The 47714-nt window shown below is 55.1% G+C and carries 62 protein-coding genes and 1 tRNA gene; 51 read left to right on the forward strand and 12 right to left on the reverse strand.

Annotated elements, in window-relative coordinates; genetic code table 11:
• Positions 1–188 precede the first annotated feature (188 nt).
• From BM347_RS16580 to BM347_RS16650, 15 genes are all read left to right on the forward strand, one after another.
• Positions 189–731: a hypothetical protein gene (locus tag BM347_RS16580; protein ID WP_175498610.1), complete on the forward strand. Its 543-nt coding sequence runs from the start codon at positions 189–191 to the stop codon at positions 729–731.
• 44 nt (positions 732–775) lie between these two features.
• Positions 776–1132 (forward strand): hypothetical protein, encoded by a 357-nt coding sequence (locus tag BM347_RS16585; RefSeq protein ID WP_139226522.1) that lies wholly within the window; start codon positions 776–778, stop codon positions 1130–1132.
• 342 nt (positions 1133–1474) lie between these two features.
• A complete protein-coding gene (gene rpsJ, locus BM347_RS16590; RefSeq protein WP_005849850.1) occupies positions 1475–1792 on the forward strand; it encodes a 30S ribosomal protein S10 in 318 nt (105 codons plus the stop codon).
• Positions 1793–1810: 18 nt separating this feature from the next.
• Positions 1811–2695: a 50S ribosomal protein L3 gene (rplC, locus tag BM347_RS16595; RefSeq protein WP_093917632.1), complete on the forward strand. Its 885-nt coding sequence runs from the start codon at positions 1811–1813 to the stop codon at positions 2693–2695.
• The gene (gene rplD / locus BM347_RS16600; RefSeq protein ID WP_093917633.1) at positions 2692–3309 is read left to right on the forward strand and encodes a 50S ribosomal protein L4; all 618 of its coding nucleotides are present in this window, start codon (positions 2692–2694) and stop codon (positions 3307–3309) included. Before rplC ends, rplD begins: the two co-directional genes overlap by 4 nt.
• Positions 3306–3602, forward strand: a complete 297-nt coding sequence (locus BM347_RS16605) for a 50S ribosomal protein L23 (protein WP_093917634.1) — start codon at positions 3306–3308, stop codon at positions 3600–3602. Before rplD ends, BM347_RS16605 begins: the two co-directional genes overlap by 4 nt.
• A gap of 217 nt (positions 3603–3819) precedes the next feature.
• Positions 3820–4548: an MgtC/SapB family protein gene (locus BM347_RS16610; protein ID WP_245764305.1), complete on the forward strand. Its 729-nt coding sequence runs from the start codon at positions 3820–3822 to the stop codon at positions 4546–4548.
• A gap of 184 nt (positions 4549–4732) precedes the next feature.
• Positions 4733–5596 (forward strand): DUF1206 domain-containing protein, encoded by an 864-nt coding sequence (locus BM347_RS16615; protein WP_093917636.1) that lies wholly within the window; start codon positions 4733–4735, stop codon positions 5594–5596.
• A 336-nt stretch (positions 5597–5932) separates the two neighbouring features.
• Positions 5933–6775: a 50S ribosomal protein L2 gene (gene rplB, locus BM347_RS16620; protein WP_093917637.1), complete on the forward strand. Its 843-nt coding sequence runs from the start codon at positions 5933–5935 to the stop codon at positions 6773–6775.
• Positions 6776–6778: 3 nt separating this feature from the next.
• The gene (gene rpsS, locus BM347_RS16625) at positions 6779–7057 is read left to right on the forward strand and encodes a 30S ribosomal protein S19 (RefSeq protein ID WP_005849833.1); all 279 of its coding nucleotides are present in this window, start codon (positions 6779–6781) and stop codon (positions 7055–7057) included.
• 3 nt (positions 7058–7060) lie between these two features.
• Positions 7061–7441: a 50S ribosomal protein L22 gene (gene rplV, locus BM347_RS16630; protein ID WP_008228597.1), complete on the forward strand. Its 381-nt coding sequence runs from the start codon at positions 7061–7063 to the stop codon at positions 7439–7441.
• Positions 7441–8148, forward strand: coding sequence for a 30S ribosomal protein S3 (gene rpsC / locus BM347_RS16635; protein WP_093917638.1), 708 nt, complete (start codon positions 7441–7443; stop codon positions 8146–8148). The genes rplV and rpsC overlap by 1 nt, the downstream gene beginning before the upstream one ends.
• A 13-nt stretch (positions 8149–8161) precedes the next feature.
• The gene (gene rplP / locus BM347_RS16640; RefSeq protein WP_093917639.1) at positions 8162–8575 is read left to right on the forward strand and encodes a 50S ribosomal protein L16; all 414 of its coding nucleotides are present in this window, start codon (positions 8162–8164) and stop codon (positions 8573–8575) included.
• A 162-nt stretch (positions 8576–8737) separates the two neighbouring features.
• Positions 8738–9421, forward strand: a complete 684-nt coding sequence (locus BM347_RS16645; RefSeq protein WP_139226524.1) for a DUF3800 domain-containing protein — start codon at positions 8738–8740, stop codon at positions 9419–9421.
• A gap of 243 nt (positions 9422–9664) precedes the next feature.
• A complete protein-coding gene (locus BM347_RS16650; RefSeq protein WP_093917640.1) occupies positions 9665–9862 on the forward strand; it encodes a hypothetical protein in 198 nt (65 codons plus the stop codon).
• Positions 9863–9922: 60 nt separating this feature from the next.
• Here the strand turns inward: BM347_RS16650 and BM347_RS16655 are convergent, their stop codons facing one another.
• Positions 9923–10543 (reverse strand): TIGR02466 family protein, encoded by a 621-nt coding sequence (locus tag BM347_RS16655; protein WP_093917641.1) that lies wholly within the window; start codon positions 10541–10543, stop codon positions 9923–9925.
• Between the two features lie 162 nt (positions 10544–10705).
• On the opposite strand from BM347_RS16655, the gene rpmC reads away from it, so the two are divergent.
• From rpmC to BM347_RS16795, 27 genes are all read left to right on the forward strand, one after another.
• On the forward strand, positions 10706–10912 hold the full coding sequence (rpmC, locus tag BM347_RS16660) for a 50S ribosomal protein L29 (RefSeq protein WP_093917642.1): 207 nt from the start codon (positions 10706–10708) through the stop codon (positions 10910–10912).
• Positions 10913–10927: 15 nt separating this feature from the next.
• Positions 10928–11167: a 30S ribosomal protein S17 gene (rpsQ, locus tag BM347_RS16665; RefSeq protein WP_093917643.1), complete on the forward strand. Its 240-nt coding sequence runs from the start codon at positions 10928–10930 to the stop codon at positions 11165–11167.
• 157 nt (positions 11168–11324) lie between these two features.
• On the forward strand, positions 11325–11693 hold the full coding sequence (gene rplN, locus BM347_RS16670; RefSeq protein WP_093917644.1) for a 50S ribosomal protein L14: 369 nt from the start codon (positions 11325–11327) through the stop codon (positions 11691–11693).
• Positions 11693–12004: a 50S ribosomal protein L24 gene (gene rplX, locus BM347_RS16675; RefSeq protein ID WP_093731778.1), complete on the forward strand. Its 312-nt coding sequence runs from the start codon at positions 11693–11695 to the stop codon at positions 12002–12004. Before rplN ends, rplX begins: the two co-directional genes overlap by 1 nt.
• Positions 11997–12560 (forward strand): 50S ribosomal protein L5, encoded by a 564-nt coding sequence (gene rplE, locus BM347_RS16680; protein WP_093917645.1) that lies wholly within the window; start codon positions 11997–11999, stop codon positions 12558–12560. The genes rplX and rplE overlap by 8 nt, the downstream gene beginning before the upstream one ends.
• Positions 12561–12579: 19 nt before the next feature.
• Positions 12580–12885 (forward strand): 30S ribosomal protein S14, encoded by a 306-nt coding sequence (gene rpsN, locus BM347_RS16685; RefSeq protein WP_093917646.1) that lies wholly within the window; start codon positions 12580–12582, stop codon positions 12883–12885.
• Positions 12886–12897: 12 nt separating this feature from the next.
• Entirely contained in the window at positions 12898–13290 is a 393-nt protein-coding gene (gene rpsH / locus BM347_RS16690) for a 30S ribosomal protein S8 (RefSeq protein WP_093917647.1), read from the forward strand.
• A 10-nt stretch (positions 13291–13300) separates the two neighbouring features.
• On the forward strand, positions 13301–13834 hold the full coding sequence (gene rplF / locus BM347_RS16695; protein WP_093917648.1) for a 50S ribosomal protein L6: 534 nt from the start codon (positions 13301–13303) through the stop codon (positions 13832–13834).
• An 11-nt stretch (positions 13835–13845) separates the two neighbouring features.
• Complete coding sequence (gene rplR / locus BM347_RS16700) at positions 13846–14205, forward strand: 50S ribosomal protein L18 (protein WP_093917649.1); 360 nt, start codon at positions 13846–13848, stop codon at positions 14203–14205.
• 108 nt (positions 14206–14313) lie between these two features.
• Positions 14314–14895, forward strand: coding sequence for a 30S ribosomal protein S5 (gene rpsE / locus BM347_RS16705; protein WP_093917650.1), 582 nt, complete (start codon positions 14314–14316; stop codon positions 14893–14895).
• A 2-nt stretch (positions 14896–14897) separates the two neighbouring features.
• Positions 14898–15086 (forward strand): 50S ribosomal protein L30, encoded by a 189-nt coding sequence (rpmD, locus tag BM347_RS16710; protein ID WP_093917651.1) that lies wholly within the window; start codon positions 14898–14900, stop codon positions 15084–15086.
• Positions 15087–15648: 562 nt separating this feature from the next.
• On the forward strand, positions 15649–16131 hold the full coding sequence (gene rplO / locus BM347_RS16720; RefSeq protein ID WP_093917653.1) for a 50S ribosomal protein L15: 483 nt from the start codon (positions 15649–15651) through the stop codon (positions 16129–16131).
• 119 nt (positions 16132–16250) lie between these two features.
• On the forward strand, positions 16251–17615 hold the full coding sequence (secY, locus tag BM347_RS16725) for a preprotein translocase subunit SecY (RefSeq protein ID WP_093917654.1): 1365 nt from the start codon (positions 16251–16253) through the stop codon (positions 17613–17615).
• Positions 17612–18259, forward strand: a complete 648-nt coding sequence (locus tag BM347_RS16730) for an adenylate kinase (protein WP_093917655.1) — start codon at positions 17612–17614, stop codon at positions 18257–18259. Before secY ends, BM347_RS16730 begins: the two co-directional genes overlap by 4 nt.
• Positions 18260–18583: 324 nt before the next feature.
• Positions 18584–18952, forward strand: coding sequence for a 30S ribosomal protein S13 (rpsM, locus tag BM347_RS16735; protein ID WP_093917683.1), 369 nt, complete (start codon positions 18584–18586; stop codon positions 18950–18952).
• Between the two features lie 13 nt (positions 18953–18965).
• Positions 18966–19355: a 30S ribosomal protein S11 gene (rpsK, locus tag BM347_RS16740; RefSeq protein WP_008226467.1), complete on the forward strand. Its 390-nt coding sequence runs from the start codon at positions 18966–18968 to the stop codon at positions 19353–19355.
• 117 nt (positions 19356–19472) lie between these two features.
• Complete coding sequence (locus BM347_RS16745) at positions 19473–20489, forward strand: DNA-directed RNA polymerase subunit alpha (protein WP_093917656.1); 1017 nt, start codon at positions 19473–19475, stop codon at positions 20487–20489.
• Between the two features lie 135 nt (positions 20490–20624).
• Positions 20625–21044, forward strand: coding sequence for a 50S ribosomal protein L17 (gene rplQ / locus BM347_RS16750; RefSeq protein WP_093917657.1), 420 nt, complete (start codon positions 20625–20627; stop codon positions 21042–21044).
• A gap of 137 nt (positions 21045–21181) precedes the next feature.
• On the forward strand, positions 21182–22552 hold the full coding sequence (locus tag BM347_RS16755) for a trypsin-like peptidase domain-containing protein (protein WP_093917658.1): 1371 nt from the start codon (positions 21182–21184) through the stop codon (positions 22550–22552).
• A gap of 3 nt (positions 22553–22555) precedes the next feature.
• Positions 22556–23863: a replication-associated recombination protein A gene (locus BM347_RS16760; protein WP_093917659.1), complete on the forward strand. Its 1308-nt coding sequence runs from the start codon at positions 22556–22558 to the stop codon at positions 23861–23863.
• Between the two features lie 31 nt (positions 23864–23894).
• Positions 23895–24275 (forward strand): fluoride efflux transporter CrcB, encoded by a 381-nt coding sequence (crcB, locus tag BM347_RS16765; RefSeq protein ID WP_093917660.1) that lies wholly within the window; start codon positions 23895–23897, stop codon positions 24273–24275.
• Positions 24272–25321, forward strand: a complete 1050-nt coding sequence (locus BM347_RS16770) for an RluA family pseudouridine synthase (protein WP_093917661.1) — start codon at positions 24272–24274, stop codon at positions 25319–25321. Before crcB ends, BM347_RS16770 begins: the two co-directional genes overlap by 4 nt.
• Before the next feature lie 60 nt (positions 25322–25381).
• Positions 25382–26107, forward strand: coding sequence for an ATP12 family chaperone protein (locus BM347_RS16775; protein ID WP_093917662.1), 726 nt, complete (start codon positions 25382–25384; stop codon positions 26105–26107).
• A gap of 173 nt (positions 26108–26280) precedes the next feature.
• Complete coding sequence (locus tag BM347_RS16780; RefSeq protein ID WP_093917663.1) at positions 26281–27297, forward strand: amino acid ABC transporter substrate-binding protein; 1017 nt, start codon at positions 26281–26283, stop codon at positions 27295–27297.
• Between the two features lie 119 nt (positions 27298–27416).
• The gene (locus BM347_RS16785) at positions 27417–28631 is read left to right on the forward strand and encodes an amino acid ABC transporter permease (protein WP_093917684.1); all 1215 of its coding nucleotides are present in this window, start codon (positions 27417–27419) and stop codon (positions 28629–28631) included.
• 1 nt (position 28632) lies between these two features.
• On the forward strand, positions 28633–29928 hold the full coding sequence (locus tag BM347_RS16790) for an amino acid ABC transporter permease (protein WP_093917664.1): 1296 nt from the start codon (positions 28633–28635) through the stop codon (positions 29926–29928).
• A gap of 15 nt (positions 29929–29943) precedes the next feature.
• The gene (locus tag BM347_RS16795; RefSeq protein WP_093917665.1) at positions 29944–30714 is read left to right on the forward strand and encodes an amino acid ABC transporter ATP-binding protein; all 771 of its coding nucleotides are present in this window, start codon (positions 29944–29946) and stop codon (positions 30712–30714) included.
• A gap of 30 nt (positions 30715–30744) precedes the next feature.
• On the opposite strand, the gene BM347_RS16800 is transcribed toward BM347_RS16795, so the two are convergent.
• The 10 genes from BM347_RS16800 to rpmH form a co-directional block, all read right to left on the reverse strand.
• On the reverse strand, positions 30745–31245 hold the full coding sequence (locus BM347_RS16800) for a SixA phosphatase family protein (protein WP_093917666.1): 501 nt from the start codon (positions 31243–31245) through the stop codon (positions 30745–30747).
• A gap of 1 nt (position 31246) precedes the next feature.
• A complete protein-coding gene (gene argB, locus BM347_RS16805; protein ID WP_175498611.1) occupies positions 31247–32110 on the reverse strand; it encodes an acetylglutamate kinase in 864 nt (287 codons plus the stop codon).
• A gap of 29 nt (positions 32111–32139) precedes the next feature.
• Entirely contained in the window at positions 32140–32790 is a 651-nt protein-coding gene (gene yihA, locus BM347_RS16810; protein ID WP_093917668.1) for a ribosome biogenesis GTP-binding protein YihA/YsxC, read from the reverse strand.
• Positions 32790–33542 (reverse strand): MOSC domain-containing protein, encoded by a 753-nt coding sequence (locus BM347_RS16815; protein WP_093917669.1) that lies wholly within the window; start codon positions 33540–33542, stop codon positions 32790–32792. The genes yihA and BM347_RS16815 overlap by 1 nt, the downstream gene beginning before the upstream one ends.
• On the reverse strand, positions 33542–35383 hold the full coding sequence (gene yidC, locus BM347_RS16820; RefSeq protein WP_093917670.1) for a membrane protein insertase YidC: 1842 nt from the start codon (positions 35381–35383) through the stop codon (positions 33542–33544). The genes BM347_RS16815 and yidC overlap by 1 nt, the downstream gene beginning before the upstream one ends.
• 115 nt (positions 35384–35498) lie before the next feature.
• Positions 35499–36989 carry a putative bifunctional diguanylate cyclase/phosphodiesterase gene (locus BM347_RS16825; RefSeq protein WP_245764306.1) on the reverse strand — a complete coding sequence of 497 codons (1491 nt, stop codon included), beginning with the start codon at positions 36987–36989 and terminating at the stop codon, positions 35499–35501.
• Positions 36990–37170: 181 nt separating this feature from the next.
• On the reverse strand, positions 37171–37998 hold the full coding sequence (gene ttcA / locus BM347_RS16830) for a tRNA 2-thiocytidine(32) synthetase TtcA (protein ID WP_093917671.1): 828 nt from the start codon (positions 37996–37998) through the stop codon (positions 37171–37173).
• A 114-nt stretch (positions 37999–38112) separates the two neighbouring features.
• Positions 38113–38334 carry a membrane protein insertion efficiency factor YidD gene (yidD, locus tag BM347_RS16835; RefSeq protein ID WP_093917672.1) on the reverse strand — a complete coding sequence of 74 codons (222 nt, stop codon included), beginning with the start codon at positions 38332–38334 and terminating at the stop codon, positions 38113–38115.
• Complete coding sequence (gene rnpA / locus BM347_RS16840; RefSeq protein WP_093917673.1) at positions 38331–38747, reverse strand: ribonuclease P protein component; 417 nt, start codon at positions 38745–38747, stop codon at positions 38331–38333. Before rnpA ends, yidD begins: the two co-directional genes overlap by 4 nt.
• A 25-nt stretch (positions 38748–38772) precedes the next feature.
• The gene (gene rpmH / locus BM347_RS16845; RefSeq protein WP_025063397.1) at positions 38773–38907 is read right to left on the reverse strand and encodes a 50S ribosomal protein L34; all 135 of its coding nucleotides are present in this window, start codon (positions 38905–38907) and stop codon (positions 38773–38775) included.
• Between the two features lie 306 nt (positions 38908–39213).
• Between rpmH and BM347_RS16850 the strand changes: the two genes are divergently transcribed.
• From BM347_RS16850 to BM347_RS16865, 4 genes are all read left to right on the forward strand, one after another.
• Positions 39214–39948: a TVP38/TMEM64 family protein gene (locus BM347_RS16850; RefSeq protein ID WP_093917674.1), complete on the forward strand. Its 735-nt coding sequence runs from the start codon at positions 39214–39216 to the stop codon at positions 39946–39948.
• Positions 39945–41363, forward strand: a complete 1419-nt coding sequence (locus BM347_RS16855; protein ID WP_093917675.1) for a dihydrolipoyl dehydrogenase family protein — start codon at positions 39945–39947, stop codon at positions 41361–41363. Before BM347_RS16850 ends, BM347_RS16855 begins: the two co-directional genes overlap by 4 nt.
• Positions 41364–41375: 12 nt before the next feature.
• Complete coding sequence (locus BM347_RS16860; protein ID WP_093917676.1) at positions 41376–42761, forward strand: sensor histidine kinase; 1386 nt, start codon at positions 41376–41378, stop codon at positions 42759–42761.
• A 78-nt stretch (positions 42762–42839) separates the two neighbouring features.
• Positions 42840–42916 (forward strand) — tRNA-Arg (locus tag BM347_RS16865).
• A gap of 430 nt (positions 42917–43346) precedes the next feature.
• Here the strand turns inward: BM347_RS16865 and BM347_RS16870 are convergent.
• Positions 43347–44246, reverse strand: a complete 900-nt coding sequence (locus BM347_RS16870; RefSeq protein ID WP_217644032.1) for a LysR family transcriptional regulator — start codon at positions 44244–44246, stop codon at positions 43347–43349.
• Positions 44247–44360: 114 nt separating this feature from the next.
• Here BM347_RS16870 and BM347_RS16875 point away from each other — a divergent pair, with 114 nt between their 5' ends.
• From BM347_RS16875 to BM347_RS16895, 5 genes are all read left to right on the forward strand, one after another.
• On the forward strand, positions 44361–44789 hold the full coding sequence (locus tag BM347_RS16875) for a DoxX family protein (protein WP_093917677.1): 429 nt from the start codon (positions 44361–44363) through the stop codon (positions 44787–44789).
• Positions 44790–44858: 69 nt separating this feature from the next.
• Positions 44859–45746: a VOC family protein gene (locus BM347_RS16880; protein ID WP_093917678.1), complete on the forward strand. Its 888-nt coding sequence runs from the start codon at positions 44859–44861 to the stop codon at positions 45744–45746.
• A 9-nt stretch (positions 45747–45755) separates the two neighbouring features.
• Positions 45756–46256, forward strand: coding sequence for a cytochrome b (locus BM347_RS16885; RefSeq protein WP_093917679.1), 501 nt, complete (start codon positions 45756–45758; stop codon positions 46254–46256).
• Positions 46257–46284: 28 nt separating this feature from the next.
• Positions 46285–46938: a protein-methionine-sulfoxide reductase heme-binding subunit MsrQ gene (locus tag BM347_RS16890; protein WP_245764307.1), complete on the forward strand. Its 654-nt coding sequence runs from the start codon at positions 46285–46287 to the stop codon at positions 46936–46938.
• A gap of 279 nt (positions 46939–47217) precedes the next feature.
• On the forward strand, positions 47218–47714 hold a 497-nt coding region (locus tag BM347_RS16895; protein WP_093917036.1), incomplete at its 3' end, for a site-specific integrase.

Raw genomic sequence — 47714 nt, forward strand, 5'->3', positions numbered from 1 at the left:
TCACCGAGTAAGCTGCCAGCGGGCCCGCCCCGCGACAGCCCAAACCGACCCGAAGGCCGCTCTGGAAACAGCGCGGCCTTTTCTTTTGCACAAGGAGGGCACCGGCAGGCAGCAAAATTTCCCGCGGATATGACCGAATTGACTACAAGGTTACTTTTCAAGCAGGTCAAATGGTCTAGACTTGTCGTATGAGACAAAGTTCATCCATCATTTGCCGGTTTTTTGCCGTGTTGCTGATTTTGTCCCCGCTTGCTGCTGTTGCGGGGGAATTCGACCGCTTTGCTGGCAGCTTCATGGGCGAAGCCGAGTTTATGGTCGACGGTGAGGTCCAGCACCGTGATATGAGCACGACGATCACGCCCACGAAAAACGGGGTTAGAATTAGTTGGACATCCATCAGCCGTCGAAGCGACGGCCGGGTCAAAACGAGGACATATAATATTTTGTTCGAGCCAAGCGGCCGTAAAAATATCTATTCCTCTGCGATGCGCACCAATGTTTTCGGAAAAGATGTTCCGCTGAACCCTCTGAAGGGCGAGCCCTATGTGTGGGCTAGGTTGGATGGTGATACGTTATCGGTCTTTTCGCTCATTATCGATGAAACCGGCGAATACGAGATGCAGGAATATCATCGTACCTTGGTCGCAGAGGGGCTTGAGCTTGAGTTTATCCGCTTGCGCAATGGTGGCGCGCTAAGAGAAATTCGCACCCTTTTGCACCGTATCGACTAACGCCAGTGCCAACCTCTGATATATCGACGCAACGGCAGTATTTATTGTCTTCACTTGAGGAAGCCCAAGCAACGGTGCGGGCCTATGATACCAAGGCCCAGATTGTGGGGATCGGCTATACTTTTGCGCTGAATATCGTAGCCACTGTTATGGGCGGTTTGCCCGGGGACGGAAACGAGGGGCCGCTTTATGTCATCCTGTTTTGGGCCGTGGTGATGGCACCGCTGTTCTTTTTTGGCTATGTTCTGTATCCTTCTCGACGGTCCGCCCCGCAGGTAGATGATGATACAGCGAATGGGGTGGAACGGGTATTATATGTTCAAACGGCGCGCCATAAGACGGTTGCTGATCTAAAAAACTGCTGTATCCAACGCGGATTGGCTGGCCGAACTGGCGTATGAAGTATTGAAGGTGTCAAAGCTGCGCGAACAAAAGCGCCTTAGGTTTATCGTGGCGCTTTATGCCACTGTCTGTGCCTTTGCGCTGCTGGCTATGAAGCAGTTTTTGGCGGTGATCTAGGCGGGGTTAGCACAGAAAGCCCCAAGTTTGCGTGTTCCCGCTGGAAACGTGAACATGAAACGGGAATTCCCCCTTGCCACAGGGGGCGACTCGACCTATAGAGCGCAAGTCTCAGCGGGGTGCGTTTTTACGCGCCCCGTTTGATTTACGATAAAACGCAATGAAGGGCCGTGATGAGGCGTCTCTTCCTCTTCGTTTCTACTCCCAATGAGGGATGATGACATATGGCACAAAGCCAAAACATCCGCATCCGTTTGAAGGCGTTCGATTACCGCGTGTTGGATGCGTCCACACAAGAGATCGTTAACACCGCCAAGCGCACAGGTGCCTCTGTTCGCGGCCCAATCCCGCTGCCGAACAAGATCGAAAAATTCACAGTTCTGCGTGGCCCCCACGTTGACAAGAAATCCCGTGACCAGTTCGAAATCCGCACGCATAAGCGTTTGCTGGATATCGTTGATCCGACCCCCCAGACCGTGGACGCGCTGATGAAGCTCGACCTGGCCGCTGGTGTGGACGTCGAGATCAAGCTGCAGTCATAAGCGTAGGAGGGTAATATTATGTTGCGCTCAGGCGTTATTGCAAAAAAGATGGGCATGACCCGTTTGTTCATGGAAGACGGCAAGCAGATTCCTGTAACCGTTCTCCAGCTCGACAAACTTCAGGTTGTTGCACAGCGTACCACTGAAAAGGACGGCTACACAGCTGTTCAGCTTGGTGCAGGTACAGCCAAGGTCAAGCGTACATCGCAGGCCATGCGCGGTCACTTTGCTACGGCAAAGGTTGAACCAAAGCGTAAGGTTGCGGAGTTCCGCGTAGACCCCGAAGCCATGTTGAATGTCGGCGAAGAAATCATCGCCGATCACTACTTTGCAGGTCAGTATGTTGACGTTGCGGGCACATCCATCGGTAAAGGTTTTGCCGGTGCGATGAAGCGCCACAACTTTGGCGGTCTGCGTGCGACACACGGTGTTTCGATCTCGCACCGTTCGCACGGTTCCACCGGTCAGTGTCAAGATCCCGGTAAGGTTTTCAAAGGCAAGAAAATGGCCGGTCACATGGGTGCTGCCCGTGTTACCACTCAGAACCTTGAAGTTGTCAAAACTGACACTGCCCGTGGTCTGATCATGGTCAAAGGTGCCGTTCCAGGCTCCAAGGGCGGTTGGGTGACTGTTAAGGACGCGGTGAAAAAGCCGTTCCCAGACAGCGCAATCCTGCCCGCCGCTTTGAAATCTGCCGCTGAAGAAGCCGCAAAAGCCGCTGAAGAAGCCGCCGCAGCAGCCGCTGCAGAGGCCGAAGCAGAAGCCAAGCGTCTGGCCGAAGAGCAAGCCGCAACGGAAGCTGCCGCATTGGCAGAGGCCGAAGCGTCCATTGAATCGGACAAAGAAGAAGCTGCTGATCAAAGCGAAACTTTGGACGAGACCAAGAAGGAAGGTGACGAATGAAACTCGATGTCATCAAACTCGACGGTGGTGCAGCTGGATCAATCGACCTGGACGAGGCCCTATTTGGTCTTGAGCCACGCGCCGACATCCTGCACCGCGTCGTCCGCTGGCAGCGCAACAATGCGCAGCAAGGCACGCATAAGGTTAAGACACGGTCCGAGGTCAGCTATTCGACCAAGAAGATCTATCGCCAGAAAGGCACCGGCGGCGCACGCCACGGCGCACGCTCTGCACCGATCTTCCGTTCGGGTGGTATCTACAAGGGGCCAACCCCTCGTAGCCACGGCCATGAGCTGACCAAGAAGTTCCGCAAGCTGGGTCTGCGCCACGCTTTGTCCTCCAAGGCAAAGACTGGCAACCTGGTTATCATCGACGATGCCGCATCCGATGGGAAAACCGCAGCACTGGCCAAGCAGGTTAAGAACCTCGGCTGGAAACGCGCGTTGATCATTGATGGCGCGTCTGTGAACGAAGACTTCTTGCAAGCCGCGCGCAACATCGAAGGTCTGGATATCCTGCCGACGATGGGTGCAAACGTCTATGACATCCTCAAGCGTGACACACTCGTGATCACCAAAGCGGGGATCGAAGCACTGGAGGCCCGTTTGAAATGAGCACCAAGCACCAACACTACGATGTGATCCGCAAGCCGATCATCACCGAGAAAGCAACAATGGCGTCTGAAAACAACGCCGTCGTTTTCGAAGTGGCAATCGACAGCAACAAGCCAATGATCAAAGAAGCTGTTGAAGCTCTCTTTGGTGTCAAGGTGAAGGCCGTGAACACGACCATCACCAAAGGTAAGTCCAAGCGTTTCCGTGGCCAAATGGGCCGCCGCAAGGACGTCAAAAAGGCTTATGTTACACTCGAAGAGGGTAACACCATCGACGTATCCACCGGGTTGTAATCCGGTCGGTGGGTTCGCACCCACCTTACGCAAATCTCAAAAGCCCCTCGCCGGATGGTGGGGGGCTTTTTGCTTTTGCAATGGCAGCCTGCACGGTTCGGCGGGGGCCGCTATATGAAGCGGGATGTCGAGAACAATGCATAATCTTTTGCTAGGTCTTCTGTTCGATCACGATCAGATGGTATGGATGACGGACCGAGCCGAGGAGGCCTGACCATTGAGCCACAACTACTTTAATATCGACATAGCGTTTGTCTTTGCGTTCCTGAACATGGCCGTCGCCTTGGTGCTCGGGGCTATCATCGGGTCCGAGCGTCAGTTCCGGGGCCGGATGGCTGGCTTGCGGACGAATGCGCTCGTCTCGCTGGGGGCTGCTGCCTATGTCACGTTTGCGGCGCTCTTTCCTGATGACATCAACCCCACACGCGTTGCGGCGCAGGTGGTGTCGGGCATCGGTTTTCTGGGCGCGGGCATCATCTTTCGCGACGGGTTCAACATCCAAGGGATCAACACAGCGGCGACCTTGTGGTGTGCTGCTGCCGTCGGGCTGATCTCGGGCACGGGTCATGTGCTTTATGCTGTCGCTTTGACGTCTTTGATTGTGTTCTCGAACTTGGGCCTGCGGCCCGTGGTGAAAAAGCTGAAAAAGGTGGCGGAGAAATCCGCGGGGGCAGGATTGTATTTCGACCTGACGTTTGAATGCAGACTTGAAGACGAGAAACAAATCCGCGCTGCCATTATCGACCACCTGCGTGACGAAGCGTTGGAGCTGTGCCAAATCGTCAGCCGCACCGACAATAAGATCGTCGAAATCGTCGCACAGGTCTGCGGCACCGACGACGCGGCGGCCAAGGTCGAACGGACCGTTTCCAACGTTTCCCTATCCCCCGGCTTGCTGAGGGCAGGCTGGTCCGTCGTCGAGGAAAGCGAAGTGGGTTTTGAGTAGGGGGCGCTAGTTGGGTCGTGCTCTTTTACCCTTGCCTATCGCTTGACGGTTAGCCCCCCAAACCCCCGTTTCGGAACAATTAGAGAGAGGGGGCGTTCTTCAGTATGCCTGCTGAATATTTCGGCCCCATAGCATTTTGGGTGCTGTTGCAAATTCGGCTGGATCATAATGTTGGGGACAACCGATGAACAAAACCGCGCAGCAAAAGATTCTTGAGCATGTCGACTCAAGCGATTTTGCGTGGGCTATACCCATCATGCGCGCGGGGTACGCTGGTCGGGGCCTTGCCTATCTCGTCGTTGCGGGGGTGTCTTTGTGGTCAATCCTGCAAGGTGGGCAAGCCGAAGGTACAAAGGCGGCCATGCAGTCACTGAATGGTATGGTGGGCGCGATGATCGTCGGGCTGATCGCGGCGGGGATGTTTGCCTATGCGATCTGGCGGGCCGTCGACAGCTTGTGGGATCTTGAGGCATACGGGACGTCAGCAAAAGGGATATTGGCGCGGCTTGGTATGTTTGTAACCGGTGCAATACATGCCGGTATCGGTGTGCTGGCAGTCACGGCGCTTGGCGCTGCCTCGTCTGGCTCTGGCGGTAAGGAAATGCTGGATCGTATTTTACAATCGCCAGCAGGTGTATGGGCGGTTGGTCTTGTGGGCATGGTGACAGTCGCGACCGGATTTTACTATTTCAACAAAGCAATTACGCAATCCTACAGAGAGCACCTTCAAGGAAATCACTTTACGCTGCATTGGAACCCGGTTCTGCGGATCGGGCTTGCAGCACAGGGCATCGGGATCATCATCATCGGTGGCCTGATCGCTTATGCGGCCTTAAGCGCGAATGCATCCGAAGCGGGAGGGCTGGGATCAGCCTTTGATTGGTTGGGCGATCAGGCCTACGGCCGTATCTTGGTGGCAGCACTTTGCGTTGGCTTGCTTGGCTTTTCCTTGTTTTGCTTTGTGAATGCAGCATATCGTATTGTTCCAAAAGCATCCGATCGGTCAGTGCAGAGTCTTTCGGCCAAGGTTAAAGAACTCGCGGCCTAAGTCATTTCCTGTCGCTGCATCGCCTAAGAATGCCAAGCAGTGGCGGCGTCCATCGAGAGATACGCGGTAACAAACGCTGAATCTTCGGCAACGTGGTGCTTAGTTCGGCCTGATGGCTTGACCCTATCCCCATCCTAACCTAAACGACCCCATCGGCATCGCCCCGGATTCGTCCGGGGCTGTGTTGTTTTGTGCGTTGGTGGGTTTCATCCACCCTACGCCGGTCAGGCAAAGGGGTTCTTTGTCAGGCATTCAAATTGGGGACCTTCGGGGCCCTATAACCATCTCGACCCCATTTATGGGCGTCGGGCACAAGCAAAACGGAAGACAGAAAACATGGCACTCAAGTCGTATAAACCGACGACGCCAGGCCAGCGTGGGCTGGTACTGATCGACCGTTCGGAGCTTTGGAAAGGCCGCCCGGTCAAATCCCTTACTCAGGGTTTGACCAAATCTGGCGGTCGGAACAACACCGGACGGATCACAATGCGTCGCACAGGCGGTGGGGCAAAGCGCCTTTACCGTATCGTCGATTTCAAGCGCAACAAGCTGGACATGTCCGCGGTTGTCGCACGCATCGAATATGACCCTAACCGGACCGCATTCATCGCACTGATCCAGTACGAAGATGGCGAACAGGCCTACATCCTGGCACCGCAGCGTATTGCTGTTGGCGACAAGGTGATTGCGTCGGCCAAGGCCGACATCAAGCCTGGTAACGCTATGCCATTCTCGGGCATGCCTATCGGTACGATCATTCACAACATCGAAATGAAGCCAGGCAAGGGCGGTCAGATCGCACGTGCTGCCGGTACCTACGCTCAGTTCGTAGGCCGTGATGGTGGATATGCTCAGATCCGTTTGTCCTCGGGCGAACTGCGTCTGGTGCGTCAGGAATGTATGGCCACCGTCGGTGCCGTATCCAACCCTGACAACTCCAACCAGAACTACGGTAAAGCGGGCCGCATGCGTCACAAGGGCATCCGCCCATCTGTGCGTGGTGTTGTTATGAACCCGATCGACCACCCCCATGGTGGTGGTGAAGGCCGGACATCGGGTGGTCGTCACCCTGTTACGCCTTGGGGCAAGCCAACCAAGGGTGCAAAAACCCGCAACAAGAACAAAGCGTCCAGCAAGCTTATCTTACGCTCGCGTCACGCCAAGAAGAAGGGGCGTTAATAGATGTCTCGTTCAGTATGGAAAGGTCCTTTTGTTGACTCTTATGTCCTCAAGAAGGCCGAAGCCTCCCGCGAAAGCGGTCGCAGCGAAGTGATCAAAATCTGGTCGCGCCGTTCAACGATCCTGCCACAGTTTGTTGGCCTGACGTTCGGTGTGTACAACGGTCACAAGCACATCCCTGTAAACGTCAGCGAAGAGATGATTGGTCAGAAGTTTGGTGAATATTCGCCAACTCGCACCTATTATGGTCACGCAGCCGACAAAAAAGCGAAGCGGAAATAAGCCATGAGCAAGGATAAGAATCCCCGCCGCGTGGCCGACAACGAAGCCCGTGCAAAACTGCGCATGCTTCGTACCAGCCCGCAGAAACTGAACCTCGTCGCCGCGATGATCCGCGGCAAGAAGGTAGACAAGGCCCTCACGGACCTGACCTTCTCGAAAAAGCGGATCGCAGCAGATGTGAAGAAATGTCTTCAGTCCGCAATCGCGAACGGTGAAAACAACCACAACCTTGACGTGGATGAGCTGGTCGTTGCCGAAGCATATGTCGGTAAGAACCTGATCATGAAACGTGGTCGCCCACGTGCGCGTGGCCGTTTCGGTAAGATCATCAAGCCGTTTTCGGAAATCACGATTGTCGTGCGTCAAGTTGAGGAGCAAGCATAATGGGTAACAAAGTAAACCCGATCGGTATGCGTCTTCAGGTCAACCGCACCTGGGACAGCCGCTGGTACGCTGACACGAAGGACTATGGTGATCTTCTGCTGGAAGACCTCGCCATCCGTGCCTTCATCAAGAAAGAATGTGCACAGGCCGGTATCGCCCGTGTGATCATCGAACGCCCACACAAGAAGTGCCGCGTTACGATCCACACAGCACGTCCCGGTGTGATCATTGGTAAAAAAGGTGCAGACATCGAAGGTCTGCGTCAGAAAATCGCCAAGATCACCAAGTCTGACCTGCACCTCAACATCGTTGAAGTTCGCAAGCCTGAGCTGGACGCCGCACTTGTTGGTGAATCCATCGCACAGCAACTGGAACGCCGGGTGTCTTTCCGTCGCGCCATGAAGCGTGCCGTACAGAACGCCATGCGTATGGGTGCCCTTGGTATCCGCGTGAACGTTGCTGGTCGTCTGGGTGGAGCAGAAATCGCGCGTACCGAATGGTACCGTGAAGGCCGCGTGCCGCTCCACACTCTGCGTGCTGACATCGATTACGCACATGTCGAAGCGATGACGGCCTATGGCATCATCGGGATCAAGACCTGGATCTTCAAAGGCGAGATCATGGAGCATGACCCGGCAGCGCGTGACCGTAAGGCACAAGAAATGCAAGACGGCCCAGCACCTCGCGGTGCCGGCGGTCGTCGCTAAGGGGGAATGAAAGATGCTACAACCAAAGCGTACGAAATTCCGCAAGCAGCACAAAGGCAAAATCAAGGGTCTTGCAAAGGGCGGGTCTGACCTGAACTTTGGTTCCTTTGGCCTGAAGGCTCTGGAGCCTGAGCGTGTAACAGCGCGTCAGATCGAAGCTGCACGTCGTGCCATGACGCGTCACATGAAGCGTCAAGGCCGTGTCTGGATCCGGATTTTCCCGGATCTGCCAGTCACATCGAAGCCTACCGAAGTCCGTATGGGTAAAGGTAAAGGTTCCGTTGATTACTGGGCATGCCGCGTCAAGCCTGGCCGCGTCATGTTTGAAATCGATGGCGTAAACGAAGACATCGCGCACGAGGCCCTGCGCCTTGCTGCGATGAAGCTGCCGATCAAAACACGCGTTGTGGTCCGCGAGGACTGGTAATCGCGTGGGTTTCACCCACCCTACGTGGGGTGGATGAAACCTATTGACGACCTAATAATTAGAAAGCCCCCGCTGAGAGATCAGCGGGGGCTTTTTTTGACCTCTTTTCATTTGCGCGCCGCAAAATTAGGTTCAGACTGTAGAACCTAGGGAGCCGCCAACTTGCAGAGACAATCGACTCTTTATGTTTTCCTCGATGAGGGAGGTGATCTGAATTTCAGTTCAACAGGTTCAAAGTTTTTCACTTTAACCTGCGTAAGCTTATGTAGACCATTTCTTCTGCACACTAAACTTGATACCTATAAATATGACCTGATAGAGTTTTGGAAAGAGCCACGGATAGATTTAGAATACTTCCACTGCGCTGATGACAATCGGTTTGTCAGAGAGCGTGTATTTTCGCTCTTAGCAGAAGAACTTCCGCGTAAGTCTGTCGACGCAGTCGTGATTGAGAAGTCTAAGACTGGACCGTCCCTGCGTGCGGAAGAAAAGTTTTATCCTAAGATGTTAGGTTACCTTTTACGTTATGCTCTTGAACAATGTCCCAGCGATGTCGCCGAAGTCGTGGTTATAACAGATGCGATTCCGATTAATCGCAAGCGTCGTGCGATTGAAAAATCGATTAAGCAGACGTTAAAGTCTATGCTACCAAAGAAAACACCATATCGGATCATGCATCACGCTTCTAGGGCCCACTACGGTTTACAACTTGCAGACTATCTAAATTGGTCGATCCTAAGGAAATGGGAAAAAGGTGAAGATGAAACATACAAGAAAATTTCGCATCTAGTTAGAAGCGAATTTGAAATATTCCGAACGGGCGTACGCCACTATTATGATAAATGACCTCCCTGACTACCGCTAGGAGAACCCCTTGGGTTCTTATCATCAGGGAGGAACCTTTAATATCTTGTATATACAATTTTTGCCGTAAATACAAGATGAGTTCTTTCGCCTTTGGTGTAGCAATAACTCGCACCCCTCGGCTCGGGCGCGGCGATCTTATTATACGGCGGCACTTGCTGGCCAACCTGTCCCTCTGGCTCTAAGGTAACGCAAAGACCATTCCCCACACAAAGGTCACGCCCCATGAAACATGTCCCTAAGCCCACCACCGACGAAGACCTCATCAAAGAGTTCCTCAACAAAGGCGGCACCATCAAGAAGGGCAAGACCAAGCCGATGCCGGATGATCTGGGGCTTTCCAACAATCAATGGGGCAATAAGCTGACCAAGGAAGAGAAAGCTGCGGTCAAGGAGCAGGAAGAAGCGCGCAAGAAACGGTAGGGTGGGTGAAACCCACCGCTCCGTCATTTCAACGCAAACAACGCGTAAGTTATACCGACGTCACGCCCAAGCGTAGTTGAACGACACCGAGATGCGATCTTCTTCGGACATATTCATCGGGACTTCGTGGCGCAGCCAGCTTTCCCAGAGCAACACATCTCCGACCACAGGCTTGGCATAGACGAACTGGCGCAGTTCCTGTGGGGCGTCTTTCAACCGGCCGGGGGCTGCCATCATCATTGGCAGGCGCGGATCTTCCAACTTCAAAGCGCTCGTGCCTTCGGGCATCGCTACATAGGTCGTGCCGGAAATCACCGAATGCGGGTGGATATGCGCGGTGTGAATGCCACCTTCGGGCAGGATGTTGATCCAGATATCTTCCAGCTTCAGTTTCCGACCGTCCAGATCAAACGCCAGATCCTTGGCAAACGCTTTGACGTGTTTATCCAGCGCCTTTTTTACCGTCTTGAAGATCGGGAACCGCCACGGAAGGTCGGTCAGGGACGCATAGCTGGTGTATCCGGGAAAATCGTTCTGATCAGACCATTCCTGACCAGCCTCGTCATCCTCGGCGATGCTCAGACACGCGGCTTCAAGCTCGGACGGGTCCACAGGTTTGCCGTGCTCCGACAAGGGCGCGCGGTACAGGCGGGTGACGAAAAGGGAATCTATTTGTGACATGACGGACCTTCTACAGCAGGTGGGGCAGGGTGGCGATACGGATTTATACAAAGGTTGCTTGCCAACTGCGTATAACGGCTATAGAGGAACCTTTCACATGAACTCCACCAGAATCATGGTCACCCAGAAGGGGCCTACTGGTGATGTCGAAAGGAACAGGCGATGAACGCCAAGGAACTGCACGACAAGACACCCGATCAGCTTCGGGATGAACTTGTTAATCTGAAAAAAGAAGCTTTCAACCTGCGTTTTCAGCAAGCCACTGGCCAGCTGGAAAACCCTGCACGTTTGAAGACCGTTAAGCGTGACGTTGCACGTGTCAAAACCGTTCTCAACCAGAAAGCCGCAACCGCGGCATCTGCTGAATAATAGGAGCCTGAGAGTATGCCCAAACGTATCCTGACAGGCACCGTGACAAGCGATGCCAACGCACAAACAGTAACCGTATCGGTCGAGCGTCGCTTTACCCACCCGGTTCTGAAAAAGACCATCCGTAAGTCCAAGAAATACCGGGCTCACGATGAGAACAACACATTCAAAGTGGGCGACAGCGTTCGCATCATCGAATGTGCACCAAAGTCGAAAACCAAACGTTGGGAAGTTCTGGAAGCCGCTGAGGCCTAAAGAACTGCTCGTTCGGGCGTGACACCCTTGTTTCCCTTGACTCTGAGGGGCGCAGGGGCCAAACGCACGGACGAGATGCCCGTTTTGGGCAGACCAATTTAATCGAAACCCTGGGGAACGGGCACGCATCGCCCCCCAGAAGGTCGGGAGAAACCAAATGATCCAGATGCAGACCAACCTGGATGTTGCTGACAACAGCGGCGCGCGCCGTGTTCAGTGCATCAAGGTATTGGGTGGTTCCAAGCGTAAATACGCATCCGTCGGCGACGTTATTGTCGTGTCGGTCAAGGAAGCCATCCCTCGCGGTCGTGTGAAAAAGGGTGACGTGCGTAAAGCCGTCGTCGTTCGCACTGCCAAAGAAGTTCGTCGTGACGATGGCACAGCCATCCGTTTCGATCGCAACGCAGCAGTTATCCTGAACAACTCGAACGAGCCCGTAGGTACACGGATCTTCGGACCAGTTGTTCGCGAACTGCGCGCCAAAAACTTCATGAAGATTATCTCGCTTGCGCCGGAGGTGCTGTAATGGCTGCTAAACTTCGCAAAGGTGACAAGGTCATCGTGCTTGCTGGCAAAGACAAGGGTAAGACAGGTTCCATCTCGTCTGTTGACCCAAAGGCCAACAAAGCAATCGTAGACGGTATCAACATGGCAATCCGCGCCACGCGTCAGTCCCAGACGTCGCAAGGTGGTCGTATTCCCAAAGCGATGCCAATCGATCTGAGCAACCTGTCGCTGGTTGATGCCAACGGCAAGGCAACCCGCGTTGGCTTTAAGATCGAAGGCGACAAGAAAGTGCGCTTTGCAAAAACCACGGGGGACGTAATCGATGCTTGATACTGCAACATATACACCCCGCCTCAAGGGCGTTTACAACGACACAATCCGTGCCGCTCTTAAGGAAGAGTTCGGTTACAAGAACGACATGATGGTTCCTCGTTTGGACAAAATCGTTCTGAACATCGGCTGTGGTGCTGAAGCTGTTCGTGACAGCAAGAAAGCAAAATCCGCTCAGGAAGATCTGACAACGATTGCAGGCCAAAAAGCCCTGACAACCATTGCCAAGAAATCCATCGCTGGTTTCCGCGTTCGTGAAGACATGCCTTTGGGTGCGAAAGTTACCCTGCGTGGCGAGCGGATGTATGAATTCCTGGATCGTCTGATCACGATCGCAATGCCACGTATCCGCGACTTCCGCGGCATCAACGGCAAAAGCTTTGACGGTCGTGGCAACTACGCCATGGGCTTGAAAGAGCACATCGTGTTCCCTGAAATCGACTTTGATAAAGTGGATGAGACTTGGGGAATGGACATCGTGATCGCCACCACGGCGAAAACCGACGCTGAAGCGAAGGCACTGTTGAAAGCGTTCAACATGCCCTTCAACTCATAAGCGCGGGGAGGATTTAGATATGGCTAAGAAATCCATGATCGCACGCGAAAAGAAGCGTGAAGCACTGGTCAAGAAGTACGCTGCAAAGCGCGCTGCCTTGAAAGAGATCGTAAGCGATCAAGAGAAGCCCATGGAAGAGCGTTTCCGCGCTTCCTTGGCGCTGGCGAAACTGCCTCGCAACTCCAGCGCTGTGCGTTTGCACAACCGCTGCCAGCTGACAGGCCGTCCGCACGCTTACTATCGTAAACTGAAAATTTCGCGGATCGCGTTGCGGGATCTTGGCTCAAGCGGCCAAATCCCCGGCATGGTCAAGTCGAGCTGGTAAGGAGCGCATCACATGAACGATCCTATCGCAGATATGCTGACACGCATCCGTAACTCCTCGTTGCGCGGTAAATCCACAGTCATGACCCCAGCTTCCAAGCTGCGTGCATGGGTATTGGACGTACTGGCCGACGAAGGTTACATCCGCGGCTATGAAAAGACGACGGGCGCCGACGGCCACCCCGCCATCGAAATCAGCCTCAAGTATTACGAGGGCGAACCTGTTATTCGCGAATTGAAGCGGGTTTCCAAACCCGGTCGTCGCGTCTACATGGGCGTTAATGACATTCCCGTTGTCCGTCAGGGCCTTGGTGTGTCGATTGTCTCCACCCCCAAGGGTGTGATGTCGGATCAGAATGCACGGCACGCCAACGTTGGCGGCGAAGTGCTCTGCACCGTATTCTAAGGAGAACAAAATGTCTCGTATTGGTAAAAAACCGGTCGACCTGCCCAGCGGTGTTTCTGCATCGGTCAGCGGTCAGACCATCGAAGTCAAAGGCCCAAAAGGTACACGTACCTTTAAAGCAACTGACGACGTTACAATGAGTGTCGAAGACAACGTGGTAACAATTACACCACGTGGCAAATCCAAGCGTGCCCGCCAACAGTGGGGCATGAGCCGCACAATGGTTGGCAACTTGGTTACAGGTGTCACCGAAGGTTTCAAGAAAGAGCTTGAGATCCAAGGTGTTGGTTATCGTGCTGCCATGACTGGCAACTCGCTGAAACTGAACCTGGGCCTGTCGCACGACGTTGACTACACACCGCCAGCCGGTGTGACAGTCACGGTACCGAAACAGACCGAGATTGTGGTAGAAGGCATTGACGAACAGCTAGTTGGTCAAGTCGCCGCGAACATCCGCCAATGGCGCAAGCCCGAGCCTTATAAAGGCAAAGGTATCCGCTATAAGGGCGAGTTCGTCTTCCGCAAAGAAGGCAAGAAGAAGTAAGGATAGCTCAGATGGCAAACAGCAAAAGACAACTGTTTCTGAAACGCCGCCTGCGCGTTCGGAACAAGCTTCGTCGGGTCAACGCAGGGCGTCTTCGCCTTTCGGTTCACCGCTCGAACAAAAACATCAGCGCCCAGCTGATCGACGATGTCAAAGGGGTCACATTGGCTTCCGCGTCCTCACTCGAAAAAGATTTGGGTGTTGTTGGCAAGAACAACATCGACGCAGCGACCAAAGTAGGTTCGGCGATTGCCGAGCGTGCTAAAAAGGCCGGTGTGACCGAAGCATATTTTGACCGTGGCGGTTTCCTGTTCCACGGCAAAGTAAAAGCTTTGGCCGATGCAGCCCGCGAAGGCGGTCTGAAAATCTAAGACAGCGTAGGCGGCACGCGATGTGCCGCCTCGATGATCCGGGGGCCCGTCTGGCCCACTAGGATTGACCAAGCAGGCGCTTGCGCCGTACCAAAAGGATGATGCCGCATGGCAAGAGATGACAACCGGGGTGGCAATCGCCGTAACCAACGCGACGAGACCCCAGAATTCGCCGACCGCCTAGTGGCGATCAACCGTGTTTCCAAAACCGTTAAAGGTGGTAAGCGTTTTGGCTTCGCCGCACTTGTCGTTGTTGGTGACCAAAAAGGCCGCGTAGGCTTTGGTAAAGGTAAAGCGAAAGAGGTTCCTGAAGCCATTCGCAAAGCCACCGAGCAAGCCAAGCGCCAAATGATCCGCGTTCAACTGCGCGAAGGTCGCACGCTGCACCACGACATGGAAGGCCGTCACGGCGCCGGTAAAGTGGTTATGCGGACAGCACCAGAAGGTACCGGTATCATCGCCGGTGGTCCAATGCGTGCCGTTTTCGAAATGCTGGGCATCAAGGACGTTGTGTCCAAGTCTATCGGGACGCAGAACCCATACAACATGATCCGCGCCACCATGGACGGTCTGAAAAAAGAATCTTCGCCACGTGCTGTTGCTCAGCGTCGCGGCAAGAAGGTTGCGGACATTCTGCCCAAGCGTGAGGACAATGTTGAATCCTCCGCGCAAGTGGCTGAGGAGGCATAAGCATGGCTAAGACGATTGTAATCAAGCAGGTTGGTTCGCCAATCCGCCGCCCCGCCGACCAGCGCGCTACGTTGATTGGTCTGGGTCTGAACAAAATGCACCGTGTACGCGAGCTGGAAGACACACCTTCCGTCCGCGGCATGATCCGCAAGATCTCTCACATGGTAGAGATCCTCGAAGAAAAAGGCTAAGGTTGCGGTGGGTTTCACCCACCCTACCAACACGCCGTAGGGTGGGTGAAACCCACCTTGAATAGAACGCCTCGCAGGAAACTGCGGGGCGTTTTTTTATGGACAATGGTTAATAAGAGGTTGACGCTTGGGTTGTGCGATCTATTCCGACGCATCTTTTAATCCATGGATATATTATGAAACCTATACTCAAATCGTTTTCGGTTGCTGTTTTGCTCAACATCCTTTGCTTTCCCGTCACCGCAGCGCCTCTTGCTACGGTGGGCGTAAGCCAGACCATTATCGAACATGGAGGCGGATGTAGAAAGTCGTCACCTGCAGGGCAATGTTGTCATGCGGGTTCTAAGCCACTGCATTGCCACTAGGGCATCGCCAGCCATGGTTCGGTGCGGCTTGCTGATCAACTATGCGAAGTAATCGAAACAGGGCACTCGTGACTTGATAACTCTGCTGGGGGTGGCTATACGCCCCCAGTGGCCACCAATCCGCCACAAGAATCATGAAACGCCGCGTTTGGCCGCTCCCGTCGCTGGGGGTCACATCCGGCAAAAGGAGAAGCGACATGAAACTGCATGAACTGTCTGATAACGAAGGTGCCACCAAGAAACGCAAGCGCGTTGGCCGTGGTCCTGGTTCCGGCACCGGTAAAATGGGTGGCCGTGGTATCAAAGGTCAGAAATCCCGTTCGGGTGTAGCAATCAACGGTTACGAAGGCGGTCAAATGCCATTGTACCAACGTCTGCCAAAGCGCGGCTTTACCAAGCCGAACCGCAAAGCATACGCAGTTGTGAACCTGGGCCTGATCCAGAAATTCATCGACGACAAAAAGATCGACGCCGGTGCCGCAATCACCGAAGACGCGCTGATCTCTTCCGGTTTGGTACGTCGCAAGCTGGACGGTGTCCGCGTTCTGGCCAAGGGCGATTTCACCGCCAAGGTTGACCTGCAGGTCACCGGTGCGTCCAAGTCCGCAGTCGAAGCCGTAGAGAAAGCGGGCGGCAAATTGACCGTCACAGCACCTGCCGCGGCGAACGCAGACGCGTAACCTACCCTTTTGCCTTGTGAGCGGGCCGCGTCCCGCTTACATAGTCAATCGAGTTTTCCCAAATGCCGCCCGCCGGAAAACGGCTCGGGCGGCGTTTTTGCAAAGAAAGAGCCCTAATCATGGTATCAGCCGTCGAAAGCATGGCCGCCAACACCAGTTGGTCCGCGTTGGGCAAGGCCACAGACCTTCGCAACCGGATTCTATTCACACTGGGTTTGCTGATCGTTTATCGCCTTGGCACGTTTATTCCTGTTCCCGGCATTGACGGCACCGCGCTACGCCAGTTCATGGAAAGCGCAGGTCAGGGCATCGGCGGCATGGTTTCGATGTTTACCGGCGGCGCGCTTGGCCGCATGGGCATTTTTGCCTTGGGTATCATGCCCTATATTTCGGCCTCGATCATCGTTCAGTTGATGACCTCGATGGTGCCCGCGCTTGAGCAGCTCAAGAAAGAAGGCGAGCAGGGCCGCAAGAAGATTAACCAATATACGCGCTTCGGTACGGTGGCTTTGGCGACCTTGCAGGCCTATGGCTTGGCTGTCTCGCTTGAGGCAGGTGATATCGCGGCCGATCCCGGCATGTATTTCCGTATTGCTTGTATGATCACGCTGGTGGGCGGGACCATGTTCCTGATGTGGCTGGGTGAGCAAATCACCGCACGCGGCATCGGTAATGGTATCTCCTTGATCATCTTCGTCGGTATCATCGCCGAAGTGCCAGCTGCCATTGCGCAGTTCTTCTCTTCGGGTCGTTCCGGTGCGATCAGCCCTGCGGTGATTGTTGGCGTGTTGGTGATGGTCATCGCGACGATCATGTTCGTGGTGTTCATGGAGCGCGCCCTGCGCAAGATCCATATCCAGTACCCGCGCCGTCAAGTAGGCCAAAAGATGTATGATGGTGGGTCGTCGCATCTGCCGGTCAAAGTTAACCCAGCCGGCGTTATCCCTGCGATCTTTGCCAGCTCGTTGTTGCTGTTGCCGGTGACGATCAGCACTTTCTCGGGGAATTCCACGGGCCCTGTTATGTCGCTTTTGCTGGCAAACTTTGGTCCGGGTCAGCCCCTGTACCTGTTGTTCTTCGTCGCGATGATCGTTTTCTTTGCGTATTTCTATACCTTCAACGTCAGCTTTAAGCCGGACGAGGTCGCGGACAACCTAAAGAACCAGAACGGTTTCGTGCCCGGCATTCGCCCTGGCAAGAAAACAGCCGAATATTTGGAGTATGTCGTTAACCGCGTGTTGGTACTGGGTGCCGCATATCTTGCTGCGGTATGTATCCTTCCCGAGATTCTGCGCGGTCAGTTCGCTATTCCATTCTACTTTGGTGGTACTTCAGTTTTGATTGTTGTCTCGGTAACGATGGACACCATCCAACAAGTGCAAAGCCATTTGCTTGCACATCAATACGAGGGGTTGCTTGAGCGGTCACAGTTGCGTGGCAAAACAGGTAAATCCCGCAAAAAACGGAGCCCAGCACGTAAATGAATATTATTCTGCTTGGACCGCCCGGAGCGGGCAAAGGAACACAGGCGCGTCATCTGGTTGAGACACGCAATATGGTTCAGCTTTCGACCGGCGACATGCTGCGCGAAGCAAAAGACAGCGGTACAGAGATGGGCAATATGGTTGCCGATGTCATGGCACGCGGCGATCTGGTCACCGACGAGATTGTGATCGGATTGATCCGAGAAAAGCTGGAAGACACAACCGAGCATGGCGGTTTCATTTTCGACGGTTTCCCCCGCACGTTGGCCCAAGCCACCGCATTGGATGAGCTGCTGAAAGCGACAGGCAAAACGCTTGATCATGTGATTGAGCTGCGGGTGAATGACGATGCGCTGGTTAAACGGATTGCTGGCCGGTCGACCTGTGGTAATTGCGGTGAAGTGTACCACGACGTGACCAAGCCGCAGCCTGCCGATGGCAAATGCAGCAAATGCGGTGCCTCTGATTTCAAGCGCCGGGCCGACGACAACGAAGAAAGCCTGCGCAACCGTTTGATGGAATATTACAAGAAGACATCGCCATTGTTGGGGTATTACTACGCCCACGACCTGCTGAAGCGGGTTGACGGTTTGGCGGATATCAACGTTGTTCAGGCCAGCATCGAGGCAATTCTGGACGCCTGATTGCGTGTCTGGAATGTCGAATTTTTGAATCGGCACCGTTGTATTGGAGCGGTGCCGTTTTCTGTTGAAAATTGGGATTTCGGCACCGCGCCCACAACATCGGCGTCGGAATGCCGCCAGTAAGGCCAATCGTGGGTTGACGCTTGCCCTAAATGGAAATAACCAGCCGTATCTCGAATGAGAATCGAATTGTGCCGGGCCTAGATCAAACCCTGTACATGAACACCTGATCAGCTGCAGCCCGATGGCAATTAACGCCTCGGGCTTCACGTTGTGAAAAAAGGGTCTGGGATCACGGACCCGCAACGAAAAGGAATAGCACACGTGGCACGTATTGCCGGCGTAAACATCCCGACTGCAAAGCGGGTTCCAATCGCCCTCACTTATATCACTGGTATCGGTAACTCTTCGGCTGCGCAAATCTGCGAAGCGGTTGGCATCGATAACACCCGTCGTATCAACGAACTTTCGGATGCCGAAATCCTGAAAATTCGCGAATACATCGACGAAAACTTCTCTGTTGAAGGCGACCTGCGTCGCGAGACACAGATGAACATCAAGCGTCTGATGGACCTTGGTTGCTACCGTGGCCTGCGTCACCGTCGTAACCTGCCGGTTCGTGGTCAGCGTACCCACACCAACGCTCGCACTCGCAAAGGCCCTGCAAAGGCCATTGCTGGTAAGAAGAAATAAGGGGGTCTGATCAATGGCACGCGAAAAGACAAAAACCAAGCGTAAGGTCAGCAAGAACATCGCCGCAGGTGTGGCGCATGTTAACAGCTCCTTCAACAACACAAAAATTCTGATCTCTGACGTTCAGGGCAATGCAATTGCATGGTCTTCGGCCGGCACCATGGGTTTTAAAGGGTCGCGTAAATCGACACCTTACGCCGCCCAAATGGCCGCTGAAGATGTGGGCAAGAAAGCACAAGACCACGGCGTGAAAACGCTGGAAGTCGAAGTGCAAGGCCCAGGTTCGGGCCGTGAAAGCGCATTGCGCGCTTTGGCTGCTGCTGGTTTCAACATCACATCGATCCGTGACGTTACACCAATGGCGCACAACGGTTGCCGCCCCCCAAAGCGCCGCCGCGTCTAAGGGCATATATTATTTATGGGGTCGCGCCTTTGCGTGCGGCCCCGTTCTGCTTTTCTGAAACCTCGGGAGTTTCTTCGCCGTTTGGACATGGGGCAAGAGACAAGAATGGAGGGACGTATGATCCACAAAAATTGGGCTGAATTGATTAAACCACAGCAGTTGGACGTAAAGCCGGGTAATGACCCAGCACGTCAAGCCACTGTGATTGCAGAGCCGCTTGAGCGCGGTTTTGGTTTGACCATGGGCAACGCGCTGCGCCGCGTTCTGATGTCTTCGCTGCAAGGCGCTGCCATCACATCTGTACAAATCGACAATGTTTTGCACGAGTTTTCCAGCGTGTCTGGTGTGCGTGAAGACGTTACCGACATCGTTCTGAACCTCAAGGGTGTTTCCTTGCGCATGGAAGTCGAAGGGCCAAAGCGCCTGTCGATTTCGGCAAAAGGCCCTGGTGTTGTAACCGCGGGTGACATCTCTGAAAGCGCCGGGATCGAGATCCTGAACCGTGATCACGTGATCTGCCACCTGGATGACGGTGCCGACGTATACATGGAACTGACCGTGAACACGGGCAAGGGCTATGTTGCAGCGGATAAGAACAAGCCGGAAGACGCGCCAATCGGGTTGATCCCGATCGATGCGATCTATTCGCCAGTGAAAAAAGTGTCTTATGACGTGCAGCCGACCCGCGAAGGTCAGGTGCTGGATTATGACAAGCTGACGATGAAGGTCGAAACCGACGGTTCGATCACGCCAGACGATGCGGTCGCATTTGCTGCGCGCATTCTGCAAGACCAGCTGGGCATCTTCGTCAACTTCGACGAGCCTGAATCTGCGTCGCGTCAGGATGATGACGATGGTCTGGAATTCAACCCGCTATTGCTTAAGAAAGTAGACGAGTTGGAACTGTCTGTTCGTTCCGCGAACTGCCTTAAGAACGACAATATCGTATATATTGGCGATCTGATCCAGAAGACCGAAGCCGAAATGCTGCGCACGCCGAACTTTGGCCGCAAGTCCTTGAACGAAATCAAGGAAGTGCTGTCGGGTATGGGTCTGCACCTTGGTATGGACGTCGAGGATTGGCCACCGGACAACATCGAAGATCTCGCCAAGAAGTTCGAGGATTCGTTCTAAGAATTCATGCGGTGGGGAGCGATCCCCACCACATGCAAGACTGGGCCAAGAGGGCCCCAAGGAGAGTTGGCGCTACGCACGTCAGCCGGACAAAGTAAAACCGCCCGTAGAGGGCATATCGTTGGAGACTAGAAAATGCGTCACGCACGTGGTTACCGCCGCCTGAACCGTACTCATGAACACCGTAAAGCGCTGTTCGCGAACATGGCAGGCTCGCTCATCGAACATGAGCAAATCAAAACAACTTTGCCAAAAGCAAAAGAATTGAAGCCGATCATCGAAAAGATGATCACGCTTGCCAAACGCGGTGATCTGCACGCGCGCCGTCAGGCAGCAAGCAAGCTGAAGCAGGACCAGTATGTCGCGAAATTGTTCGACATCCTTGGCCCACGCTACAAAGACCGTCAGGGCGGCTATGTACGCGTGTTGAAAGCGGGCTTCCGCTATGGCGACATGGCACCGATGGCCATCATTGAATTCGTAGATCGCGACCGCGACGCGAAAGGTGCGGGCGACAAGGTCCGCGTTGCAGCATACGAAGTTGCCGAAGACTAAAGCCAACCGCTTTACCTAAGATTTTCAAAGCCCCTGCCTGTGCAGGGGCTTTTTGCTTTTATGCCTTCGGCGAGGATTTTAGACCATTTGGAATAAGGGTGTTGCGCAAGGCCCTTTGGCTGCGCATATCTTGGGGTATGAGATATCTCCTGATCCTGCTTTCCCTGATTGCGCTGCCGCTTCATGCGCAAACGGTGCCGACATCTGCTGTGCAAATGCAGCTAAGCTTTGCGCCCTTGGTAAAAGAGGCGACCCCAGCCGTCGTTAACATTTATGCGCGTCAGATCGTGCAAAGCAGCAGGACACCCCTGCAAGCCGATCCCTTTTTCGAACGCTTTTTTCAAAGCCCTGATGCCGGACGCCCGCGGGTGCAAAATTCCCTTGGGTCGGGGGTGATATTGTCCGAGGACGGGGTTGTGGTGTCGAATTACCATGTTGTTGGCATGGCGACTGACATCCGTATCGTGCTTGCAGACCGCCGTGAATTTTCAGCCCGTGTGATGCTGAGCGATGCAGAGAGCGATCTGGCGATCCTCAAGATTGACGATGTGGCAGACCTGCCGTTTCTGACCTTGCGCAACAGCGATGATGTCGAGGTTGGCGAGCTTGCGCTGGCCATTGGTAACCCTTTTGGTGTTGGCCAGACGGTGAGCAGCGGCATCGTTTCTGGGCTTGCGCGGTCGGGTGGCATGAATGGCGGCGGGCAGGGGTATTTCATCCAAACCGACGCGCCAATCAATCCGGGCAATTCCGGCGGCGCGCTGATTGATATGCAAGGTGAACTGATCGGGATCAACACATCAATCCTGACCAGTTCGGGTGGATCAAATGGCATCGGTTTTGCGATCCCCGCCAATCTGGTCACAGCGTTTGTGGATCAGGCGCGCGATGGGGCCACGCGTTTTGCGCGGCCTTGGGCAGGGTTAAGCGGGCAGGCGGTGGATGCGGATATGGCCGCACCTTTGGGCCTGGATCGGCCCGGCGGTATTATTCTATCTGGATTGCATCCGGTCAGCCCGTTTCTTGCGGCGGGGTTTCGCGTGGGCGATGTGATCATTGCCGTTGACGGTCAGGACGTGCATTCGCCAGCCGAGATGATTTACCGGATGAGCGTGGCCGGTTTGGGTAAAGAAGCCGTCATCACGCGCTTGCGTGAAGGTGTGCAGAGCGATGTTTTGGTGTCGTTGATCGAAGCACCAGAAGAGCCGCCGCGCGATGAGGTCGTGTTGAGCGATCGCGAGTTGTTGCCGGGTCTGAAACTGGCGCGGATCAATCCGGCAGTTCTGTCCGAGCTGAACCTGTCGCTTGAGGTCGGAGGTGTTGCCGTGATGGATGTTGGTGCCTTTGGCCTTCGGGTTGGGCTGCGCCGGGGCGATGTCATTTTGGCTGTGAATGGGCAAAATGTGCGAACCCCTGCGCAAGTGCGGGCCGCGTTCAAAGGCAAACGCAGTGCCGAATTATTTGTGCAGCGTGGCGGACAGCGGTTGTCCCTGCGGTTTCGGATTTAGCCCGTGGCGGATCTATTCGGCAGTCCAGAAGTCGTAGCAGAAGGCGGGCATCGCCCGCTTGCGGACCGGTTGCGACCAAAATCGCTGGCCGAGGTGATCGGACAACGCCAGGTATTGGGGCCGGACGCGCCGTTGACGGTGATGCTGGAATCGGGGTCTTTGGGATCGCTGATTTTCTGGGGGCCACCCGGTGTCGGCAAGACCACGATCGCGCGGCTGCTTGCGGCTGAGACCGATCTGCATTTCGTCCAGATCAGTGCGATTTTCAGCGGTGTTCCTGAATTGCGTAAGGTGTTTGAGGCCGCGAAAATCAGGCGACAGAACGGGCAGGGCACCTTGCTGTTTGTCGATGAAATCCACCGTTTCAACAAGGCGCAGCAAGACGGCTTCCTGCCGCATATGGAGGATGGCACGATCCTGCTGGTGGGCGCGACCACGGAAAACCCGTCATTCGAGTTGAACGCCGCTGTGTTGAGCCGGTCACAGGTGTTGGTGCTTGAGCGGTTGCCGCAGGACGATCTTGAGCTTCTGGCCCTGCGCGCAGAGGCAGAGTTGGACCGGCCCTTGCCGCTAGACAGTGCGGCGCGGGAAAACCTGCTGGAAATGGCCGATGGGGATGGGCGTGCCTTGCTGAACCTGATCGAACAGGTTGCGGCGTGGAAAGTGGACGGCCTGTTGGACGGAAAGGCGCTATCGGCGCGGTTGATGCGGCGAGCGGCACAATACGACAAGGGTGGGGATGCGCATTATAATCTGATCTCGGCGCTGCATAAATCGGTGCGGGGGTCAGACCCTGATGCGTCGCTTTATTGGTTGGCGCGGATGTTGGAGGGGGGCGAAGACCCGCGTTATCTGATGCGTCGGATCACGCGCATGGCTGTCGAGGACATCGGGCTGGCTGATCCTCAGGCGCAAGCGATCTGCTTGCAGTCATGGGAAACCTACGAGCGGCTCGGATCGCCCGAGGGGGAGTTGGCGCTGGCGCAGGCTGTGACTTATCTGGCGTTGGCCCCCAAGTCGAACGCGGCTTATGTCGCGTATAAATCCGCCCGCCGTGCCGCCAAACAGACCGGCTCTGCCCCGCCGCCCAAACATATCATGAATGCGCCCACCAACCTGATGAAAGATCAGGGGTACGGCGCGGGCTATGCCTATGATCACGATGCGGAAGACGGATTTTCGGGGCAAAATTACTTTCCCGACGGGATGGAGCGGCCGCAGCTGTATCAGCCCGTTGAGCGCGGCTTTGAACGTGACCTGAAAAAGCGGTTGGATTATTTTGAAAAGCTGCGTGCGACGCGCAAAACTTGACAATCCGCGCGCAACGCGTGACAGACCGCAGATGATTTCTACCCTGTTCTTTGTGGCCCTTGGTGGTGCGATTGGCGCGTCGTTGCGATACCTTTGGGGTGTCGGAATGACGCGTGCTTTTGGCATTCTGGATTTTCCGGTGGCTGTGTTGACGGTGAATATTTTGGGATCGTTCATTATGGGGCTGTTCATTGTGGTGGCAGCGCAAAAGGGGCTGAGCCATCTGAACCCGTTCATTGCGACGGGCATCTTGGGCGGTTTCACAACGTTCTCATCGTTTTCGCTGGAAACGGTAACACTGATCGAGCGCGGCCAGATCGCATCGGCAGGGGTATATGTGGCACTGTCAGTCGGGCTGTCGGTGCTGGGATTAATGCTGGGCCTGATGGTGGCCAGAGGAGTATTTGCATGAGCCGGGTTCAGAACCTGATCATTGAACAAGGCGACGGGGATCAGCGGCTGGACCGCTGGTTCAAACGTATGTTCCCGCTGATCAGTCAGGGGCGCATCGAAAAGATGTGCCGCAAGGGTGAAATTCGTGTCGATGGCGGGCGTGTCAAAGCGTCTACACGGCTAGAGGTGGGACAGGAAATTCGCATTCCGCCGCTGCCCGATACCGAGGCCCCACCCCCACCAAAACGCACTCGGATTTCGGATGCGGATGCCAAATTTATTCGGTCATGTGTGATCTATCGTGATGATCATATCATCGCGCTGAACAAGCCGCCGGGTCTGCCTGTGCAGGGTGGATCAGGGCAATCTGATCGCCACGTTGATGCGCTGGCCGATGCGCTGATGTTCGATCTGGACGAAAAGCCACGGCTTGTGCACCGGCTGGATAAAGATACCTCCGGGGTTTTGGTCATGGCGCGCACACGGTCGATTGCGGCTGATCTGACGTCTTCGTTCCGTCACCGCCAAACGCGCAAGATCTATTGGGCGGCTGTCGCAGGTGTTCCGCACCCTAAGAATGGCACGATCAAGTTTGGCTTGGTCAAGGCGTTCGGTCACGGTGCGCGGGGCGAGGGCGAAAAGATGTATTGTGTCCACCCCAAGGACATCGAAACAACGGACGGGGCCAAGCGTGCCACGACGGATTATGCGACATTGGCACAAGCGGGAAACCGCACCTGTTGGGTTGCGCTGATCCCGGTGACTGGTCGTACGCATCAGCTGCGTGCGCATATGGCCGAGATCGGGCACCCGATCATCGGTGACGGTAAATATGGTGGCTCCGGTCAGGAGAACATGGGCGACGGTTGGGGTGCGCAACTGGGCGGCGATATCTCGAAAAAGCTGCATCTGCATGCGCGATCCTTGACGCTGGAACATCCAGTGACGAAGGCGACGTTGAATCTGATCGCGCCGATGCCTGACCATATGGTGCGCACGTGGAACACGTTCCAATGGTCGCCATCAGATGTACCCGCTGACCCGTTCGAGGAAGACTGGGCGTAAGCACAGCAGGGCACCTGATCAGGTGCCAGCAGTGTCGCACCAAATCTGGAGCATTGAGAAATGAGTGATTGGAAAGCCAAACGCTTTTGGAAAGAGGCGCAAGTCGTCCCGCGCGACGGCGGACACACTGTCGAGCTGGACGGTCGCCCGATCAAAACGCCGGCAAAGCAGTTGTTGGTCCTGCCGACAGCCAAAATGGCTGAGGCCATTGCTGCTGAATGGCAGGCGCAGGATGGGGTGATCAATCCGCTCACCATGCCTTGCACGAAAACCGCCAATGCCGCGATCGATAAGGTTGCGGTTCAGCATTCAGAAGTCGCGAATATGCTGGCGGCCTACGGTGATTGTGACTTGCTGTGTTATAGGGCGGATAGCCCGCAAGAGTTAGTCGCGCGGCAAAATGCGCTGTGGGACCCGATGCTTGACTGGGCGGAGGATGCATTGGGCGCAAGATTGCAGCCGCGGACAGGTATCATGCATGTTCCGCAAAATCCCGAGGTGTGCGCCCGTCTGACCCGCCGGACGCATGCCTTGGATCACTTTGAACTGGCGGCTTTCCACGACCTTGTCAGTCTCTCTGGGTCACTGATTTTGGGCTTTGCTGCGGCGATGAATGCCCGCGAAATGGAATCGCTTTGGGACATGTCGCGTCTGGATGAGATCTGGCAGGCCGAATTATGGGGTAAAGACGACGACGCAGAAGCGCTTGCCGCGGCCAAAAAGGGCAGTTTTCTTCATGCAAAGTTAATGTTTGACCTGAGTAAAGGCGAAGAGCTGGGAAACTAGGCGGTTGCCCTTTGGTCGAGGCTGTTTTTTAGGCATATAGCCTTGACGCGCCGGCATAAATTCGCCCAAACTCCGTAGCACTAATGGGATCATTCCATTAAAATAGCCTCCGACCCAAAAAAGGTGTCGGTTAAACCACCCATGAACGTGGTGGAAATCAGGAAGAGGTAACTATGAATAAATCCGTATTTTTCGGTGCGCTGACAGTTGCTGGCGTTCTCGCCGGTGCGTCCGCGGCCGCAACACTTGACGACGTGAAAGCGCGCGGCAAGCTGAACTGTGGTGTAACAACTGGTCTTGTCGGCTTTGCCGCACCAAACGCCAATGGCGAATGGGAAGGTTTCGACGTTGCGGTATGCCGCGCTGTTGCAGCTGCCGTTCTCGGTGATCCAAAAGCAGTTGAATTCGTTCCAACAACCGGCAAAACACGCTTCACAGCGCTTGCCTCGGGCGAGATCGACTTTCTCGCGCGTAACACAACATGGACGTTCTCCCGCGATGTCGACCTCAAGTTCGACTTCATCGGTGTGAACTACTATGACGGCCAAGGCTTCATGGTTCCAAAATCCTTGGGCGTTTCTTCCGCCAAGGATCTGGATGGCGCGACTGTCTGCATTCAAACCGGTACAACAACCGAACTGAACCTTGCTGACTTCTTCCGCTCCAACAACATCTCGTACGAGCCCGTGCCAATCGAGACAAACGCCGAAGGCCAGCAGCAGTACCTTGCCGGTGCATGCGACACCTACACAACTGACGCATCCGGTCTGGCATCCACACGTGCCACATTCGAGAACCCTGGCGATCACGTGATTCTGCCAGAAATCATCTCGAAAGAGCCTCTGGGTCCGTTGGTTCGCCACGGCGACAACGACTGGGGTGACGTGACACGTTGGGTTCTTTACGCTCTGATCGCAGCTGAAGAACTGGGTGTTACATCGGCAAACGTCGAAGAGATGTCCATGAACACAACCAACCCCGAAGTTGCCCGCCTGTTGGGTTCCGAAGGTACGTTGGGTGAAATGCTGGGTCTGGACGCCGGTTGGGCCAAGAACGCAATCGCGTCTCAAGGCAACTACGGTGAAATCTTTGCCAAGAACATCGGCGAAGAAACACCAATCGGTCTGGCCCGTGGCCTGAACGCTCAGTGGACAGATGGCGGCCTGATGTACGCGCCTCCTTTCCGCTAAGAACTTTGCCAAAGGGCGTGGATTTTTCCACGCCCTTTGCGCCTTTCAAGACAAAAACAAAACCGGCCAGCGATATCGAATGATGCGCATGAATGGATCCGGAACACAGGGATAATCTGATGACGACAATGTCCGACCCTCAACAGGGCTCGTTCCGGCTGTCGATGTTGCTGAACGACACCCGCTATAGATCCTATACATTCCAATTTATCGCTTTGGTGCTGTTGATCGCGCTGATGGCCTTTTTAGGCGTCAACCTGATGCGCAACCTCGCCGAAGCGGGCCTCAATATCTCGTATGATTTTTTGGGCGTTCCAGCGGGTTACGATATCAACCAAACGCTGATTGACTATAATAGCCAGTCCTCGAACCTTCGGGCGGCGATGGTTGGTATTATCAACACCTTGCTTGTTGCATTTCTGGCCTGTCTGACTGCCACCGTGATCGGTGTGATCGCCGGCGTTGCGCGCTTGTCGAAAAACTGGCTCGTGTCCAAGCTGATGTCAGTCTACGTCGAGATTTTCCGCAACATTCCCGTGCTGATCTGGATCTTGATGATCTACACGCTGATGACGGCGGTTCTGCCTGCGCCTAACGCGTTCCGCGGTGATAACGCCACATCCAGCATGTTGTTTGATGCCTTCGCCTTTACCAACCGCGGTGTTTATATCCCCGCGCCAGTTTGGGGGCCGGGCTCGATGATGGTCGTTGCGACCTTCATTCTGTCGATTATCGCAGTGGTTTTCTATCGCCGCTACGCCGTAAAACTGTTGTTTGAAACCGGTAAGCTGTTGCCAACAGGCTGGCCGACCTTGGCGATTCTGATTGTCCCAACTCTTTTGATGTTCTTCATTATGGGCAGCCCCATCGGGTTGGACCTGCCTGCGCTGAAAGGGTTTAACTTTCGCGGCGGTATCCAAATTGGCGCGCCATTGATTGCACTTTGGCTGGCTTTGTCGGTCTATACCGGTGCCTTTATTGCCGAAAACGTCCGGGCCGGTATTCAAGCTATTCCAAAAGGTCAGACCGAGGCCGCCGCGTCGCTGGGTCTACGCCCCAAGCGGGTGATGAACTTGGTCATCTTGCCGCAAGCCTTGCGGGTGATCATTCCACCGCTGATTTCACAATACCTGAACATCACCAAAAACTCGTCGTTGGCGATTGCCGTTGGTTATGCCGACATTACGGCGACACTGGGCGGGATCACCTTGAACCAGACAGGCCGCGCGATCGAGTGTGTGCTGTTGTTGATGCTGTTCTATCTCACGATCTCTTTGTCGATCTCTGCGATTATGAACGTCTACAACAAAAACGTCAGCCTGAAGGAGCGGTAATATGTCAGATACACATGCCCAAACCGTTACCTATGTCCGTGATACGATGCTGCCCCAGGCCGCACCGCCATCCACGGCGCAGGGCCCGGTCAAATGGCTTCGCGAAAGTCTCTTTTCGTCGATTCCATACACGATCCTGACCATTGCCGCGCTGTACGTGATCTATGTGCTGCTTTCCGGCTTCCTGCCTTGGTTGCTGGGTGGCGTCTGGACGACATCCAACATCCGCGAATGCCGCGAAGTATTAGATGGCGCAGCTGGGGGCTGTTTCTCGGTTCTGGCCGAGCGGTGGAACCAGCTGTTGTTCGGTATTTCGTATCCACAAGACGGATACTGGCGCCCGACATTGGCCTTTGTGCTGCTGTTCGTCGCTGTTGCACCGGTCTTGTTTTCAAACCTGCCCCGTCAGTTGTTGATCGTCACTGCGCTTTATCCGTTTATCGCGTTTTGGCTGATCTGGGGTGGCTCGCTGCTGGTGCCTGTCTCGGCGCTTCTCAGCATTGTCATCGGCTATGTCGTCTACGGCAAGCTTGTGAAAACAAGCTTTGCAGCCGGGCTGGCGGGCGGTGTCATCGCCGCTGCGGTGGTATGGTTTGTCTTGAGCATGATGACACCAAGCTTGTCGGGCGTTCTCGCGCTTGAGGAAGTGGCGTCGCGGAACATGGGTGGCTTTATGCTGAACATGATCCTCGGTGTGGTCTGCGTTTCCCTCTCGCTGCCCTTGGGCATTCTGTTGGCCCTTGGCCGTCAGTCCAGCCTGCCGATTATCAAGATGATCTGCGTGGTGTTTATCGAGTTTATCCGCGGCGTGCCGTTGATCACCTTGCTGTTCGTGGCAAACGTGGTTCTGGCGTATTTCTTGCCACCGGGAACCAGCTTTGACCTGATCTTGCGCGTGATCATCATGATCACGATGTTCGCATCAGCCTATATCGCCGAAGTTATTCGCGGCGGTCTGGCAGCGTTGCCACGCGGTCAATACGAGGGGGCGGAAAGCCTTGGTCTGGATTATGCGCAATCCATGCGTTTGATCATCCTGCCGCAGGCGCTGAAAATCTCGATCCCGGGCATCGTGAACGTTGCTGTGGGCCTGTTCAAAGACACCACACTGGTTTCGATTATTTCGATGTTTGATCTCGTGGGTATGATCCGCGGTCCGATCCTCGCGTCGACTGATTGGAACGGCGTTTATTGGGAATTGTGGGGCTTTGCCGCTCTTCTGTTCTTCATCGTTTGCTACGGCATTTCGCAATATTCACAATGGCTGGAACGTCAACTCCAGACCGACCACCATTAAGGAAAGGCTGTAATTATGGCTGAACAAGCAAAAGCACTACAGGTCTCGGACGAGGTCGCCATTAGCATTCAAGGCATGAACAAGTGGTACGGCACATTTCACGTGCTGCGCGACATTGATCTGACCGTTTACCGTGGCGAGCGCATCGTAATCGCCGGCCCATCCGGATCGGGTAAATCGACGCTGATCCGCTGCATCAACGCATTGGAAGAGCACCAAAAAGGCCTGATCGAAGTCGATGGCACGGTGTTGTCCTCTGACGTGAAAAACATCGACAAGATCCGGTCAGAGGTTGGTATGTGCTTTCAGCATTTTAACCTCTTCCCGCATCTGACGATCCTTGAGAACTGCACCTTGGCACCGATCTGGGTACGCAAAACCCCCAAGAAAGAAGCCGAAGAAATCGCGATGCATTTCCTTGAAAAGGTTAAGATCCCTGATCAAGCGGATAAGTATCCCGGTCAGCTTTCCGGTGGTCAGCAGCAACGTGTGGCGATCGCACGCAGCCTGTGTATGCGCCCGCGCATCATGCTGTTTGATGAACCTACATCCGCGCTTGACCCCGAGATGATCAAAGAAGTCTTGGACACCATGGTCGAGCTGGCCGAAGAAGGCATGACCATGCTTTGCGTGACACACGAGATGGGCTTTGCCCGTCAGGTTGCCAACCGCGTGATCTTTATGGACGAAGGTCAAATCGTTGAGCAGAACGAGCCTGAAGAGTTCTTTAACAACCCACAAAGCCCACGGACGCAACTGTTCCTGAGCCAGATTTTGGGTCACTAAAAATATCAGTGGGGCGGGGGAAACCTCGCCTTACTGCTGCGGCGCGGGTAAATCGCGGGGCACGACGAACTGATCCATCGTACCCATACGCCATTTCACGTCCGCCCAATCCTCAGCATTAAATGTCGCGACAAGTGTTGCCCCCGTGGGATAGTCGGTGATGCCGCCGTCGTCTGACGGTTCGACAATCATTCCGGCCATCGTGCCGATGCCGGGATTGTGGCCGATGATCACGACGGTATCGCCTGATGCACCCCGCAGCGTGGCCAAGATCGTTTCTGGATCAGCCAGATACAGATCGCGGGTAAACTGCAGGTCGGTGTCAGGGCCAAGCGCCAGACCTTTCAACGTTTCGGCGGCGCGTGTGGCTGTCGAACACAGAACGGTATCTGGGGCAATCATTCGTGCGCGCAGCCAATCGCCAAGCGCCGTGGCATTGGCGCGTCCTCGGGCATTTAGCGGGCGGTCGTGATCGGATGTCGCGCCTGACCAATCCGACTTTGCATGCCGCATCAGGATCAGGCGTTTCATCTTAACCCTTGCGGATGATGCTGCCGGCACCATGCTCGGTAAACAGCTCAAGCAGGCAGGCATTAGGTGCACGGCCGTCGAGGATAACCGCGGCGCGTACGCCGCCTTCGATTGCGTTCAGGGCGGTTTCCGTCTTGGGGATCATGCCCCCCGAAATCGTCCCATCTGCGATCATTTCGCGAATTTGGGCGGCTGTAAGTTCGGTCAGAACCTCGCCGTCGGCATTCTTGACGCCCGCAACATCCGTTAGCAACAGCAGGCGGTCGGCCTTGAGCGAGGCAGCAATGGCACCGGCGGCAGTGTCGCCATTGATGTTAAATGTCTCGCCGTTGCGGCCCATGCCCAATGGGGCAATGACTGTGATGATACCCTTGTCGGCCAGGTCACGCAGAAGACGGGGGTTAACCTCTTTAGGGGCCCCAACGAGGCCCAATTCGGGGTCTTCCTGGTCGCAGATGATCAAGCCGCTGTCTTTGCCTGATACGCCTACACAACGCCCGCCTTGGGCGGTGATGGCCTGCACGATACGCGCGTTGACCAGGCCGGACAAAACCATCTCGACCACTTCCATGGTCGCGGCGTCGGTGACACGTTTGCCGTTGATGAATTCAGATTTGATATCGAGCCGCTTGAGCATGCTGTTGATCATCGGGCCGCCGCCATGAATGATCACGGGGTTCACCCCCACCTGACGCATCAGGGCGACGTCGCGCGCGAATTCTTCCATCGCTTCGTCGCTGCCCATGGCGTGACCGCCCAGTTTGATCACCACCGTGGCGTCGGCATAGCGTTGAAGATAGGGCAAAGCCTGACTGAGGGTTTGCGCTGTGGCGATCCAGTCGCGGTTCATTTCTTGTTTTCTCATTCTATGCCTAAGGTGCCCGAGGGTGTATTCTACGTTAACGTGCTGATAATCGCACGCAATGTCGGAATACCCCAACCCTTTTCCGACGATGTTACGACGATTTCGGGATAGGCAGCTGGATGTTTGGCCAGCGCAGCACGAACCTGATCCAAAATCTTGGCGCGTTCGGCTTCTTTCACTTTGTCCGCTTTGGTCAAAACGCATTGAAAGGTCACCGCCGAGCTGTCCAGCAACGACATGATTTCATCGTCAACTTTTTTGACCCCGTGGCGCGCATCGATCAACACAAACGCCCGGCGCAATGTTTGGCGACCGGACAGATACTGTTTGAGCAGACGCTGCCATTTCTCGACCACCGGCAGGGGCGCATTCGCATATCCATAGCCCGGCAAATCGACAAGGTAATGATCGTCGCCTGCGGTGAAATAGTTGATTTCTTGCGTCCGCCCCGGTGTGTTCGAGGCCCGCGCGAGCGCTTTCATCCCGGTCAAGGCGTTGATCAGGGTTGATTTACCCACGTTCGACCGCCCGGCAAAGCAAACCTCTAACCGGTCAGCCGGGGGTAGCCCGTCCATGGCCACGACACCCTTGACGAACTCGGTCTCGCCCGCGAACAGCAGTCGGCCCTTTTCGGCGGTCTGCGCGTCAGGTTCTTCTGCGATATTAAACTGGATTTGCATCAGATTACCTCTGCCTTTGTGCCAAGCGTGATATCGCCTGATGTGATCACCTCAGCATAGACGCCAAAATTTTGATGTCCAAATACGCTGTTCAAGATGTCCAGTATTGCTGTGTCGCGTTCGCCTGTAATCGGGTTTGTGTTGGTGACGGGGCACCGTTTGATAGGTTCGCGGATACGCAATACGGCGTCTCCGATTTTGACGTCGCGGCCGATCCAGTCGAATTCTGCCCACGCTGGGATATCGTCCAACCAGATGTTCCCGCGCCAGCGTTCTTTGGTGATCTCGACCCCCAAGGCATCCGCAACCGCACGATGTGAGGCGCTGTTCATGATAGAGATCGATGGATAATCGCTGTCGGTCATCCCGCGGTTGGGTACCGCAACGATGGCGGTCGGTGCCGCACGATGAGCGGGGGAAAGAGGGGCGACCCACTCGAGGAAACGAGCCGTGTCAGCAGAGTCGTCCGGGCGGAAGGTTAACGGGGCGAGGTTCTGATGGGTCAGCGTAATCGCACGTGTCGTTTCATCTAGCGTGGCCCAAATCCCCGCAAGGCCAGGGGTGCGTGAGCCGATCATAAAGTTATGACAGCTTGCCCATTGGGGCGCGTTTGCGTCGAACTTGGTTGCATCGTGGGTCACTGCCCATACCCGGTCCCAAGGCATGGTCTCGCCTTGGGTCAGCCGCACCTCGTCTATCGTTTCGCGCCCGTGGCTTTTTATCGGGTGCCGGTAAAGGGCGCCGACCTGCATTACTTTTTGCCTTTGGACGGTGCCTTGGTATCGTTTGCGGCGGCCTTATTCTTGCGCTTCAGCCCGCTTGTGATGTTGCCAAGAAGGTCCGGTTTATACCCTTGGCTGCGCATGATCAGGTACTGCTGCGTAAAGGTGATCGTGTTGTTCGCGATCCAGTACACGACCAGACCCGAGGCAAAACCACCCAGCATGAACATGAAGACCCATGGCATCCAGGCAAAGATCATCTGTTGGGTCGGGTCCGTGGGGGCCGGGTTCAGCTTTTGCTGAAGGAACATGGATACCCCCAAGAGCAGCGGTAGAATACCGATAAAGACCAGTGCCATGATCGAACCCGCATCAGGTGCAGCCCATGGCAGAAGGCCGTAGAAGTTGAAGATCGATGTGGGGTCAGGCGCGCTTAGGTCTTGGAACGGACCAAAGAAAGGCGCATGGCGCAGTTCAAGCGTGACAAAGATCACCTTGTAGAGCGAGAAGAAGATCGGGATTTGCATCAAGATCGGCAGGCAGCCCGCTGCGGGGTTTACCTTCTCGCGCTTGTACAGCTCCATCATGCCTTGCTGAAGTTTTTGGCGGTCTTCGCCAGTGTCTTTCTTCAGCTTCTCCATCTGGGGTTGAAGCTCTTTCATCTTAGCCATTGAGACATATGATTTATAGGCCAGCGGGAAAAGCAGCGCTTTGATCAGCAGGGTCAGCCCGATGATGGCGATACCCATGTTGCCGATCAGCAGGTTCAGGTGATGTAGCACCCAAAAGATCGGCTTGGTCAGGAAGAAGAACCAGCCCCAATCGATCGAGTCGATGAACTTGTAGACGCCTTTTGCTTCATACTCGCGCAGAATATCCCATTCCTTTGCGCCAGCGAACAACTGGGTTGTCACAGTCGCGGTGGTACCCGCTGCAATCGTTTGCGTTGGCAACACGGCTTCGGTCTGGAAGATTTCGGTAGTCGGCAGATATTTGACCGTCAAACGCGACGCTTGCGCAGGGTCTGGGATCAGGTTGGTCATGAAATAGTGACCGGTGAAACCGATCCAGCCGTTCGTGACACCATCGATCCGCTCAGATGGGACGCCATTGATGGGGTCAAGATCGGGAATATCGTCCCAGCCGGTTTCAAGAAGCTCGCCATTATTCATGGCGACCATACCTTCGTGGAGGATAAAGAAGTTTTGCGCGTCGGACGGAATGCCGTGGCGGGCAATGATCCCGTAAGGGGCCATCGTCACAGTTGTATCGGACGTGTTTTCGACTGATTGGGCGACGTTGAACATATAGTTTTCATCGATGGAGATAACCCGAGAGAATACCTGACCCGCGCCGTTATCCCACGTCATCGTAACAGGGCTATCCACGGTAAGGGTTTCCCCGTCCACCAAGGACCACAGCGTATTGGGGCCAGGCACCTGTTCAGGGGCTATGCCCGCGCCTGCGGCCCAGCCATAAAGGGCATAATAGGCATCATCGGTGCCAGCGGGCGACAAGAGCGTCACAATCGGTGCGTCGTCGTCAATGGTGGTCCGGTAATCCTTGAGCATAAGATCATCGACCCGGCCGCCTAAAAGCGAGATGGACCCCGTCAGGCGCGCAGTTTCGACCGGGATACGGGGCGCTTGTTCAAGGGCGTCCGCACGGGCTTCCGAGGAATTGGGTGTGGTCGTCGCAGTTGCGCCGGTTGGCACTGTCGCGATTGGTGCAGCGGTGTCACCCGAGGTCGCTGTGGCCGTTTCCTGAACGGCGGGAGTGGTTTCCGGAGGGGGGAACATGACGAACCACCCAAGGATCACTATGAAGCTTAGAACCGTCGCTAGAATGAGATTCTTGTTCTGATCGTCCATATGACCGCCACCTGATGTCTATAATATCAGCGTGGGTTCAACAGAGTGCAGCGCCAAAGGTCAAGCGGATTCGGCCCTGAAGCAGTAGTATTGGCATTGGTTTTCCGCTGGGGGCCTAGGCTTTTCCGCCCATGATCCTTGGAACATCATGTAGTTTGGCGTTATGCGCTTTGATCCAGGTAATCGTTTGATCGACAGGCATCGGGTGCGCGATCCCGAACCCTTGAACATGGTCACAGCCGAGTTGGGCGAGAATAACGTGCTCGCCAACGGTTTCGACACCCTCTGCCAACGTCTCTACACCGAGCCGTTCAGCCATGGTGAGGATGGCGCTGATCATGCGCTGCTGTTCAGGGTCACGGTCCGCGCGCAACACAAAGGAGCGGTCGATTTTTATGCGGTTTACGCCAAAACGGCGGATCGACGTGATCGAGGCATGCCCCGTGCCAAAGTCGTCCAGATCAATCCGGCAACCCAAGTCGCCCAATGCATTGATATTCCGGGTGATCATATCGTCGGGGGCGCTTGCGACAACGGTTTCAAGTACCTCAATTGCCAGCCTGTCAGCTGTGAGGTCGAAGCGATCCAATTCCCAACTGACTTTTTTGATCAATAACGGGTTGCTGAGTTCGGAACCTGCGAAATTCACCCCGATTTGTGGTACATGTAGTCCCGCCGCGTCCCAGCTTTGTACCGCAGCAAAGGCGTGATACATCATCATTTCGGCAAGCCGCTCGGTCAGTTCAGCTTGTTCAAGTGCGGGCAGGAAATCAGATGGCAGTAGCATGCCGCGGGTAGGGTGGGACCACCTTGCCAATGCTTCGAAACCGCTGATTTGGCCGGTTTCGGTCGATATCTGCGGCTGAAACCAGGGCATGATCTGACCATTCTCAAGCGCTTGCGCGACTTCATCAATCAGAGCCACTGAATGGGCGGTTGGTGGGATCATACGGTCGGTATAAGCGCGGATGCCCGACGGACCATGGCGGAGTGCCTCTTTCAGGGCGGTCTGCGCAGCGCCAAGCCAATCTTCACCGGTGTTGCTGGGCGAGCGGGAATTTTGGCAAAAGCCAACAGAGACTGAGACGTAAATAACGGTTCCGTCGATGGAAATCGGATCCTCGGACGCACGTTGCAACCGTGCGGCCATTTGGATGCAGAGTTCGAGATCAAGGTGCCGCACAGGATCAAGGCAGACAGCAAAAGTCACATCGTCGATGACCCCGACACTGTCTTTGTCACGAAGGGCTGAAATCAGACGCTCGGAAATTTGCATTCGAACCTGATCCGCTGCTGCTTTCCCAAAACGGTTTTGAAGTTCGGTAAAGTCCTCGATCTCGAAGGAAAAGACGGCGGACTTCCATCCGGTCTCTACCGCTTTTAGAAATACCTGATCGGCCAGATCCTTGAATGCGCTGGGTTGCAGCAGGCCTCGTACGCCTTCGCGGGCGAGCAGCAGCTGGCTGGGCGATCCATGAAGACTACCTAAGAAGAGATAGGTAAGGGGGATAGCAATGGCACAGATCAACAACGCCTCTTCGCCACCAAACCAATAGGTGGACAGGCAAAGAGCGGGTAAAAACGCCAATGCCGGCGGGCCGGTCATGATTGTTGAAATCCTGCGTCCCAACTGTAGAACTGTTGCCTGCAAACTGCGCGCCATCATTACATCCCCATCTGACGCGGCTTGCGCGTCGGTGCATTAGCACTAGGGGTCGGCGGGTATCTGTCAGGTTAATGTTCCTGTTTTCGTCCATCCTGAATGCATAAGATTAGACGAAATTCTGCTAGATATTTCGGGTTAGTGCAGCAAAGTCGAACAGCTTCGGGTCCAACAGGTGGGACGGTCTGGCATTCATCAAGGCGCGAAACATCACCTGACGGCGGCCGGGACTGTTGGCTTCCCAGCCGTCTAGAATCGCCTTGACCTGCTGGCGCTGCAGCCCGTCTTGTGACCCGCATAGATCACAAGGAATTATTGGATAATTCATAGCGTTAGAGAATTTTTCGCAATCGGCTTCGGCGACATGGGCAAGGGGGCGATACACAAAAACATCGCCTTCTTCATTCAGCAGTTTCGGCGGCATCGTCGCAAGGCGGCCGCCATGAAACAAATTCATGAAAAATGTCTCTAGAATGTCATCGCGGTGATGTCCCAACACCACCGCACTACAACCCTCTTCGCGGGCGATCCGGTACAAATGACCGCGACGTAGACGGCTGCATAATGCGCAAAACGTCCGGCCCGCAGGAATTTTATCCATCACAACAGAGTATGTGTCTTGATATTCAATCCGATGCGGAACGCCCATTTTCTCAAGGAATGCAGGCAAAACGGTCGCAGGGAAATTCGGCTGGCCCTGATCCAGATTGCATGCAATCAATTCGACCGGCAGTAGCCCGCGCCACTTCAGCTCGTGCAGAATCGCAAGCAACGTATAGCTGTCCTTGCCGCCTGACATGCAAACCAGCCATTTGGCCCCCGGTTCGATCATGCCATATTGTTCAATCGCCTCGCGCGTGTAGCGCACAAGCCGCTTACGCAGTTTGCGAAACTCGGTGCTTTGGGGGGCACCGTAAAAAAGCGGGTGAATATCGTCAGGTTGATCCAGCATGAGCTTGGCTTAGATCAACTGAATGCGCCGATCAAGCGGCGGTTTTGAACCAAGAGGCCATCAGGGTCGTAATTTGCCAGATTGCCTGACTGTAAGGCGCCCGTAAAAAGGCCGCTAATCGGGGACGTTATCAATGCCGCTGCCGCCCCAAGGATGACAGCGCGCAATACGGCGAATGGCAAGCCAGCCGCCCTTGATGCCACCATGTTTGCTGAGCGCTTCAAGTGCGTAGGCGCTGCAAGTCGGATGATAGCGGCAGTTTTTGCCAATCCACGGACTGAATACCAAACGGTAGATATGCACCGGGACAGCAAGAAGACGCGCGAAAACCGTCATTTCACTTTACCATGCAAGATATCAAGGGCTTTGATGAGATCGGCCTGAAGCTGCGAAAAGGGAATGCTGGCTGTGGCACCTTGCCGCCCGATCAACACGTAGTCCATGCCGTCGCGCCCGTGGTCTGGCAAGGCCAAACGGGCAATTTCACGCAGACGGCGTTTGGCGCGATTGCGGGCAACGGCATTGCCGACTTTTTTTGAACAGGTGAATCCAACGCGCATACCCTCTGCTTCGTCCGGGGAGCGTTTGCGCATTTGCAGGATAAATCCGGGCATCGCGACGCGGGGCGATCTGGTGGCTCGCTGAAAGTCAGGGCGGTTTTTAAGGGTAGTCAAACGCGAAGAAACCACCGGAAGCGGTTCCCGTTGGGCGGCGGTTTGGCCATCCATGGGTGCTTCCGGCGGTGTCATAATTACAAAGTCCTGAAAGCGCGAATTACGCGCTCAGTTCTTTCCGGCCTTGGGCACGGCGTGCGTTGATGATCTTGCGACCCGCTTTTGTTGCCATACGTGCACGGAAACCGTGGCGCCGCTTGCGCACAAGGTTTGAAGGTTGAAAGGTGCGTTTCATCGCTCCGGCTCCACTTAATACGTTAGATCACACCAGATTCGGCGCGTCACTGTTAATTCAAGCCCTGCCTCTAAAGCTGCTGCGCCCGCAAGTCAAACCCTTGAGGCCGCAAATTTGGCGAAGCTGTAACAAAAAACGGCGATTTTTCACACCGGGTGTTTCAATTCCGTACTATACGCCTAGTTTTCTGCAACATACAGGGTTTTGCGATCAAGCACGCGTGATGTCTCTGTCTGACAGCGGGACCTTGGCCCATCTATAAGGGGCAGTGGCGACATTCACCAACAGAAGAAGGCGACCCGAGATATGGTAGATCAGACAGACAGCAAATCCGCATGGGCTGGTTATTTGCCCATCGCTGTGATCGTCCTTGTGGCGGTCGTCGGTTTTTTTACGCTGGGTGATTACCTAAGCTTTGAGACGTTGCGCGACAATAACGAGGCCTTGATCGCCTTTCGGGATACGCATTACGGGCTGACTGTCATTGTCTTTATTGCGACCTATATCTTGATTGTGGGGTTTTCTTTGCCTGGTGCAGGGATCGCCACGATCACCGGAGGGTTCCTGTTTGGCACCGTTTTCGGTGTGCTTATTAATGTAACGGGGGCCACGGTCGGGGCTGTTGTAATCTTCTTGGCGGCGCGGATGGGCTTTGGTGAAAAGCTCAAGGCGCGCATGGATGCGTCCGAGGGTATGGTGCGTAAAATTAAAGAGGGGATCGATAATAACCAGTGGTCAATGTTGTTCTTCATCCGGTTGGTGCCCGCAGTGCCTTTTTTCGTGGCCAATCTGATACCGGCATTTCTGGGTGTGATGCTGTACCGTTTCGTGATCTCCACCTTCTTGGGAATTATCCCCGGCTCGTTGGTCTATACGTCCGTTGGTTCGGGCTTAGGCGCGGTGTTCGCCCGTGGTGAGACACCCAACTTCGGCATTATATTCGAGCCCTATATATTGTTTCCTATCCTTGGCCTCTGCGCGCTGTCACTCCTTCCCATTATACTGAAAGCCGTCACCGGCAAAAAGGAACTGCTGAAATGAACCGTATTAAAACCGACCTTTTGATCATTGGTGCGGGGTCTGGCGGATTGTCTGTTGCTGCAGGTGCCGCGCAAATGGGGGCGGACGTTGTCTTGCTTGAGGGGCATAAAATGGGCGGCGATTGTCTGAACTATGGCTGTGTCCCCTCAAAAGCGCTGATTGCGACGGGTAAGGTCGCATATGGCCAACGGCATTCGGAACAGTTTGGCGTCGCAAACGGTACCGGTGATGTGGATTATGCAGCGGCCAAGGACCACGTGGCCGATGTGATCGCGCAGATTGCCCCCGTAGACAGCCAGGAACGGTTCGAGGGGTTCGGTGTCAACGTGATCCGCGAATTCGGGCGCTTTATCTCGAAGGATGAGGTGCAGGCGGGGGATACGATCATCAAAGCGCGCCGTATCGTGATTGCGACGGGATCATCGCCGCTGGTGCCGCCGATTCCGGGGCTGGACAAAACCCCGCACGAGACGAATGAAACCTTGTTCGAATTGCGCGAAAAGCCCGATCATTTGCTGATTATCGGCGGCGGCCCCATCGGGATGGAAATGGCTCAGGCGCATATTCGTATGGGCTGCCAAGTGACGGTGATTGAGGGTAGCAAGGCGCTGGCCAAAGATGATCCCGAAACGGCTGCAATCGTGCTGCAATCGCTTAAGGACGAAGGTGTCGAGATCGCAGAGGGGGCTGAGGCCGCCGAGATCAACGGCGATGTCGGTGCGATTAAGGTCAAAACCAAAGATGGCCGCCTGTTCAAAGGATCACACCTGCTGGTTGCCGTGGGGCGCAAGACGAACACGGATAAGCTTGACCTAGAGAAAGCCGGAATCGAGCCTACCAAGAACGGCATCAAGGTGGATGCATCGCTGCGCACGACCAATCGCAAGGTTTATGCAATTGGCGATGTGGCGGGGGGGATGCAATTCACCCATGTCGCGGGCTATCACGCAGGCGTGGTGATCCGGTCGCTGATGTTTGCGATCCCGTCCAAGGCCAAGGCCGCGCATATTCCTTGGGCGACATATACCGACCCTGAATTGTCGCAGGTCGGCCTGACCGAGGCACAAGCGAAGGATGAACATGGGGACAGGGTCGAGGTCGTACGTTTTCACTACAATCACAACGACCGCGCCATTGCTGAGCGTAAAACCAAGGGGCTTATCAAGGTCATGGTGGTCAAAGGCCGGCCCGTTGGCGTCAGCATTGTCGGCTATCAGGCGGGCGAGCTGATCAATCTGTGGGCATTGGCACTGGCAAATAACATGAAAATGAGCCAGATTGCAGGCATGGTTGCACCGTACCCCACGATTGGCGAAGTCAATAAACGCGCGGCAGGGGCCTATTTCTCGCCGCGGCTCTTTGAAAGCGATCTGGTCAAAACCGTCGTGCGATTGGTGCAACGGTTCATCCCCTAGGGTCTGCCGCGCATGTTGAAATCCTTTTCAGGCCGATTGCTTATTCTGACCACCATCTTTGTGATGTTGGCCGAAGTCCTGATCTTTGTTCCGACCATTGCGCGCTTTCGCGAAGAATATCTGATGAACCGGCTTGAACGGGCGCAGATTGCATCGCTTACATTGCTGGCCAATGACATGATTGATCCCGCGCTTGAGGCCGAGCTGTTAAGGACGGCCGAGGTATTCAACGTGGTGTTGCGGCGTGACGAAGTGCGGCAATTGGTGCTGTCATCGCCCATGCCGCAGTCGATTATCAACACATACGATCTGCGCGATTCTGCGCCGCTGATTTTGATCAAAGACGCATTCATGCAATTGGCCGACACGCGGGATGGTGTGATCCGGGTGATCGGTGCGCCGGTTCAGGATGCGGGGAGTTCGATCGAAATTACCATGCAAACCGTGCCCCTGCGCGACGCAATGATTGATTATGGCCTTCGCATTTTGCTGCTGTCTGCCGTGATCTCGATCATCACTGCATCACTGCTGTTCGTCGCGTTGCGGGTGTTGTTGTTGAAACCGATCAAGGGCGTCGTTGGCCATATGCAAAACTATGCGCTGGCCCCCGAAGACGCGCGCCGCATTATCACGCCCTCGGCCGGTGTGACCGAGGTGCGCGAGGCCGAGGAAGCCTTGATGAAGCTTGAGACGGATCTGACCCAAGCTTTGCGCCAGAAAGAACGGCTGGCGCAGTTGGGGCAGGCGGTCAGCAAGGTCAGCCATGACTTGCGCAATATTCTCACTACCGCGCAATTGTTCACCGACCGTATCGAGATGTCCGAGGACCCCAGCGTGAAGCGGATGGCACCCAAGCTGGTTAGCTCTATCACCCGTGCTGTGCACCTGTGCGAATCAACGCTGGCCTTTGGCAAGGCCGAAGAGCCCAGCCCGACCCTGACGGTCACCGCGTTGGATCACATCGTACAAGATGTGGTGGACAGTGAACGTTTGGCCACGGACGGTGCCGCTATCAACTTTGTGCTGGATGTCCCTGCAAATCTTAAGGTGCGCGCTGACCCTGAACATTTGTTTCGCGTGCTGTCCAATTTGGTTCGCAACGCACGTCAGGCCATTGCCGCCACAGGGCAGGGGGGAGAGATCCGCCTGACCGCCAAAGATCGGCCGGATTATTGGGTGATAGATGTCCAAGATGACGGGCCCGGCCTGCCGCCAAAGGCGCAAGAGCATCTTTTCACCGCGTTTCGCGGTGGCGCGCGCAAGGGCGGCTCCGGTCTTGGGCTTGCCATAGCGGCCGAGTTGGTGCGCGGTCACGGCGGTACGCTTGAACTCAAGGAAACGGGCACATCGGGGACAGTTTTTCGCATATCACTACCCAAAGGCGATGGTACTTTTTAGGTCAATTGCAGGAAATTGCAGTTCAGGCCAAACAAGGGGTTGCAAAGCGCGGCACCCAGAACTAAACCGCGCCGTAGTGCACCCGTAGCTCAGCTGGATAGAGTACCTGACTACGAATCAGGGGGTCAGAGGTTCGAATCCTCTCGGGTGCACCATTGTTCTCTCTCTGTCGAATGTAGACATAACTTGCTTTTTTGAGCGATAATTTTGCCTTTTACGGGTTAATCCATTATCCGATGACGGTTTTAATTAATACGCTCTCCTTGGAGTGATGCGGCCATCAACGCCGTATCCCCGATGGGGAAAATAACCGAAACCGGACTTTGCCACTGCGTTCGACCGCTGCGCTGCAGCTTCCCGAAAGCGAACGTTGGTGCAGAGTGCAAAATTTTACCCAGTGGATGTCGCCTACGCGGACGAAGTTGCTGTCGACACTTTTGGTTTGAACGGCCGCTACCCTCGCCTTTCGCCAGCCGCAAAAAACGCCAACGAGAATAAGAACATCACTGTGGTCTGCATACGTGACACCATGGTGTTAAAACATAGGACTGGGCCAACTAGGTCATACATTTGGTTGTCGAGACACTACTTCAAAACGGCGGGGAACCCATCCGATCCAGCCAAAAAGTCCAGAAAACTTCTTACCTTGGCAGGCAGATAACTACGATCAGCGTAAATGGCCTGAATATGCAATTTCGGCCATGCTACGTTTGGCAACACGGCTTCAAGTCGATCGTCTTTCACGTCGTCTTGGGCGGCCCAGTTCGGAAGCATGGCAAAGCCCATTCCAGCTACAGCTGCTTGATGAAGAATGCTTTCGTTGGAGCTTACCAAAATTGGCCTGAGTTTGACATCAATCCCGTCTTCGCCGCCAAACTTGAGCCGCCCGTCCGCGGCAACTTGAGAATACGCAAGCATCGGGGCGTTGTTCAGATCTGCCGAGGTCTCGGGGCGGCCAAAGCGGTCCAAAAATGAAGGGGCCGCCAACAGCTGAAACGTCACCTCTGCCAGTTTTCGCGCGATCAGCCCTTCGTCCAACTTGAACGCAACACGCAGCGCTAAATCAACGCCTTCTTCGACCATGTTGATTTTGCGGCCGCTGAGGTCGACATCAAAAGTCACATGCGGGTTTTGCTGATGATAAGCGGTTAGAATTTTCGCAAAGGCCGGATTCGACATCCAGACGGGCACCGACATTCTGAGCGTACCGCGCGGTGACAGTCTGTCGGAGGTTAATTGCGCCTCAGCTTCGGCCAGCCCGTCAAGCAAAGGGCGGATCGTCAGCAAATACTGCGCGCCCGCCTCGGTCAGGCTTACGTTCCTGCTATTGCGATTGAGCAGGCGTGCGCCGACGCGCGCCTCCACATGTTTGACGTGTTTGCTGGTCATCGCGGGGGAAATATTAAGGCGCTCTGCAACGGCTGAGAAGTTCTTGTGCTCTGCGACTTCGGCAAAAACACGCAGGCTTAAAAGTGTATCCATCATCAACTCACAGTAAATGGTGCCTCCATAAATAACCTAATGATGGCGCGACGGGAACCTATTATTCATATCCTCATAATCAAACACTGCAACAGCAGCTTTAGGAAAGAGAACGACATGACAACGATTGATACAAACCTCGGAAAGACCAGCAAGGGCTGGAATATCGGCCTTTGGGTTGCCCAAGCCCTGCTGGCTGCGATGTTCCTGATGGCTGGCGCAACAAAGCTGACTTCCGGATCGGCTGAATTGGTGGCGATGGGCATGGGCTGGGCCGAAAATGCACCCTTCTTGCTGATCAAGTTCATTGGTTTGGCTGAAGTTGCAGGTGGGTTGGGCCTGATTTTGCCAGCGGCCACCCGCATTATGCCACGTCTGACTAAATGGGCTGCTGTGGGCCTGTGTATTGTTATGGTTCTGGCCGCTGGCGTCCATGTTTTCCGCGGTGAATTCGAAGTGGTTCCGGTCAACGCCGTTCTGTTCGCACTGGCCGCTCTGGTTATTTGGGGTCGTACGAATAAGGCACCAATTGCACCACGCGGTTAATCCATCTCGTCTCGCGCTCTGGTTCTTCCCGCCAGAGCGCACTTTTACCCCAAAAGGTTGTCTTATTCTATGCTCAATAGCCCACTCTCTACCGACCCTCGCCATGCGATACCGATTGACCGCCTGTCTTGGGGTGTTGTCGAGCTTCAGGTCACCGATCTAGAACGTGCGATCACATTCTGGACGACTGCTTTGGGGCTTATCAAACGTGATAACCAGTCACCCGGCACCGCACTTGGCACGCAAGACAGAACCCTTATCATTCTGCACGCTGGCGCGGATACACCTGTCGCAGCGCCTTATACGGGCATGTATCATGTCGCGATTGGCGTACGCAGTCAGGTCGAGTTTTCGCGGATTCTCGTCCGCCTGATCCATCTGAATGTGCAGGTCGGACCGACGGATCACTTGATGGCAAAGTCACTATATTTCCATGATCCTGATGGGCTGGAGATCGAGATCACCTATGAGACACCCGAACGGTTTAGTCATTTTGGCAATATGTCTAAGGGCCTGACTTTGTACGATGTTGACGGCAACGCCCATTCTGGGCGCGGACCGCTGGACGTGAGGGCCGAGCTGGTCCATGCAGCGGGCACAGACCCGTTGGCACCGTTGGCAGACGACAGTTTCCTCGCGCATCTGCACTTTAAAGTGCCAGCACTTGAGCCTGCTCTGGACTGGTTCGAAACCCTTGGATTTGAACGCCACCTGACGCTGGACGCTTGGGGCTTTGCCGATATGGGCGCGGGTGCCCCCAACACGCACCGTTTGGCCATGAACATCTGGGCCGGTCCCAACAACCCGCCTATGCCGCAAAATATGGCTGGGTTGGTGCACTACGAATTGTTCAAACATGGCGATGCAGTCGTCTCACCGCATCTGCAGCAAGACGGCAATGCCTTGCGCGGAACAGATCCCGCAGGCGTCGCAGTTACCCTGCGCCCAGCAAAATAGGAGAGCATTGTGACAGATACCCCGACATCCTACCGTAGAGCACAGATCATTTTGCACTGGGTCGTTTTCGCGGCCATCTGGGTGCAATGGCTTTTCAACGAGCCGATGAAACGCAACATCGAGGCCATGCAGACAAGCGCGACACCAGCCGACGGTGACATGACCATGGCGTTGGTCCACGTCGGCTTTGGCTCGACAATCCTGCTGGGAGTGCTTGCCCGACTTTATCTGCGCTACCGTCACGGCGCGCCTGGTCACGCCCCTGGCACATCCCCAATGCAGGCCAAGATTGCCACAGCTGTTCACTGGTCGCTCTATGGAACACTGATTGCCATGGTGATCACGGGTGGAATGACATGGAACGGTGTCGCTGATTTGGGCTATGTGCATTGGCTTCTAAACATCGTGCTCTTTGGCCTGATCACCGCCCATGCCGCCGGTGCCCTCTTCAACCAGTTCGTCCGCAGGTACGGCACGCTGGCGCGCATGATCCCCGCCCTTAAAAAGTAAAAGATCGCCCGAGCCGGGACGGAACCACATGGCTCGGGCGTATCACCCCGAAGCCCACATTGGCTTGGAGCTTGATATGCAACGTTTCTTTGCAGCAACCTCACCTTACTTCACATGGGCAGTGCTGGCCTTCCTTGGGATCATGATGACCTTCACTGCACTGACATCAACCGATCCAAAGATCTTTAATCAGCTTGTGCACCCATCCGGTGAAACCTCCGCCAGGCTGTTGATTGTAACGATGATGGCGACCCCTTTGACGATGCTGCTGAAGGGGTGGCGTGGACCGCAATGGGTGAAACGCAACCGCCGGTATCTGGGTGTGGCGTCATTTGGCTATGCGCTGCTGCACACGATTTTCTACCTGCTGGATAAGGCGTCACTGACCACGGTCGTTAACGAGCTGCCACGCCTTTACATCTGGACCGGCTGGATCGCGTTTATCATCTTCGTACCCTTGGCGCTGACATCCATGGATTACTTCGTGCGCAAAATGGGGACATGGTGGAAGTGGCTGCAACGCTGGACCTATGCCGCCGCCGTGCTGACGCTGGTACATTGGGCCGCTTTGCATGATTGGAACGGGGCGGCACCCGCCCTTATCCATTTTGGCCCGCTGATCGTGCTTGAGGCCTACCGTGTTTGGTACTGGTATCTGCGGCCACGGCCTACAGTGGCATAGAGGCTGCCTCGACGTCCTGGATCAATATATCATGCAGAGCGAAGGGGATTAGCCCGCAAGCGACGCTTCCCTCGTGTACTGTTGCGGTCATCAATACGGGATGTAATTGCAAAGCCGAATGTCGCTTGCCGCGGTTCGCAACCATTCGTACGTGCCGCAGCATCGGTCAAATTAGGGCTCCTTTCGGTCCTCAGATGCAACGCAGCATCCGGTGATATACTGCTTTAGTCAACGTCGGGTTGTCGTTGTGGGAGGGCATGGCGGATCGGAGGATCAGTCATGGAAACACCAAACCTACCAGCCATTCGCGCACTTCGCCCCGCTTGGAACAAGGGTCGTATCGTTGGTCAGAAACGGCCTTTGAAGCCTCAACACGTTTGGGCGATCAGGGTTCGTCTAGAACTATCAGAGAACCATCGCGACCTCGCGCTGTTTAACATGGCGATCGACAGCAAGCTGCGCGGCTGTGACCTGGTGAAGATGAAAGTCGTCGACGTCATGGCGTCGGGTCAGATCAAGGAACGGGCATCGGTGTTACAATGCAAGACACAGAAACCTGTGCGATTTGAGATATCCGAAGGCACACGCGCCTCGGTCGAAAAGTGGATGGAAGATGAGCTCATGGTTGGCTCGGAGTACCTTTGGCCGGGTCGGTTCCATGAACGCCTGCACATCTCGACACGCCAGTATGCGCGGATCGTCCGCGACTGGGTCACATCAATCGGCCTAGACGCGAGTGCATATGGCACGCATTCGATGGGGCGGACAAAAGTGAC

Source organism: Sulfitobacter marinus (genome assembly GCF_900116285.1).
GTDB lineage: Bacteria > Pseudomonadota > Alphaproteobacteria > Rhodobacterales > Rhodobacteraceae > Sulfitobacter > Sulfitobacter marinus.

Excerpts from the sequence above, each read along its gene's own strand:
- BM347_RS16580 (WP_175498610.1), top strand. The coding sequence starts at position 189 with ATGAGACAAAGTTCATCCATCATTTGCCGGTTTTTTGCCGTGTTGCTG.
- rpsJ (WP_005849850.1), top strand. The coding sequence starts at position 1,475 with ATGGCACAAAGCCAAAACATCCGCATCCGTTTGAAGGCGTTCGATTAC.
- rplC (WP_093917632.1), top strand. The coding sequence starts at position 1,811 with ATGTTGCGCTCAGGCGTTATTGCAAAAAAGATGGGCATGACCCGTTTG.
- rplD (WP_093917633.1), top strand. The coding sequence starts at position 2,692 with ATGAAACTCGATGTCATCAAACTCGACGGTGGTGCAGCTGGATCAATC.
- BM347_RS16605 (WP_093917634.1), top strand. The coding sequence starts at position 3,306 with ATGAGCACCAAGCACCAACACTACGATGTGATCCGCAAGCCGATCATC.
- BM347_RS16615 (WP_093917636.1), top strand. The coding sequence starts at position 4,733 with ATGAACAAAACCGCGCAGCAAAAGATTCTTGAGCATGTCGACTCAAGC.
- rplB (WP_093917637.1), top strand. The coding sequence starts at position 5,933 with ATGGCACTCAAGTCGTATAAACCGACGACGCCAGGCCAGCGTGGGCTG.
- rpsS (WP_005849833.1), top strand. The coding sequence starts at position 6,779 with ATGTCTCGTTCAGTATGGAAAGGTCCTTTTGTTGACTCTTATGTCCTC.
- rplV (WP_008228597.1), top strand. The coding sequence starts at position 7,061 with ATGAGCAAGGATAAGAATCCCCGCCGCGTGGCCGACAACGAAGCCCGT.
- rpsC (WP_093917638.1), top strand. The coding sequence starts at position 7,441 with ATGGGTAACAAAGTAAACCCGATCGGTATGCGTCTTCAGGTCAACCGC.
- rplP (WP_093917639.1), top strand. The coding sequence starts at position 8,162 with ATGCTACAACCAAAGCGTACGAAATTCCGCAAGCAGCACAAAGGCAAA.
- BM347_RS16650 (WP_093917640.1), top strand. The coding sequence starts at position 9,665 with ATGAAACATGTCCCTAAGCCCACCACCGACGAAGACCTCATCAAAGAG.
- BM347_RS16655 (WP_093917641.1), bottom strand. The coding sequence starts at position 10,543 with ATGTCACAAATAGATTCCCTTTTCGTCACCCGCCTGTACCGCGCGCCC.
- rpmC (WP_093917642.1), top strand. The coding sequence starts at position 10,706 with ATGAACGCCAAGGAACTGCACGACAAGACACCCGATCAGCTTCGGGAT.
- rpsQ (WP_093917643.1), top strand. The coding sequence starts at position 10,928 with ATGCCCAAACGTATCCTGACAGGCACCGTGACAAGCGATGCCAACGCA.
- rplN (WP_093917644.1), top strand. The coding sequence starts at position 11,325 with ATGATCCAGATGCAGACCAACCTGGATGTTGCTGACAACAGCGGCGCG.
- rplX (WP_093731778.1), top strand. The coding sequence starts at position 11,693 with ATGGCTGCTAAACTTCGCAAAGGTGACAAGGTCATCGTGCTTGCTGGC.
- rplE (WP_093917645.1), top strand. The coding sequence starts at position 11,997 with ATGCTTGATACTGCAACATATACACCCCGCCTCAAGGGCGTTTACAAC.
- rpsN (WP_093917646.1), top strand. The coding sequence starts at position 12,580 with ATGGCTAAGAAATCCATGATCGCACGCGAAAAGAAGCGTGAAGCACTG.
- rpsH (WP_093917647.1), top strand. The coding sequence starts at position 12,898 with ATGAACGATCCTATCGCAGATATGCTGACACGCATCCGTAACTCCTCG.
- rplF (WP_093917648.1), top strand. The coding sequence starts at position 13,301 with ATGTCTCGTATTGGTAAAAAACCGGTCGACCTGCCCAGCGGTGTTTCT.
- rplR (WP_093917649.1), top strand. The coding sequence starts at position 13,846 with ATGGCAAACAGCAAAAGACAACTGTTTCTGAAACGCCGCCTGCGCGTT.
- rpsE (WP_093917650.1), top strand. The coding sequence starts at position 14,314 with ATGGCAAGAGATGACAACCGGGGTGGCAATCGCCGTAACCAACGCGAC.
- rpmD (WP_093917651.1), top strand. The coding sequence starts at position 14,898 with ATGGCTAAGACGATTGTAATCAAGCAGGTTGGTTCGCCAATCCGCCGC.
- rplO (WP_093917653.1), top strand. The coding sequence starts at position 15,649 with ATGAAACTGCATGAACTGTCTGATAACGAAGGTGCCACCAAGAAACGC.
- secY (WP_093917654.1), top strand. The coding sequence starts at position 16,251 with ATGGTATCAGCCGTCGAAAGCATGGCCGCCAACACCAGTTGGTCCGCG.
- BM347_RS16730 (WP_093917655.1), top strand. The coding sequence starts at position 17,612 with ATGAATATTATTCTGCTTGGACCGCCCGGAGCGGGCAAAGGAACACAG.
- rpsK (WP_008226467.1), top strand. The coding sequence starts at position 18,966 with ATGGCACGCGAAAAGACAAAAACCAAGCGTAAGGTCAGCAAGAACATC.
- BM347_RS16745 (WP_093917656.1), top strand. The coding sequence starts at position 19,473 with ATGATCCACAAAAATTGGGCTGAATTGATTAAACCACAGCAGTTGGAC.
- rplQ (WP_093917657.1), top strand. The coding sequence starts at position 20,625 with ATGCGTCACGCACGTGGTTACCGCCGCCTGAACCGTACTCATGAACAC.
- BM347_RS16755 (WP_093917658.1), top strand. The coding sequence starts at position 21,182 with ATGAGATATCTCCTGATCCTGCTTTCCCTGATTGCGCTGCCGCTTCAT.
- crcB (WP_093917660.1), top strand. The coding sequence starts at position 23,895 with ATGATTTCTACCCTGTTCTTTGTGGCCCTTGGTGGTGCGATTGGCGCG.
- BM347_RS16770 (WP_093917661.1), top strand. The coding sequence starts at position 24,272 with ATGAGCCGGGTTCAGAACCTGATCATTGAACAAGGCGACGGGGATCAG.
- BM347_RS16775 (WP_093917662.1), top strand. The coding sequence starts at position 25,382 with ATGAGTGATTGGAAAGCCAAACGCTTTTGGAAAGAGGCGCAAGTCGTC.
- BM347_RS16780 (WP_093917663.1), top strand. The coding sequence starts at position 26,281 with ATGAATAAATCCGTATTTTTCGGTGCGCTGACAGTTGCTGGCGTTCTC.
- BM347_RS16785 (WP_093917684.1), top strand. The coding sequence starts at position 27,417 with ATGACGACAATGTCCGACCCTCAACAGGGCTCGTTCCGGCTGTCGATG.
- BM347_RS16790 (WP_093917664.1), top strand. The coding sequence starts at position 28,633 with ATGTCAGATACACATGCCCAAACCGTTACCTATGTCCGTGATACGATG.
- BM347_RS16795 (WP_093917665.1), top strand. The coding sequence starts at position 29,944 with ATGGCTGAACAAGCAAAAGCACTACAGGTCTCGGACGAGGTCGCCATT.
- BM347_RS16800 (WP_093917666.1), bottom strand. The coding sequence starts at position 31,245 with ATGAAACGCCTGATCCTGATGCGGCATGCAAAGTCGGATTGGTCAGGC.
- argB (WP_175498611.1), bottom strand. The coding sequence starts at position 32,110 with ATGAGAAAACAAGAAATGAACCGCGACTGGATCGCCACAGCGCAAACC.
- yihA (WP_093917668.1), bottom strand. The coding sequence starts at position 32,790 with ATGCAAATCCAGTTTAATATCGCAGAAGAACCTGACGCGCAGACCGCC.
- BM347_RS16815 (WP_093917669.1), bottom strand. The coding sequence starts at position 33,542 with ATGCAGGTCGGCGCCCTTTACCGGCACCCGATAAAAAGCCACGGGCGC.
- yidC (WP_093917670.1), bottom strand. The coding sequence starts at position 35,383 with ATGGACGATCAGAACAAGAATCTCATTCTAGCGACGGTTCTAAGCTTC.
- BM347_RS16825 (WP_245764306.1), bottom strand. The coding sequence starts at position 36,989 with ATGACCGGCCCGCCGGCATTGGCGTTTTTACCCGCTCTTTGCCTGTCC.
- ttcA (WP_093917671.1), bottom strand. The coding sequence starts at position 37,998 with ATGCTGGATCAACCTGACGATATTCACCCGCTTTTTTACGGTGCCCCC.
- yidD (WP_093917672.1), bottom strand. The coding sequence starts at position 38,334 with ATGACGGTTTTCGCGCGTCTTCTTGCTGTCCCGGTGCATATCTACCGT.
- rnpA (WP_093917673.1), bottom strand. The coding sequence starts at position 38,747 with ATGACACCGCCGGAAGCACCCATGGATGGCCAAACCGCCGCCCAACGG.
- rpmH (WP_025063397.1), bottom strand. The coding sequence starts at position 38,907 with ATGAAACGCACCTTTCAACCTTCAAACCTTGTGCGCAAGCGGCGCCAC.
- BM347_RS16850 (WP_093917674.1), top strand. The coding sequence starts at position 39,214 with ATGGTAGATCAGACAGACAGCAAATCCGCATGGGCTGGTTATTTGCCC.
- BM347_RS16855 (WP_093917675.1), top strand. The coding sequence starts at position 39,945 with ATGAACCGTATTAAAACCGACCTTTTGATCATTGGTGCGGGGTCTGGC.
- BM347_RS16860 (WP_093917676.1), top strand. The coding sequence starts at position 41,376 with ATGTTGAAATCCTTTTCAGGCCGATTGCTTATTCTGACCACCATCTTT.
- BM347_RS16870 (WP_217644032.1), bottom strand. The coding sequence starts at position 44,246 with ATGATGGATACACTTTTAAGCCTGCGTGTTTTTGCCGAAGTCGCAGAG.
- BM347_RS16875 (WP_093917677.1), top strand. The coding sequence starts at position 44,361 with ATGACAACGATTGATACAAACCTCGGAAAGACCAGCAAGGGCTGGAAT.
- BM347_RS16880 (WP_093917678.1), top strand. The coding sequence starts at position 44,859 with ATGCTCAATAGCCCACTCTCTACCGACCCTCGCCATGCGATACCGATT.
- BM347_RS16890 (WP_245764307.1), top strand. The coding sequence starts at position 46,285 with ATGGCTCGGGCGTATCACCCCGAAGCCCACATTGGCTTGGAGCTTGAT.